The following is a 56,612-nucleotide window of genomic DNA, read 5'->3' as shown; positions in this document are numbered from 1 at the left end:
GAAACTGGTGATATTGCTCCTGAAACGGTTGCTTTGATGGAATGGCATATCTGTAACGATTATTCAGACAAGAGGGGACTGGCACGCTGTGGGACTGATTTTGAACCTTATCGCAAACGCGCCGAACTTAAATTTCCGAAAGTACGCCGAAGCTTTTTTAAAGGCGGCATCACGCATATTATCGGTGAGCCGGACCAGCCGGGGCCTCCAATCCCTTAACCCGAATTTACCACGCTTCTTCGTCAAACCTTAGGCCGCTTCCGCTATGTCTTTGTCAAACGGGCAAAGACCCGATTGGTATTTGGTGAAACGGAAATGGCAACATGGCCCAATTCAATACAAAAGCGTCTTACGCCCACGGCGATAGCTATGAGCCAGCGTGCCGACTGGTCAGCCTGTTCACAGCAAGCGGCGAGTCCGAGTCAACTTTTGATATGGCCATTAAATTAGGTCGCAAAGCGGCAAGCTATGGCGAAACAGTTCTAATCTTAGACGCCGTCGGTGGAGCGCTTCTTACGCGGGCTGGCATTGTTCATGCCCGAACTTTAGATGATGTCGCCCGCGGCACAGCCGAAACCCGTGACGCCCTTTATGTCACGTCAAATGAGCACTTTACCGCTGGTGCCGTTGGACCGCAAAGCTTGGAAGATGCGCTAGGGTTACTTGCGGCTTTGTCCCTATCGTATGATTGGGTCTTTGTTGTTCCAGAAGCGGGATGCACCCCAGCGCATGTGCGCTTAGGTGCGGCCTCCGATGTCTCACTTATGTCCTACAGTACACAAGGAGATGACTTCATGCGCGCCTATTGGATGGTTGATGCTGTCCGTCGTCGCGCCGTCGATTTCGACCCGATCATTTTATCGACCGGTGAAAAATGTGACGCCGTCGAAACAGCTTTGATGTTATCTGACACGGTGCGCGAACATCTCGGCGCGCCTATGCCGTATGGCGGTCACGTTGAGGATTTGCATGTGGAAACTCGACTTCTGTCGCAAATGAAAGCCCAAGCCGCACGGCGCGCGGTCGCTTAAATTCTCCACCGCAGCTTCTCAAAATGTAAAAATAAAATTTTCTGCGAAGGATTTGTCGCTGTCATCCGTGTGTAGTGTGTAAGCCACTCTCATTGGAGATTAAAATGACACGGAAATTACTCACGACTGCTTTGCTCGCATCAGGTGCAGCGCTCCTTATCGCTGCTGGTCCGAAAGCAGATTTGAACCAAGACGGCCAAGTCACAAAAGCCGAATTCATGCAAACCGCCACGGATCGCTTTGCAGCTGTTGACACAGATGGTGACCTCTTCCTGAGCAAGGACGAGCAAAAAGCGATGCATGAAGGCCGCCATGAAAAGCGCGCTGATCGTCAATTTGATCGCCTTGATGCCAATAAAGATGGCAATATTTCCCGCGCGGAAATGGACGCCATGCAAGATCAACGCAAAGCGCGTAAAGACGCCCGCAAATCCAAAGTTCTCGAAAAATTCGATACGAATTTGGATGGCGAATTGAGCGATGCCGAACGCACAGCCATGCGGGCCGAACGCAACGAGATGCGTGAAGACCGCAAAGCCAAACGCGGCGACAGAAAAGCACGCCGTGCAGAACGTCCGAAACCAGATGCAAATGGCGACGGACTGGTTTCTTTAGACGAGCATTTAGCCGTCTCTGAACAGCTTTTCATGCGCATGGATACCAATGGCGACGGCGTCTTGGTCAAGGGCGAAGGCCGAATGCGCAAAGGTCGCAAAGGCGACCATAAAAAGCGCGGTGGACAGTAAGCTGTCACGAACTGACCCTGATAACGACCTCCTGCCCGGTTTGCGGGCTGGAGACCCGGTAGCGCTCTCAGCACTGATGGATCGGCATTTGACGCGCGTGCATAGGCTGGCGTGGCACATGACAGGTGATCGCGCGCAAGCTGAGGATATTTCGCAAGAAACCTTCCTGCGGTTCTGGCAAGCAGCGCCTCGGTGGCAAAGCGACGGACAAGCCAATGTCCTGACCTGGCTACGGCGGGTAGCGACTAGATTGTGTATTGATGATCGTCGACGGAGCCGACCGATTTATTCGGATGTTATTCCAGATCAGCAAGACCCTACACCGCAGGCAGATCTCGAAATCGTCAGATCAGAGACAGCACAGCAGGTTCAGGCAGCTATCTTGACTTTACCAGAGCGACAACGCGCGGCCTTGGTGCTGTCATATTACCAGCAAGCCAGCCAAAGCGAAGGTGCGGCAGCTTTGGGCGTGAGTGAAAAGGCTTACGAAAGTCTTTTGTCTCGAGCCCGAACGAAATTGAAAACTAAGTTGATAGACGAAAAAGTGAGCGCATCCTTATGACCGACCTTGATAAGCTCTTAGCTGAAAACCAAGCGCCTTCGCCACGTGGTCATTTGTCAGACCGCATATTAGCGGCGGCGGAAACTGCCGTACCCGCAAATGATGATATTTCCCGTCGTCCGTGGTGGGCTATGGGCGGCATCGCGGCCATGGCCGTTATGGCAGCACTATTCTGGGCCCAACCAGATGCCGCAATTGATACAGACTGGAACCAAATCGCGGATGCTTCAGGCTTTAGTGAGCTTTACGATTGGGTCGAGGGCACAGACAGCTAGGGCTCCCTGCCTTAGGTCAGCAATACCAACGCTGCAACAACACCGACGAATACGATAAGGATCGCAAGTTTACTGACCCAACTCCGCTTCTTAGCGTCCGCGGGGGATTGCTCGGCGGTCCGAGCGGCGTGATTATCGACCATTAAAATCTCCTATCTGACTAGTGTCTTATTCCAACAACGCATAAGACCCGCTTATGGATGCATTAATTCTCGAAAACAAAACGGCGTTCTATTATTCGCTTATCGGCGTGGCACTGCTGATAATGTCCATTCGTCCGGCATTACGTCACCGACGCCTTATCAATATTCCAATCTTATATATCGTGGTCGGCGCAGTCATGACCACAATCGGATTGCCAATCATCACGCCCTCCAGCGGAGATTTAGCGATTTCGATCATCGAACGCGTCTCTGAAATCATAGTGATTATCAGCTTGGCTGGAGCAGGTCTGGCCATTGACGTCGGCACGAATTGGAGGCGGTGGATTCCAAGCTGGTGCTTGATTGGCATCGCAATGCCGCTCACCATTGCCGCAATTTTCCTATTGGGGTGGCAAGTTGCGGGCTTAGGACTAGCCTCTTCCGTCCTGCTAGGGGCTGCGCTCGCACCGACAGATCCTGTTTTAGCGCGGGCCGTACAAGTCGGCGGGCCAGGAAAAAAGCAAGATGGCGCGCGCGTCGCCTTAACATCGGAAGCAGGTCTAAATGATGGCCTAGCCTTTCCATTTGTCTGGTTGGCGATTGGACTAGCGGGAGCAGTTAGCCTTTCAGAATTCGATTGGGCCCAGTGGTTTCTCTATGATGCGGTCTATCGCACAGTCATTGGTATAGCTGTGGGCGTTGGGTGCGGCTGGCTTATCACGAAAGTCTTATTTGGCCCGCTAGGCGACGCCACAAATGAACGCGGTAATCCCGTCATTGTTCTCCTCTCCTCGACATTCATCGCCTACGGATTCGCCGAAGCCCTACATGGTTATGGTTTTCTATCTGTCTTCGTTTCCGCACGGGCCAGCTTAGTTTTCGCGCAGAACACCACCGCGGAACCTTATGAGAAAATGGCGCATAACTCGGCCGATCAAATTGAAGCCGTCCTGATGGCCATCTTACTCTTGTGGTTTGGAGCTTATATCGGGGCCGAACTTTGGCACCAATGGACCTGGACGGATTTGGCGATCGCCATCGCAATCTTGCTGATCGTTCGTCCCGTTATTGCTTATCTGGCAATGATCAGAACCTGTGGGAATTGGCGCGATAGATTGAAAGTCTCTTTCTTCGGCATTCGCGGCATGGGGTCGATCTTTTACATTGCTTATGCGCAAACCCACGCAGATTTTGACGGTATAAACGACGTCTGGCGGATCGCCGGATTGACGATACTGCTTTCCATCATCATCCATGGGCTTTTGGCGGAACACCTGATGGAGATGGGTGAAGGCGCTGAAAGCTCATAAAAAAACAGACCTATAAAAAAGAGCCGTTTTTCATTCAAATCGGGTGAAGGCGTTTAAGCAGATTTGCGTGCCATTGCGCGTTCTGCTTTGGCCGCGAGACGGCGGGCTTTGATCCGTTCGAAACTATCCAAAGCATCCAAAGCGACCTTCAGCTCATCCGCTAATTGTCCGCTTTGCGCGCCGATATCACCCAGCGTACGGCGGAGGTTTTCTTTGCGCGCAATCACAGATTTGGCGTAGCTGCCATAGGCGACATAGCCTTCTTTCTGCGCATTCGCATCGACTTCATCTTCAGGCACGCTGTCATTCAATTTGCGGATCTGACGCTCTAGATCTTCGCGCGTTGCGACGAGGACCGAGATACGTTTTTGCAAATCTTCGATCTGAAACCGCGTCTTTGCAAGATTACGTTCGCTTGAATGCGCCATGTGTCTCTCCACCATTTGGTATCACCCAATACCGTTATGTTAATCGTAGAAGGCCCGCCCGAGAGTTGTCCTCGTGTCCGGCCCTTCGCCATTCTTGAAACCTTCATACCCAATTAAGTTTACGGTCTGGTGAAAGAGCGTGGTTAAGCGATGATGAAAGGCAGCCAGAGGCGTAAACCATATCGTTACGGACCCGAATCTGAAATCGGCCCCTGCCGAAAGCTAACAGACTCGTTAACGTCGTTAACACTTGATTTACGGTATGCGCCTACGTCAGAGGTTCTATTAACTATATCTCGGCGTTCGACGGGATCTCGATTCGCCTGGGAGGGGACAAAAATGCGGGTTCTTCTAATTGAAGACGACATGGCCACAGCACAGGGCATTGAACTGATGCTCAAATCTGAAGGCTTTAATGTCTATACAACAGATCTTGGCGAAGAAGGTGTCGATCTCGGCAAACTCTATGACTACGATATCATTCTGCTAGACCTTAACTTGCCAGATATGCCGGGCTTTGACGTGTTGAAAACGTTGCGCATGGCTAAGGTGAACACACCGATCTTTATCCTGTCGGGTACAAATGACATCGACAGCAAAGTCCGCGGCCTCGGCACTGGTGCTGATGATTTCATGACCAAGCCTTTCCACAAAGACGAACTTGTTGCGCGTATTCACGCCGTTGTTCGTCGCTCCAAAGGTCACAGCCAGTCCATCATCACGACAGGCGACATCAAAGTGAACCTTGATGCCAAAACAGTCGAAGTTGGCGATCACCGCGTCCACCTGACTGGCAAAGAATACCAAATGCTAGAGCTTCTCTCGCTCCGTAAGGGCACGACCCTCACCAAAGAGATGTTCCTCAACCACCTTTACGGCGGCATGGACGAACCCGAACTCAAAATCATCGATGTCTTTATCTGTAAGCTTCGCAAGAAACTCGCAGCCGCCACAATGGGCGAACATTACATCGAAACTGTCTGGGGCCGAGGCTATGTCCTTCGCGATCCCGCCAAGGACAAGATGTCAGCCTAAGCGCTTTCAAAATATCGGGACCCCCTCCACTCTGTCCCAAAAATAACCCTGCCCTTGTGCCTTTCGCAAAAAGCGAAATTCACGCGGCGGGGTTTTTTATTGCCCTAAAATAATCTGAACCGTCGCAGGTCCTTTAAGGGTTTAGCTGTGGCTCTGAGCAGCGGTATAGCTGTCCTGAATGAGATCGCGCACCCATTGGGTCGGCTTCATATCAATCGTAAGATTTACCCGCTCTTCCAGGCCGCCATGCGTAATCCGGTGTTGGTCTGAAAGTTTTAAATACCAACATTCCCCCGCTTGCATCGGCACGGGCGTATCATTCAGGTAAAATGTCACATTCTCGCCGCCAAAAATCGGAATAGTCAATCGCACAACGGAATCTGGAACTTCGAGACCTAACATGGGGTCGCAATGTTGGCGCACTTCGGACCCAGGTTCCAGCCGAAGCAGGCGCGCCAATGTCACCTGAGTATGTTGGTTAAACGCTTCAATGAGGCTCATGATATAGGGCGAGCGTGTCGGCGGGTCCTCGGGCTTACGTTCATGCGGAAGTTTCAGCATGACCGTGGAATAGAACATATAGGGATGTAACCCCATCGCGTCATATTCAGCACGCAATCGCGCGGCATCATAAGACAAAGGTAACTTCACTCGATCCACCACATGGGGATCCATCTGTTTAGGTTGCGCCATATAAACAAAGTAATCGAAAAAGCCGATAAGGTACAGAGCGGCAGGAAATTTTATCGCCATCCGCGCGGGCTTCGCCAGCGGAAGAGACTGTTCCGAACTCTGTATTGCCTCAGAACCGTTTGGGTTCTTGTATCTCTTATCTGGAAAAATGCCCCGAAGGTCGGGATGTTCGCGAGTGTATTCTAGGGTCCAGCGGAACTGGAAAAGCTTGGTTTTGGTTTTCGACCCCGAAGGGACACTCGCGACAACGCCTTTTTCCACTGCCGGCCGAACACAGAAGTCTCGTCTGAATCAGCTCGCGGCAGGCCACCCAGATTGACCGACATTACCCGATCTTTCCCAATGACAAGCGCCGCTTCTTTCCGACCAAGCCAATGTGCACATGACCGCCCGTTGAAAGAAGACCATCTTAAAATGACACGAAAATCATAATCGGGGATGCATCTCTCGTATTAATTGATAAGGCATTGAAAACGAACGGAATGTCTAACCTTGCAGGTGAGTTTAAGCGAGGATTGATTGCGCAACACATGACGATTGGTTGTTGTAGCAGAGACCCCGCTCAGTTTTGATGAAGTGTTCGGGTTCAAAGTGAGCGTCTTAAATCGCCTAAAGAAGGACACTCAACTAAGTTCAGAAACGGAAGGCTCGAAAGCTCTATACCGTAGCAGTTCGGTCATTTGGTTACTCGAAGACTGATTGAAGGGTTTTTTGCTTATACTTGAGAACACGGGCTGCCACGAGGCATAGACAAGCTATCGTCAAAATTATGGGTAATTCGATGCCAAAATCTATGGAATGGATAGCGTAGGTTTGAGTGCGAAGTTCACCATCCACTCCTAGTTCAGACATTCTCTGGGTTCGATGAATTGTATTTAGAACGAATTGCACAATCGTTGCAATAATTGCAGCCCAGCCGCAGATGATTAAATAATATTTCAAAGAAGTTTCAGTCATTCCGAAAGCTTTCCCTGTTTCTCTAACATATGAGCCCCAAAGAAACAGAGTGGCGAGAGAGCCAAGTTTTGAATACCGTAAGCGATACTGCGAACAACCGTGATCCAAAGCTCGGGCTGTCTTGCGTCTCCAATGGATTGCAATTGAATCCCTGCATAAATTTGAGTCAGCGCCAACAAGACGCTGACAAAGGGAATCATCCAGCCAAATACGATAAGAACAGTGCGTAACACCCTACCGCTCCATTACGTCGGCATTGCTCTGTCCCTGAGGAACGAGCGACCAGATATTTTCATTGCGAATGACGTTTAGCTACCATAATTATTGTTATCATGGCGAGCAATACGGGACAAGATTAATCCAGCCCCCATAAAACGTCTAAATTTTTAATTTATGCTTTGGGGCAAAAACCGACATATTGTGAGCAGCTTAAAATCGCCCAAAGTAGGACGCTGGGTCGTCGTCCACTTTTTAAGTTGGGGCGAAACACAATCCGCTTTTTGCAAGACGCTTAGTTCTCCGCTACACTTGTCGCGCATAAAACGAAAAGGCGCGTTCAACATGGTCAAAGTTCTTGGAATTGGGGGTTTGTTCTTTCGCTCGAAAGATCCTGCGGCGCTGGCGGCGTGGTATCAGACCCATTTGGAAATCGCGCCTGCCCCAAAAGATATGACGATGCAGCCTTGGGTGAGTGAGACAGGCGTGACTGTTTTCTCACCCTTTGACGAAGCCACGGACTATTTCGCAAAGGACCGCACCTTCATGTTAAACTTTCGCGTGGCAAACTTGGAGGCGGCCCTGACCGAACTCAACGCTGCCGGCATCGAAAGCGGCGAGGTGTCGAGTATGGAGGGCGTCGGGCACTTTGCGCGCATCCATGACCCAGAGGGCAATCCCATTGAATTGTGGGAACCGTCACAGCCTGCCGAAGACTAGCTATCTCTAGCTATGAAATTATCGCGCCATGACATTATTTCGCGATGGATGACTGGTAAATGGAAGACCGCGAAGTTGCCGATTTGGCCACGGAGGCAGCTCAGACGCCGCCAGAGACGAAAACACTTTAACACCTTTTGATCCGCATATGGGTTGGAGGAGCGCCGACAGCTTGCCCCGTCAGTCTGCCCTTCTGCATGACCACAATTCATCGCGAAGCTTTGGACAAATATTTTTCCCTATGACAGAGTGCGCTTTCAAAACAAAACCCAAGGAACGACTATGAAGAACCTATTTGATGTATCAGGAAAAGTTGCCGTGGTCAGCGGCGGGTCCAGCGGTATCGGGTTCATGATGGCGCAAGGCCTGCTCGAAAATGGCGCAAAAGTTTACATCACGGCGCGCAAAGTCGGCCAATTGGAAGAGGCGCAAAAGGCTCTATCCGAATTTGGCGAGTGTGTCGCTATTCCATCTGACCTGTCCTCGCTCAGCGGTATCGAAGGATTTGTGGCTGAGCTCAGCAAACACGAAAGCAAGCTAGACATTTTGATCAATAATGCGGGCGCCGTTTGGGCAGCTCCGATTGCCGATTTTCCAGAAGAAGGCTGGGACAAGGTCATGGACATCAATGTCAAATCCTTGTTCTTCATGACGCAGAAATGCCTGCCTTTGCTAAAAGCCGCTGGCACATCCGAAGACCCTGCGCGCATTGTCAATATTGCTTCTATCAACGGCATCCGGAACTCGGGCATGGCGACCTATTCCTACACGGCCAGTAAATCTGCCGTCGTCCATCTGACGACCCATATGGGAACAGATCTCGTGAACGATAATATCCTCGTGAACGCTATTGCGCCGGGATATTTCCCAAGCAAGATGACAAAGTCGATTGTCGAGAATGAAGCCATGACCAAATATGCGCTGACTAAAATTCCACGCGGTCGCATGGGTACGCCCGAAGATATTGCAGGCACAGCCCTGTATCTTTCCTCACGTGCATCCGCCTTCGTCTGCGGTCAAACCATCGTCGTCGATGGCGGTCAGATTTCCACAGCGTAGAAACGTACCTTCGCGTAAATCCCCAGTGTAAAGCTGGGGAAACGGACGCAGACTTGGCCTTGTCTCGCAGGGCGAAGTCCCTATCTTAAACACATGTCCAATTCCCCCGCCTCTTCAACAGTTACGGCAGTCTCCGATACGAATATGTCAATGTGGCAGCCGCATCGTCCTGAACGGCCAACAAAAATTGAGGGCGGGAAAACATTCCGCCTCGTCAGTGAATTTGAACCCAAGGGCGATCAGGTCACTGCGATCCCAGAACTTGTTGCGGGCGTAAACTCAATTGAGCGCGATCAAGTGCTGCTGGGCGTCACGGGGTCGGGCAAAACCTTTACGATGGCCAAGATCATCGAACAGACACAGCGCCCTGCCCTGATTATGGCGCCAAACAAAACTTTGGCCGCGCAACTCTATTCCGAGTTTAAGAGCTTCTTCCCCGATAATGCTGTCGAATATTTCGTCAGCTATTATGATTACTATCAGCCAGAAGCCTATGTCGCGCGCACAGACACCTTCATCGAGAAGGACAGTAGCGTCAACGAACAGATCGACCGTATGCGTCACGCGGCAACACGCGCGATCCTAGAGCGCGATGATTGTATTATTGTCGCCTCTGTCTCCTGTATTTACGGCATTGGTTCGGTTGAGACCTATGCGGCCATGACAATTGATTTGTCGCAAGGTCAGCAGATCGAAACGCGTACGCTCATGCAGCAACTCGTCGAGCTCCAATATACCCGCAATGACCTCGCCTTTCAGCGCGGCAGCTTTCGTGTCCGTGGGGATACGATCGAGCTCTTCCCGGCCCATTATGACGATACGGCTTGGCGCTTTGAATTCTTCGGAGATGAAATCGAAAGCATTACAGAATTTGATCCGCTGACGGGACGGTCCACGGCTGAAAAATCCAGCGTACGGGTCTATGCCAACTCCCATCACGTCACGCCGCGCCCAACCGTTCAGTCCGCCATGAAGGGTATCAAACAAGAACTAAACGAGACGCTGAAACTCTTCGAGAGCGAAGGCAAATTGGTTGAAGCCCAACGTCTGGCGCAACGGACAGAATTTGATCTGGAAATGATGGCGGCGTCAGGATTCTGTAACGGCATCGAAAACTACTCGCGCTATCTGACAGGACGTGCGCCGGGGGAACCGCCGCCAACTTTGTTTGAATATCTACCCGAAAATGCGCTGCTGTTCATGGATGAGAGCCATGTGTCCGTGCCGCAAATTCGCGGCATGTCGCGTGGCGATATGAACCGCAAAATGACGCTGGCCGAGCATGGCTTCCGCTTGCCGTCATGCATCGATAACCGCCCGCTAAAATTTGAAGAATGGGACGCAATGCGCCCCCAGACGGTGCATGTGTCTGCCACCCCCGCTGATTGGGAGTTGGAACGCACAGGCGGCGTATTCACGGAACAAGTCATCCGGCCCACGGGCCTATTGGACCCGCCCGTCGAAGTGCGGCCTGTGTCGGGTAAAACGCATAACCAAGTCGACGATGTCATTGACGAAGTTAAGAAGGTCGCCGCAAAAGGCTTCCGTTCACTGGTCACAACGCTCACGAAAAAGATGGCTGAAGACCTGACCGAATATATGAATGATCAAGGCATTCGCGTGCGCTATATGCACAGCGATGTCGATACGCTGGAACGGATCGATATCATTCGCGATCTGCGATTGGGCGTATTTGATGTTCTGATCGGGATTAACTTGCTGCGCGAGGGTTTGGACATTCCCGAATGTGCCTTCGTCGGAATTTTGGACGCGGATAAAGAAGGCTTCTTACGTTCGGAAACCGCATTGGTTCAAACCATCGGTCGGGCCGCGCGGAACAGCGAAGCGCGCGTTGTTCTCTATGGCGATAAGATCACAAAATCGATGAAATATGCGATGGACGAAACCAAACGTCGTCGCGCTCGCCAAGAAGCCCATAACCTCGAACATGGTATCACGCCGACAACCGTCTTGCGCGGTGTCGCAGATATTGTCGGCGACAGCGCCGCCAGCCAAAAGATCAAGGACGAAGCCAATAGCTACACCCCGACGGGTCGCAAGAAAGGCGCGAAAAACCAAAAACGCGCGCTCGAAATGGCCGAAGGGCAAGAGCCTTATATGGGCGGCAATATGCAAGCCGCGATGGCGAACCTAGAAATGCGAATGTTCCAGGCGGCCGAAAACCTTGAATTTGAAGAGGCGGCCCGTCTGCGCGATGAGATGAATACGCTCAAAGCAACGGCGGCTGAAGCAGAAGGGTAATACGTCTGCCCCTAATCACGGCACGTGTACTCGTGGCCTGCGGATCAAGTAGAGGTTCAGGGCAAATCGATATGGGGCGAAGCGCCGTTCACGCAGGCATCATATCTGACTTGCCAGCTTCATCTACGTCAGCCGAAACTTTCTATCTCAACAGCTTCATTGAGGTGCCTTTGCATAGCCTCACAGAAACTCGCAGGCCAAAAACGCGCGGGGAGCACCATGATTCCCTGCTCCCAAGGACTGGCGAGCACGGGTAGGACCTGAGGATGCAAAACGCCATTTACTAGGTGACGGCGTTCAAACAAGACGCTGGAGAGGGCAACGGTGGCCCCGTCACAATATAATTTCGGCAATGGCGCGTGCAGGGTTCGACCATAATCATCCGCGAGAAGGTCCGCTAAAGCTTGTAGCGTAACTTCATTTAGGTCTTTGCGGCCTCGATATTCAAAAAGTCCCGACGCAAAATCGCCCAATAAACGCGGGCTATCTATAAATCTTTTATCGAAGCTGTAGATCATCTTGCCTGGGCAATTATCCCGACCTGGCTCAAAAAGAAGCGTGTTCGCAATCGTCAGGCCCGCGTAGATAATCTTACCTGTTTGCAGTAAGTTTCGCTGACGATTTAGAAGGTCTGACAACGGGTCATCCTTATCCAACCAAATTGGGCGTCGAATAAGGTCATGTTTTTTGGGACTATCTCGGAATGGCGCAAACGCCGCTTCAGCATCTTCTAGAGCCATCCCGAAATCATAACCTTGGTTCGGGTCAGTCAGATCAATATGAGATTGCCTGTCTGTCGCGATACTGTTTGGGGCCACCAAATTTTTGAAAAACATTGTAAAAACCCAAAATGCAGGAACTCAGATATTACACTTTAAAAGAAGGGGAAGAAAATAAGAACCCTCCACTCGGAATACGAGTGGAGGGCTAAAGCCTCAAAACCTAAATGGGGTAGGTTTTAAGGGGAGAGACTTATGAATGGCCGTCAGATTTTGGTAGCAAGACGCCGCTGATCACGTGAACTGTTCCGTTGGACTTTGTGATGTCGGCGATTTCGACCTTCGACTTGCCGCCGTTTTCGTCTTTGATCTTTAACGTGTCGCCATATTTCATAACTTTCAACTTTGCACCTGAAATGGTCGTCACCGTCAGCTTGCCGCCATTGGCGTCTACGGCAGCCACAATGTCAGCGGCGGAGAGATTACCCGCCACAACGTGCGAAGTGAGAATGCTGGTCAACATCGCTTTATTTTCTGGCTTTAACAATGTCGCGACCGTGCCGTCTGGCAGAGCGTCAAATGCAGCATTTGTCGGCGCGAACACCGTAAAAGGTCCGGGCCCCTGCAAGGTTTCAACTAAGCCTGCGGCTTTTACTGCGGCTGTCAATGTGGACAGGTCTGGCGTGCCAACAGCGGCATCAATAATTGTACCAGAGGCATAAGTTGAGGCCGATGCGTGTTTGGCCGTTGCACCCATGACGGCCGTGATCGGGGCCGCCGCTGTTTGATGGGTCGCGGAGGCTTCCTGATTTTTCTTCCAATTACAATCATCGGCAAAGCTAGCGGTTGCAGATGTGAGGGCCAAAGCGAGCGCTGCCGTTGCGACAGTGACTTTACGGGTAAATGTTCTTTCCATGAGGGGTCTCCAGTTGAGCGTGCCAGCCGGATATGCGGCGGGAACATAGACCCTACGCATAGACCCGTGGAAAAAGATGGGATCATCACGCGCCCGTGATTAACTCTTACACGCCTTTAATCTGCCAGTTAGGTCGCCGTAAGAAATCCGCGTCAGGCCGTCGCAATTTGAACACAATTAAATCCAATCGCGAGAGATAGGGCCCATAAAGATCAAACGCATCGAAACGATCTAAACAGCTGAATATATAAGCCTTGATGGACGGATTAAGTTTCAGGCTTGTAGGTCACGGTCGATGTTGGCTTTACCTCGGTCGAGGGCTTAGGTTTTGCCTTGGGCCTAACTTTTGCTTTGGACGCGGCCTTTGACGTCGTCGGTTTTGATTTGGCCGTTTTGGACATAATGTTTGCACCAAACTCTGATTGCGCGAAGGCCTCAACAGCAGCAGCGATTTGCGTACCACCATTAGACGAAAACAAATCCATAACTTGCGTCATACCGTTGGTAGATGATCCAGAATTCGCAATGACCTTAACATCAGCATTGGTGAGAGCCTCAGCCTGTTTACTTCCAACAACCTCGTAAGCATCAATTGCTTCGATGTTAGGCGTGTTCCACCCACGCAATGCCGCGGGTGATAATGTACGACGTTGATACTTTGGAGCGCAACCCCAAGCCCTGCCAATCAGCGAACTAAGCCCGATCCGCCTGCATCACGAGTTTTTTATAGTCGCGGAGATCACCGTCATACCGTTTCGCTTTGCCATTATTGACCAACCAAAGTTGGTCGGCTGTGGCTTCGGCAAGGTACACATCATGGGTGATGAGGAGGACGGCGCCTGGGAAATCGTTGAGCGCATAGATCAGGGCTTCGCGGCTATCGATATCCAAATGAGACGTCGGCTCATCGAGGATCAAGACATGCGGCTTTTCAATCGACATGAGGCCGAGCAGCAATCGCACTTTTTCGCCGCCCGATAATTTCTCAACATTGGTTTCGACTTTCTCGTGAGAGAAACCCATTTGCGCCGCCTTGCTGCGGGCTTGGCTTGAGGCCGTGCCTTTGGGCAGAGCCTGGGTCACGTGATCGAGAACGGTTTCCCCCTCGGTCAATTCGTCGAGCTGATCTTGCGAGAAATAGCCAATTTTCAAACTGGACGAGGCTTTGCGGTTACCCGTCATCAGCGGCAGACGTTGCGCGATGGATTTCACGAGCGTTGTTTTGCCCTGCCCGTTCGCACCGACAATCGCCACGCGGTCGTCCGGATCAAGCCGTAGTGAAACATTGCTGAGAATTTTAGCATCGTCGCCATATCCCAAATCGGCATTTTCTAGCTCAAGCATTGGCGGGGCGAGTTTGCCTTTGGGAGCGGGGAAATTAAAGGGCGTCGTACGTTCCGCAATCGGGATCGCAATGTCTTGCATTTTCTCGAGCATCTTTACGCGCGATTGGGCTTGGCGCGCTTTGGAAGCTTTCGCTTTGAAACGATCGACGAAGGCCTGAAGATGTTCGCGGTCTTTATCCTGCTTTTCTTTTTGCGACGTCAATTGCGCAACTTTAGCCGCGCGAAGTTTCATCCAGTCGTCATAACCGCCTGGCGTGACGGAAAGCTCTTGATGTTCCAGAGCCAAAGTATGGGTTACGGACCGGTTGAGCATTTCACGATCATGGCTCACCATAATTACAGTGTAGGGATAACGCTGGATGTAACCTTCCAGCCAAGCCGCGCCTTCCAAGTCGAGATAGTTTGTCGGCTCGTCTAGCAATAGCACATCAGGTTCACTCACCAGAACACCTGCAATCGCGGCGCGCATCCGCCAACCGCCCGAAAACTCTTTCGTCGCGCGATGGAAGTCATCAGGCTTAAATCCAAGACCGGACAAAACAATGGCGGCGCGCGTATCCGCGTTCCACGCGTCCATATCTGTCAGGCGCTCATAAATTTCGCCGAGGAGGTCAGGATCGGTTTCCGTTTCCGAAGCTTTCATCAATCGACTGCGTTCAATATCCGCGGCTAGGACCACATCCATGATCGTGTCGTCATTGGCTTCGACCTCTTGCGCAACCCAGCCCAGACGTGCGCCTTTGTTCAAACGAATGGAGGCGTCATTTGCGGCCTCTTCCACCTCTTCGCGAATGAGGCGCAGCAAAGTTGATTTACCTGTACCATTTCGCCCGATTAGCCCGACTTTCCATCCTGCGGCAATATGCGCGGAGGCCTTGCGAAACAGAGGTCGACCCTGAACGGCGTAATCGAGATCAGTAATAGCTAACATGCGCGACCCGATAGCCATAGCGACGCGAAAGGCAAGGTATAAGGGCTGTTGAGACTGCGTCCTGAAAGTAAGGTCTTTCGGTTTCGGCTGGCGCCAGACCCAGCGTACAACCTTTAAAACCGAAGACGCGCGGTCAGAATAAAGGACTTATTCCCCAAACGTCCCGAGCGCTGAGTCGCTTCTTGTGCCACCTAAGCCCCTAAATCTTTTATAGTTTTTAATACTCATTCTCGTTCTCACAAAATTTCAGGGAATTACCCCGACAAATTCTGCGGCGTGTTGTCGCAATGGCAATCCAAAACCTCGGATGCGGGGGAGTTATGCAAAAAACGCCGTACGGACATCGTTGTTATTCGGATTGCAAAATGTATAAATTGTCACACCTGCCAGGACCGTTATCCTGGATAACGACTGTTGAAAGCGCGTTATGACTTCGAACATCCGGAAAACTTACTTCAAAGAAGATGATTCCCTCATCGTGATTGGTTTAATCCTAGTCCTAGGATTTATCTGGTCTCTATTTGCTGCGCATCCTACGGATGCCCCCGGCATGATCTACCCAACGTTAGAGATGCATGGCTTCATGATGATGGGCGCCTTTTTGATTGGCATCATCGCCATTGTTTTCAAACTGAGCGACGGTTTGCCGAAGTTTGACCAGGGCGAATATCAGGATGACGTCATAAAAGCGGGCGTTATTGCCACCACATTCTGGGGCATCGCAGGAATGCTTGTCGGGTTGATCATCGCCTGCCAGCTCACTTGGCCTAACATTTTCTATTTCGAGAGCCTCCCTTGGACAAACTTTGGACGTCTGCGTCCACTCCATACCTCGGCTGTTATCTTCGCCTTTGGCGGTAACGCCCTCATCGCGACGTCTTTTTATGTCGTCCAGCGGACGTGTCGAACTCGCCTGGCAGGCGGCATGTGGCCGTGGTTTGTCTTCTGGGGGTATCAACTCTTCATCGTCTTGGCCGCGACAGGCTACCTCACAGGTGTCACCCAATCGCGCGAATATGCCGAGCCAGAATGGTATGTGGATATTTGGCTAACAATTGTTTGGGTGGCGTATCTTCTGGTTTTCCTCTGCACTTTGGCAAAGCGTAAAGAGCCGCATATTTATGTCGCGAACTGGTTCTATCTCGCCTTTATCATTACCGTCGCAATTCTACATCTCGTCAATAATATGGCTCTACCAACAGGCCCTTTTGACGCGAAAAGCTATTCGCTGTTCTCGGGCGTTCAAGATGCGATGACCCAATGGTGGTATGGTCATAACGCGGTTGGTTTCTTCCTCACCGCGGGCTTCTTGGCCATCATGTATTACTTCATTCCAAAGCGGGCCAATCGTCCCATTTGGTCTTATAAATTATCTATCGTCCATTTCTGGGCTGTTATCTTCATCTACATCTGGGCTGGACCGCATCACTTGCATTTCACCGCCTTGCCGCAATGGACGCAAACGCTTGGTATGGCCTTTTCCATCATGCTTTGGATGCCTAGCTGGGGCGGAATGATAAACGGCCTGATGACGCTCCAAGGCGCATGGGACAAGTTACGGACAGACCCTGTCTTACGTATGCTCGTTGTCTCCGTTGCCTTTTATGGCATGGCGACCTTTGAGGGACCGCTGATGTCCATCCGTTATGTAAACGCGCTTTCGCATTATACTGAATGGACCATCGGACACGTTCACTCTGGTGCGTTGGGCTGGAACGGCTTTGTGACCTTTGGTGCACTCTATTGCATGGTGCCATGGCTCTGGAAAAAGAAGGAAGTCTATTCCCTCCGTCTCGTTGAATGGCATTTCTGGTTGGCGACCATCGGCATCCTTTTCTACATCACATCCATGTGGGTAGCAGGGATTATGGAAGGCCTCATGTGGCGCGCCTATAACGATCTCGGCTTCCTCGAATATGCCTTTATCGAAACTGTGTCCGCGAAACATATTTCTTATGTTGTTCGCGCTCTGGGCGGCGGTCTGTTCTTGGCCGGCACTTTGATCATGGCGTTTAACCTTCGCATGACAGTCAAAGGCAAAGGCGGTGCCGAGTCGCTTGAGGGCGATGTGCCGTTGGCGAAGAAGCCCGTTATCCCAACCGCACAGCCTATCTTGGTTGGAGAGTAATCATGTTTTTAAAGCTCCATCAAAAACTCGAAAAGAAATCTTTCGGCCTTCTTCTGGGCATCATCGGGGTCGTCTCCGTTGGCGGCTTGGTTGAAATCGCGCCTCTGTTTTATATCGATAGTACAATTGAGCAGGTTGAGGGTATGCGCCCATACACACCTCTCGAACTAGCTGGCCGAAATATCTATGTGCGCGAAGGCTGTTATACCTGTCACTCGCAAATGATCCGTCCTTTGCGGGATGAAGTTGAACGGTATGGTCATTACTCGCTGGCTGCGGAATCCATGTATGACAAACCGTTTCAATGGGGATCCAAACGAACCGGACCAGACTTGGCTCGCGTTGGCGGAAAATATTCGGATGAATGGCACAAGTTACATCTGGAAGATCCGCGCGCCGTGGTGCCGGAGTCCATTATGCCTCCGTATAAGTTCTTAAGCGAACGCAAGCTCGACTACAAATCCATGTCTGCACATTTGAACGCTAACCGGAAATTAGGCGTCCCCTATACCGAGGAAATGGTCGAACTCGCAGTCTCTGATCTGAAAACTCAGCTTGATGAATATGCTGACGATTATGATGGCTTCCTGGCGCGCTACCCCAAGGCAGTTGTGCGTGAATTTGACGGCAATTCCAACAAAATCAGCGAGATGGACGCTCTGATTGCCTATCTGCAAATCCTCGGAACGCTTGTCGACTTCGATACTTACGAAGCTCAAAAAGACGAGAACCTACGATGAGCTACGATGTCTTTGCGCATTTCGTCAAAATGGGTGGTACCGTTTTTTTTACCGGGTTTTTCGTGCTCACAATTATCTATGCGCTTTGGCCAAAGAACAAAGCGCGTTTCGAACGCGCCGCACAACTACCTTTACTAGACGACGACCATCCAGAAGTTTGAGATAGATCATGTCAGATAAAAACCCATACATTGATGAGCTCTCGGGTACCGAAACCACCGGTCACGAATGGGACGGCATTGAAGAATTGAACACGCCTATGCCGCGTTGGTGGCTTTGGGTCTTTTACACTTCGATTGTTGTGGCGCTCCTCTATGCGATCGCAATGCCATCCATACCTTTGCTAAACTCGCACTTTAAAGGGGTCTTAGGGCATTCAGACCGCGCCGCAGTTAATCAGGAAATGGAAGAGATGCAGGCGCGACGCGCGGTTTTTGCAACAAAGCTCTTGGATACGGATCTTGAGACTATTCAGGCTGACCCAGAGCTCTTCCGCTTTGCGATGGCCGCTGGGAAATCGGCCTTTGGGGACAATTGCGCCACGTGCCATGGGTCGGGTGCCCAAGGCTTTAAGGGTTATCCGAACCTGAACGATGACATCTGGCTTTGGGGCGGCTCATTCGAAGATATTTTGCACACGTTGAAGGTCGGTATTCGCGCCACACATGAAGATACGCGTATCGGTCTGATGCAAGCTTATGGTCGGGACGGATTGCTGACTGCGGATCAAATCTCTGACTTGGCGCATTATGTCCAAAACCTGTCTGGTAACGGAATAGACGCAGAAGCCGCATTGCGTGCCGCACCGCTCTTTCAAGAAACGTGCTCCACATGTCATGGCACAACAGGCATGGGCGACCGCGCACAAGGTGCGCCAAACCTCACCGATGCGGAATGGCTGTATGGGGGGTCTTATGCAGACATCACCCAGACGCTCTATGGTGGCCGTCAAGGCGTTATGCCCAATTGGAATGAACGCCTGCCCTCAGAAACGATTTCAGCCCTCGCTGTGTATGTTCACAGTCTCGGTGGTGGCGAGGATACCCCCCCGATCAACACAGAAAATCTGCCCTAGAAACCTGTTATGACAACATTGATAGACAATACGCCGAAGCGCAAAAAAGTAGCTGACGGTGTAGAGCAATCGCTTGCGGTGGCGACATCCCCGTCTACACCGCAAAGTCTCTATGCCAAACGCGTAAAACTCTATCCAAAATTGGCCCATGGTTTTTTTCGAAACATTAAATGGGTCGCGCTTTTCGTCTTACTGGGTATCTATTACATCACGCCTTGGATTCGTTGGGACCGAGGACTCGATCAACCGAACCAAGCGGTTCTCGTTGATTTTGAAAATGCACGTTTCTACTTCTTCTTCATCGAAATTTGGCCGCAAGAAGTTTACTACATTACAGGCTTGCTGATCCTGGCCGCGCTCGGCCTATTCCTCGCGACCTCTCTATTCGGTCGGGTTTGGTGTGGCTACGCCTGTCCGCAAACGATCTGGACGGATCTTTTCATACAGGTTGAAAAGTTCTTTGAAGGCGACCGCAATGCTCGGATGAAATTGGACAAAGCGCCATGGACCGCCAAGAAGATATATAAGAAATCAGCCAAGCATATTGTTTGGGTGATCATAGCCGCGATGACGGGTGGTGCGTGGATATTGTACTTCCATGATGCGCCGACGATTGCGCGAGATTTTTTCACCGGTCACGCGCCAACCACATCCTATGTTTTCATCGCTTTAATGACCTTTACAACCTACTGGCTGGCGGGTCACATGCGTGAACAAGTTTGCACCTATATGTGTCCTTGGCCCCGTATTCAGGCGGCCATGATTGACGAAGAAGCGTTGAACGTCACCTATCGTTATGATCGCGGCGAACCACGCGGCCCACACAAAAAAGGGGCAACATGGGAGGGACGCGGTGATTGTATCGATTGCCGTCAATGCGTCGCGGTCTGTCCTGTCGGGATTGATATTCGCGATGGCTTGCAGCTGGAATGTATCGGCTGTTCATTATGTATCGATGCCTGCGACGAGATCATGGTCAAGATTGATCGTCCGAAAGGCCTGATCGCATTTGACACAGACAAAAACGTGCAGCGTCGTATTGATGGCGAAAAACCCCGCATCAATCTTATTCGCCCCCGAACCGTTATCTATGCCGTTCTTTTCGCGGCGGTCGGCTCTCTGATGCTTTATTCTCTGCTCAACCGCTCGACCTTAGACATGAATGTTTTACGCGATCGTCAACCGAACTACGTGACGCTTTCCGATGGAAGCATTCGTAATGGCTACACAATTAAAGTCCTAAATAAAGCGACAGAACCCAGACAACTCGCCCTAAGCGCGGAAGACTTACCATCGCCCTTAATTGAGGTCGCAGGACAACGCCGCGGTGCCGATGTCATTTTGGATGTACCTGCCGATAACACGTTGGACTTTCGTATCTTCGTAACAGAAGACGATCTCGCTGGCCTCGCGCAAAAAACTGACTTCACGTTCACGATGACAGACATGAAGACAGGCGATGAAACCACAGAACGAGCCATCTTTATCAGCGGCGGACCGAAGTAGTGGCCAAGCAAGAGAAAAAACAAAAAGAGCTCACAGGACGGCATGTCTTGTTGATGGTTGTTGCGTTTTTCGGCGTTATCTTCGCGATCAATGCTTACTTCATAACCGCAGCGGTTACGTCCTTCCGTGGCGAAGATGTTAAAGGCTCTTATCGACAAGGTTTGGAATATAACCAACAGCTAGAAACGCGCCGCGCCGAAGGTCAACTGGGTTGGAGTGCGAGCTACAACGTTATTAATACAGAAACGGATTCGCCTCGTGTCATCGTTGCTTTGAAGAAAAAATCCTCGCCCCTCGCAAACCTCGACATTTCGGGCACACTCCGCCATCCGACAGACACGAAAATGGATAAGACCGTCAGCTTTGTCGAAACAAAGTCAGGTCAATATGAGATGGTTGAACCTCTGCCTTCGGGCCAATGGCAATTACGCGCCACGGCTACAGACGGGGCAGACACATTTAACTTCCAGCATGACCTATGGACAAAGTAACGCCCGACCGCGCGGCAGACGTCGAAGGCTGTCCGTCTGGTCTTCAAGACACGCCCATTCGAGAAACCGACCCGTTTGGCGCTGATCTGGCGCTCGACGACTTCGTTACGGTGAAGAATGATTTGGCTTCAATCGACCTGATTGTTCAAGGTGCACATTGCGGCGGATGCCTCGCAAAAATTGAACGTGGTATAGGCGAGTTAAATGGCGTACGAACGGTCCGTATGAACTTATCAACGATGCGCCTGCACGTAGAGTGGACGCAGAGCGCTCTCTCTGTTCAGGCGATAGTTCAATGCCTCAGCGATCTGGGATATGGCGCCGCCCCCTATGAAATTAATGTCGCGCAGTCCCAATCGGAAACAGATTTGAGACGTCTCCTAAAGGCGGTGGCCGTAGCTGGGTTCGCGGCCACCAATGTTATGCTGCTGTCAATCGCCGTCTGGAGCGGCGGCGGCGAGATGACAGAATCAACGCGCACTGCCTTCCATTGGATATCCGCACTGATTGCCCTTCCCGCCGTGACCTATGCGGGACAGCCGTTCTTTCGATCGGCTTGGGGCGCTCTTAAAAACCGTCAAACCAATATGGACGTGCCAATATCTTTGGCAGTTCTGCTCGCCTGCGGCTTGAGCCTCTATGAAACAGTAAATGGCAACCCCGACACCTATTTCGACGCGGCCGTTATGTTGCTATTCCTTTTGCTTATCGGGCGATATTTAGACGCAAAACTACGTCATAAAACCGGTGAAGCGGCCCAGCGCCTAGCGGCGATGCAAAGCACCTCGGCGACGCGGATTTTGCCCGACGGCAGGTTAGAAACGATCCCGACCCGCCGTGTCTCTCCCGGCGACACATTATTGATCCCCGCGGGTCAACGTATTCCCGTAGACGCAGAAATCATATCCGGGTCGTCAGAAATCGACACCCAACTCGCAACAGGCGAAACGCTTCCAGTCCTCAAAAATCCGTCTGACATCATTTACTCTGGCATGGTGAACCTCACCAACCCCCTCACGGTCACGGCCATTTCCGCGGAAACGGACTCCTTTCTCGCTGAAATTTCGAACTTGGTGCAAGCCGGAGAGCAAAGTAAAAGCCGCTTTGTCAAAATCGCGGATAAGGCCGCGCAAGCCTATGTCCCCATTGTCCATACCCTAGCTATCGCCACATTTATTGGGTGGCTGCTCTTTGGTGCGCCCCTCCGACAAGCGTCATTAAACGCAATTGCCGTTCTAATAATCACCTGTCCTTGCGCTTTGGGACTAGCCGTACCAGCGGTTCAGATCGTAGCCAGTGGGCGTCTTTTTGCGAAAGGCGTTTTACTGAAATCTGGGGACGCACTTGAACGTCTAGCCGAAATCAAGTCGGTTATCTTTGACAAGACGGGCACGCTGACGCAGGGAAAATTCCAATTGGACAATAAGGCTGATATCTCGGCGGCTGATCTACAATTTGCTGGAGCCTTGAGCGCGCAATCTCGTCATCCCATCGCTAAATCCCTACATATCTATGCTGGCCCACTTACAGCCATCGATGTCACGGAAACGCCCGGCGTTGGCCTGACCGGGTTGATTGACGGACAGACCGTGAAATTCGGTGCGCGAGAGTCGATCGCAGACAATGGCCTGTCCACGCAAAGTTGGTTACAGCGCGAGGGGAAAAAACCCGTTATGTTCGCTTTTTCAGACGCCCTACGCCCGGAAGCTAAATCCACAATCGACAGAATCTCCGCGTTAGGCCTGTCCTCACAAATTCTATCGGGCGACACTCAAGCCAGCGTCGAAGCGGTTGCCTCAATATTGGGGCTTGATCACGCACAAGGCGGCGTTTCCCCCAAGGGAAAACTCGAAATTCTCACGGCATTAAATGCAGATGGAAAATTGCCGTTGATGGTCGGTGATGGATTGAACGATGCGCCAGCGCTCGCCAATGCCCATGCCTCCGCCTCTCTTGCAACTGCCTCTGACATCAGCAGGTCAGCTGCCGACATTATTCTGGCGGATGACTCATTAAGCGGTCTTCCAGATGCCATCATGATTGCGCGACATGCGAAACGTCGTGTTATCCAAAACCTTGGCGCGGCTATTCTCTATAATTTTATTGCGGTGCCGCTCGCCGTCTTTGGGTTCGTGAACCCATTGGTCGCCGCCCTCGCCATGTCTGGCTCGTCGATGATTGTTACACTGAACGCATTACGTCCGATGAAAACATGACTGCGCTATTCTGGCTCATTCCGCTCGCCCTTCTATTGGGACTAACTGGACTCATTGCATTTTTCTGGTCTGTTCGAGATGGTCAGTTTGATGACCCAAAAGGTGACTCAAGCCGTATTTTAACCGACGACGATCATCCGATTGTGGACGACTAAGACGTTTCGCCATCATCCAAATCTTTGCGTGCATCGCAAATTGCATGACACGCGGAGTTCTGGTGTTTTGGCATATCCGCAGGATCGCTGGATCCCCCGAGATTCAATAAAATAATTTGGCCGCCACACATCGAGATTTCAACCCAGCCGTCTTCAGACGCTTGAGCTGGCGATGACGTGATAGCAGAAAAAAGCAGAACAGCCGCAAGCAGTTTGGCAATATATGTCATGCTTGCTCCCGCGTCTAAAATTGCGATAATTCCTGTTAGCGTTCTACGCCTGATGGGACAACAGCGAAAACAGATACCCTGTCATTTATTCCGGAAAACCATAGCCCAAGAAAAACGCCGATTCGGCCTTCTTGAAATGCGCTAGATCCCATCAAAACCCGCAAGTGGAACCCGATTTTTTGATATAAAATCTCACGGGAGTAGCTAGAGTGGTCGCATGATGGGCCCTGATCAAGACGTATGGTATAGTTCGATCTCCGACCGAACATCGCAAAAGCACTATGCCGCCGAAGAGATTATTGCGTTGCAGGGGGAACCCATTGATTTCGTCGGGTATGTTTTGTCAGGGAAAGCCAAAGCGGTCGCCTATTCCGAAAATGGCGATGCGACATGGGTGGGGCACTTTCAAGCGGGCGAGTTTCTGGGTCACACCTCATTGCTTACAAACTCGCCGGTCCGTTTCGAAATCAGTGCTGAGACAGACGTCAACATCATCCGCGTCAGCGTCCCCGTCATGCAGGACTTACTGTCGACAGAGCACGGGCTAAACGCGACCTTAGCAAAAGACCTTGCAGCGCGGCTGGATGGGATGACCTCTCGATTGATAGAGGCGTTTACACTGTCGACAAAAGGCAGAATTTGTGCCGAACTCTCTCGTTTGTCACGTATCATCGGGATCATGCCGGGAAATTTGATCATTCGCCCCAGCCCCGTTTTTGTTGAGCTGGCCCAAAGGGTTAATTCAACCCGCGAAACAGTTTCGCGGACTGTCAGCGAACTTCAGAAAAAGAATATTGTCACCCGCGAGCCCGGGGCCCTCGTCATATTGGACCCCGACGCCCTACGGCGTGCGATCGTCTGAGGTTGACGTTGTGTCGATAGCATAACATCGAAACGACCCACCCGCATCATCCTCGACAAGACCTGCGAAAGTGATTTTAAATCGGTCGCCTTGCGAATAGGCTAAAAGACTCGCAAAATTCTCTGACGCTAATAGGCTTTGCGGCGATCCTCGCTCCACCATGCTCTGCAATAGGTGGGAATGATGATTGGCGGATAGGTGCACATCCAGCGCCACTTGCGCGTCAGGATCTTCTGCCCGCAAGTTCAATGCCGTTCGGACGGCCTCTACAACGGTTTTAAATTTATGCGTTGAACCATCACCAGATCGTTGAAGCGCGAAGATTGTGGACGAAGCCAGAGATTGTTGAGGCGGCGTTTCATTTTCCGCTTTTTCGGCGGACGGCGTCCCAGCCTGAGGGAACTTTAGGGTGATTTGCGTGTGTCCAGCTTTAGCCCAATCCGCCGCATGCATTGCCGTATAGGACGTCGTTTCGTTTGCATTCCAAATCAAAATTTGGGCTGGCTGGACCCGCATGGACTGCCCCCAAAGGATCGTCTGCCCCATGGCGACTAACCCGGACAGACGATTAATTTCTTCGTCCGGCCATGGCCCGTCGACTGCTAAAATCTTTAATGATGAAGCCCGGTCAAGACAGGTTTCAAATCTCTCAAGCCATGACACACCAAATGGACGCACAGAGTGCTCGATAAAACGGTCTTTGGGACAAGGTAGAACGACATGCAGCGCAGCGCCCTCTGACAATAGCGCTTCGGCCAGTATGATGTCCGACCCTGCCGCAAGAGCACCATAACCCGCCCCCACATCACAGCGTTGGATTGAATCAATAGCCTGGGTTCTCAGGTCATCTTCTTGAGTGTCCGTTAAATGAAGGCGCATTCGTCCCCCAAAATGAACCGGACGTGGCGGTCTGAAAGGCGTCAACCAATCTTTTGACGTCCCTCGCTTTTCCAAGATCATTTCAAATTGTTTGAGGGTCGTGGCGTGTGCAGCATAATTAAGCGGATCAAATGCAATTGCCGCCTGTAAATACAGACTGGTCGAAGTGAAGTCCTTTTTGAGCAGCGCACATTCGGCGCGCGTGGCCTGAATGAAATAATGGTCCGTTGGTGTTAAACTGTCAGGTTCAGGTAATATTTCTTCGACCGCAGCGACACGGGCCAAGACAGTCGCTTCGGGCACGTCCGCCATAAGGGCCATGGTCGCGCTATTGATACCGGAATAATATCCCTGCGTTTGTCGAAACGCGGTCTCATATTTTTCCATTGCCTCGCGCGCGAAAGCCTGCCGTTCCGGCAGAGGTGCCCGCAAATACTGATCTTTTGACAGACGCCCGTTCAGAGACATAATGTCTTCGTTGCCTTCGACCTTCAACAGGCCAAAGCGCTCATATTCTGCGATGGCGAGATCCAACGCACCGGCGCGGGCAAGCGATAGAACTACTTGGTGTTGGAGCGACCTATTATGAGGCTCAGCTTTAAGCCCCTCCATTCCAGCTTCGTAGTTCTGGATATAATTATGCTCGCGTAGAAGAGTCATGGTGAATGGCTTAACGTCTTTTCGGGTGAATTAAAGCGTATATGCGTCTTTGTAACGCCCATCTGTTTTCACTGCCGTGACGACGGTCATGGTCATCCATGGTTTTTGCTGGAATTACAGTCCTTTCAAACCTAGGCAAGAGTGATGGGGAAGTCATGTTAAGGGAAATTGGTCTGGTAAGAGCCTTGATGATCGCTTGGGGCGGCGCTCTTCTGCTATTGACAAGCGCTCCAATGTCTTGGGCCCAAACGTCGATCAAAGACGTTCCAGTGACCTATAATAAACTCTACCAATTGGAAGATGCCTATACGATTATCTATGATAATCTAACCGAGACCGCCAAACTCCACGCGTTTCAAATCGAATTTTTTGGCCCTGATGGCGAAATTTTGGCCACCACCGATATTGAACGCTTTCCTTTAGGGGCTCGAATACAAGGGTTTTCCCTGCGAGACCCCATTGTCGGATTTCAAAAAGTCCAGCTCTCGGTTATCAGCTTGCACGCGGGGGACATTGGCGACATGCCGTCCTCCATAAGTTCTGCGTTGGCCTTAAACGAGCAGAATGAAGTCGTTGTGCCAGTTATAGAAAACAGAGCCCCCCTTGCACGTGATGGTAGCTTCGAATTTGAAGCTTCGACGATGCCAATTCGAGGCCAAATTTCCGGCCTTTATTCCGACCCAGATGGAGACGCATTAAGAGCAACTCAAAGCGCAACGGTTACGCCCGATCTAGCCGCAACATTGGATGCGGATGGAGGCTTCACATTAAACCGACCTTCCGTCACGGGAAGTTTTGATCTGCCCTATGTCGTGACGGACCCGCAGAATGCGACCGCAGAGGCCACCGTGACGATTAATCTCACGCTTCCTGACGCAATTAAATTTGCTTTAGAGGACGCCTCTTTTGCGGCGGATAAAACGCGACTGAATATCCAAGATAAAATGGATTTCCATATCGCGAACACGTCGACAGAGGATGCTATCCTGTCGCGCCTGAATATTCTAATCAGTGAGACCCAAGTTTTATCTCGGGCTTCCGAGGTGTCGAAAATCCCAGAATTAAAAGCCGAGATTGATCGTCTTTCTAGCGCGATGGCGACTGCAAAAACCCAGGCCGCCGCGCTGACGTTCACCCAAAATCTCACCGCAGCCGAAAATGAAGTAACCACCCTCAAAACGCAAATCACGGAGCTTCAGAGAGAAAGCGAAGCCAGCGGCGTCAACATCACTGTGATGGCCGACGCTATTTCTCAGACGCGGCAAGCCCTGGAGAATATCGAACAAACGACACAAACCCTTTCCCCGCCGGAGCCGATAACCCTGTCACAGATTGAAGCTTGGGAGGCGGAACACGCGACCCTGAGAAGCCAACTCCCTTCGACATTTGGCACTCGCTTTTGGATCGCCATAGCAGGCTTGCTCATCTTCGCGGCGGTGGTCTTGAAATTTGTAATGTCGTCCAAGGCCAAAAAAATCGCCATCCAAACGACAGAACAGCTAACCCGCACCCGCTTGGGATTAAAGCGGGTTGCGCCGGCAGGGGTTGTCTTCCCTGCCAGCCCCTTGCTGGCCACCCATGTGTCGGCCCCCCTGACGGCCTCTGCGAAGCTAACGGCGTCACAATTGCAAAGCCTGACGGGTCCTTATTCTGTTCTGCGGGAGGGATATCTCGCGACGGGGCGGATTGGGTTTGCACAAGTCGGCGTGCCCAGTGCGGAAGACTATTCTTTCGGAACGGGCTTCCTGATTTCCGACAGGCACGTGTTGACCAATCGTCACGTCTTCGGCCTCTACGGGCATTACCTCATGTCAGAGAACGATCCTGGCGGGATAGAATTCATTGCGGAGAAAGGGTCGAACCATTCGGATTTCGTACCTTTTGACGGAACACCGCCACGCCTCATCCCCAGCCTAGATATCGCAATTTTCACGCTGGCGCGGCCCGTCACAAACCGCAAACCCATCGCGTTCAAGCCGATAGAGGCGGATGATCTCGACACGCGAGAGATCATTGTTATCGGCTATCCCGACACACATACGCCGAATGATCCCGAGATTTTATCCGTGGTTGAGGATGATCCCGTCTTTGCCGTGAAACGCATCAGTCAAGGTCAGATTTTCAGGCACAGCACAGACACGGACACACCCTTTGGGGTTCGGGCTTCTGTCAGTATCGATGATGACACGAGTTTCACCATGCCCGCCATTTGCCACAATGCCTCGACATTGGGCGGCAATTCAGGCTCGCCCTTGCTGGATATCCGCACGGGGGACTTGCTGGGCGTTCACTTTGCGGGATTCAAAGTCTTCAACCAAAAAGAGGCTGCAAATCTGGCCATGGCCGTGCAGCAACTCACAGAACATCAAGACATTTTATCTCTGAACGCGTGACCGCGATCACAGAAACAACAAGAACACGGGGCTAAATAAGATGACATTAAATAGGGAGAAAATTATGGCACGTCCAACCAAAGGCGATATCAAACCGAATGCGGAATATTTAAAAGAATGGGATGATTACCAACGCACCAACGACAGCAAAAAACCGATCTTGCTGCCGATCAGGGTCAGTATAGAAGACGGCATCATCGACCGAGATCGGATCAAACAAGAGGTTATTGCGGGATGGCGCGATGAGCTACTTGTGGAATTCCACGATCATTGCTGCAATCCAAAGGGCTATCTGGAAGATCGCTATGATGTAGATGATTTCCAGATCATGTTGGATGACTATATAGAGTATTTCGAAAGTGATAATAAAGACGGACCACGTCCGCCAAGTCCACTCGATTTCAAAATCAATCGGCCCGTCTGGTTCTTGTTTTACCTGCCACGCCCCAATTGGCGTTTCACGGACACCATTCAATTTAGCACAGAAAATGATCGGGACGATTTTGGACGGAATTTCGAGAAAATCACGACCCTACAGAACGGCAATATACTGGTCCTCGCCAATCACTGCCGCTCAACTCCCGTCGGGTTGAAATATAATCTGCACGTGACCATCGCACAGAATCAAGACGGACGAGAGGTTTACACGGATATTATTATTGATCCGGGAACAGATAATGGGACTCGTGGAGGCAATAACGGGCAGAGCATTCCATAACTCAAACGTTGAACTAGACTTGTCAGACTAATTCACTGCCGTTCAAGGGCCGCAATTTCGATGCGGTCCGAAATTTTTTTTCTGTCGACAAAAGTCAAATTATTCATTTCAACACGTTCTAAAAACGCTTGCAGGTAACGAATATAGTCATTCCTCCACGTCGCGTTTTTGGGGTCTTGAAGCAATAATAAGTCATATTGTTGGTAAGATTGATCAATTGTCTCAATTAATAGTTCGGGCGATTCCTCTATCAATCCATCTGTCACAAGGCGAGATAACGTCTGCGCATATCGAAATCGAACAGTAAAATCGTTTGGGTGAACATCTAGTAGTCCCGTATAAATATCTAGCCGTTTCTGCCTGTAGATTTTTGATTTTTCGGGCTTGTCCGAATTCAGAGAAATCTGGGCTAACCCTTCAAAGACATTCGCTATTTCCATTTGAGTGGACATGGAATTTGGAGAAATTCTAAGGGCGGCTTCAAAATATTTTTTTGCCTCATTATAGTTTTCTTGCGCGGCTTGAACATTTCCAAGTTTATCTTGAGCTTGCGCCACATTATTTAGGCCCCACCCCTTCTCCATTACCCAGTCATAGTCGGTCGGGTCTTTCTGATAGAGCATATCCGCATATTCGGCATAAGCCTCGAAATATGGCAGAGCAGATTCATGATCATTCACATCTAGATATGTCTCACCAACCCAATACTCGCTTTGTGAATGCGCAAAAATCGCATCTGTATCATCTGGATTTCGATAAAAAACTTCTTTTGTGACACGTGCGGCGGCCTCGATTTGAGTACGCGCTTTTTCCAAATCCCCCGCATCCAAAGCCACCTGCCCCAATATATGGCGTGCACTAGCCTGCCTCGTAAGACTGTCATCGGGCAGCGAGTCTATGTCTTGCGCGTCGTAATATTGCACGGCGCGGTCCCCGACGCTGTCGAGGATGTCCAACCGCCCGACAGGTTCTAGTTTCTCCTTTAAGTCCGTAATCATATATTCGACCAAACCTTCGGCCTGCATACGGTTGGTTTCGGCCGCTTTGCGGGCGTTCACGGCCGTAAAAGTCGTCGTCGCCATGAACGCGGAAAAGGCCACAGCCGCGGCCGTCACGCCCTGCAATCGGCGGCGGCGGCGGCGCGTGTCACGTTGGATCAATGTGTCCAGCCCCACACCCAGCATAGAGGCCGCGAGTTGCGTGACGCCCAAACGAAAGCTGTCGCGGGATTGCCCCAAATTGGCCGCGAGAGGTTCTCGTCCGCCGTCTAACAATGCGGGTGGGAATGACGTTTTAGGCGTGCCTTCGACCAAAACGCAGAGGATGGCGGCCTCTCCATGGACCGTGCGGAACAAGCGTATTTCTTCATTCACCCAATGCGAGAGTTTCGCGGCGGGTGAACACAGAACGATCAAAACGCGCGATCCCATAACGGCGTCATGGATTTTTTCCGATAAACTATGGTGGGCGGTTAACTCTGTTGTATCGCGGAATAAGGGCGACAGGCGATTGGAGGACGAGCCCGCTAGGTCTTTGGGGGTTTTGAAAGTTTCCAATGCACGTTGCAGCCGCGCGGCCACCGCTTCATCCGCATGCGCATAGGATATAAATCCCGCATATTTATACGCAGACGCCACACCAACCCTCCCTAGCTCAGTCGACCTCTCCATCTATGGCGTCATTTATTCACATAACGCAATGATCAAAGCCGATTTAGAGAATTGAGGAGAACGGAGGGCTAGGCAAGGCTTAGGGTTAATTCGAACCAAAATTACGCTCGTGCCTTACGTCCCCACTAATTTAGCCAATGTTTCGATCCGGTCGGCTTCATCAGCAGGCTTATCCCAACGGATTCTATGGATGCGAGGAAACCTGAGCGCATAACCAGACTTGTGGCGGGTGCTGACTTGGGCAGCATCAAATGCGACCTCAAAGACAAGTGCTTTTTCGACCTCTTGGACTGGCCCGAACCTTTGCAGTTTGTTTGCCCGGACCCAATTGTCGATCTTTTTCAGCTCCTCATCTGTGAAGCCGAAATAAGCTTTTCCAATGGGTAAAAGCGTGTCGTCGTCCGACCACAGACCAAATGTATAATCAGAATAAAAAGAAGAGCGTTTTCCCGTTCCACGCCGCGCATACATCAAAACCGCATCCAGAAGGAACGGGTCACGTTTCCATTTATACCAAGCATGTTTGGGGCGGCCAGAAGCATAGACGCTGCTGACGTCTTTGATCATCAGGCCCTCAATTAAGCCGCCCGTATTGGCCGCCTGCTCACGGAGGGCGAGAAGATCATCCGTCGTTTGATAAGGCAGGGTTTCGGATATGGAAAAGCGCTGGCCATCGCGCTCGTTTAGGGCCTCTTCGAGCTTTTCTCTCCGTTCGCGTAACGGCAGTTGACGCAATGAGTCTGGGCCCCACTCCAATACATCATAAGCGATGACATGGGCTGGTAGTTTCGACAGCAGCGCCTTCGAAGGTTTCTTTTTGTTGAGCCGTTGCTGTAGATCATTGAAAGACCCCAATTCGCCATCAGGTCTGACAAGGAGTTCGCCGTCAATCACGCCATTGAAATCAATGGCTGCGATCAAGTCAGGGAAACTCCCAGAAATATCTTCGCCTTTGCGTGAAAATATTTTGACGTCTCGCGCCTCGCCGGCTTTTCCATTCGCGGCAATTTGCACGCGAATACCGTCCCATTTCCATTCGACTTGGTGTGTATCTGCTGAAATGCGAGTGAGGTCTTTTTCAACATCGATGGGATGGGCCAGCATAACAGGTGAAAAGGTCACAACGTCGCTCATGTCTGGCAAGTCCGCGGTGCCATCAACCCAAGCGAATAAATCTAAATAGGGCGGCGCAAGTCCATGCCAGGCCGCCTCAACAACGTCTACATCCACCTCCCTCATCTTTGCGAGCGTTTGTTTGACGGACCTTGCGGACATGCCGATACGGAGGCCCCGCGTCCCGAGCTTTAACAACGCCCAGCGTTGGGACGGGCTCATATTATCAAGAAGCGTGATTAAATAGGCTTGGATGCCGGCTTTATCCCGGGATTGAAACTCCTCAATAACTTCGTGCAATTGTGGAAGCCGGTTAAGCCTGACGGGGTCTTCAGATTTGGGCCAAGCCAAGGCGACGGTCTCGCTCATCTCGCCGACATAATGACGCGACATATCAAATAAGAACGGGTCCATGCGCGCCATCATCAAAGATTTAATGACGTTGCGTTTGAACAGATCAAAGGTGAGCGTGCCCGCAATCGCCGCCAGGGCCCAGCCTCTGTCGGGATCGGGCGTAGAGCGTAGGTAGTTCGATAAGATCGTTTCCTTCGCCAAGTTGGAATTGGTGAAATAGAGGTCATCTAAGAGTTCAGCGAAACGTTCCATTATTCGACACTCTCATCGCGCCCAATGAGGTTCAGCGCTTTGGCGTTCATACCCCGCGCCTTTAAGGCGTATTCCAAAGCTTCCACACGCCCATGTGTAATCCAGATGTTAGGGGCCTGTGTCTCTTCACAGGTTCGGATTAGGTCGCCCCAATCTGCGTGGTCAGACACAACGAGAGCCATTTCAGCTCGTTTTTGTCGGGCGCGCGCTCGGATTTGCATCCATCCACTCGCGACCGTGGGTAAAGGGTCAGCAAATCTACGGGACCAACGATCATTAATTTGGGCGGGCGGACACAAAACGATTTTGCCTTGGAAGACATGTTTGTCCGCGCGTGGAATATCACTCACCATCTCCCAAGCCCCAAAATCTTGCCCATAGGACTCGTAAAGCTCCGTCAGTTTTTTGAGTGCCCCGTGCATGTAAAACGGATCTTCATATCCCGCGAGACGCAGCGTCTTCATAACGCGTTGGCATTTGCCCAATGCATAGACCCCGACGATATGTGTGCGGTTCGGAAGCGCGCGAAGCGAACGCAAAAGCTTTTCGACTTCTGCCTCCAACGGCGGGTGTTGGAAGACAGGAAGAGCGAATGTCGCCTCCGTAATAAATACATCGCAAGGAACAACTTCAAATGGGGCGCAGGTCGGGTCGGGGTGGCGCTTATAATCGCCTGCGGCGACAACCCGTGTGCCTTCATATTCCAGCACAGCTTGAGCGGAGCCGAGTATGTGCCCCGCACTGGCGAACCAGAGGGTAACGCCGCCGCCGAGGTCAAATCTCTGTCCATATTTCAGGCCAGTCTCTTGCGTTTCCTCGCCCAGATAATATCGCGTTCGCATGATGTCGATGGTTTCGGGGGTCGCAAAAACTTCGCCATGCCCTGACCGAGCGTGGTCGGCGTGCCCATGCGTGATAATGGCACGTTTCACCGCCTCAGTCGGATCAATATAGATATCCGCGGGCACGCAGTACAACCCTTCAGGGCGAGTTTGCATCCATTGTTCGGCTGAGGCGTTAGTCATAAGAATTCCATACCTGCAAATACTGAGGCAATGACATAGCGAATGACAATGGCAGAAGTTCCCGCGAATATCGAAAAATGGTTTACCGATCAGAATTGGGAAATCCGCGACTATCAGCGGTCCATGATCGATGCCTTTGCTCGAAAGCAAGATACGCTGCTTATCGCGCCAACGGGCGGTGGGAAGACTTTAGCTGGGTTTTTACCAAGCCTCATTGATCTATCAGAAAAAACGGACGGCACGCCACCTCGACTCCACACGCTCTATATTTCCCCTCTGCGGGCGTTGACGAATGATATTGAGCGTAATCTTAATACCCCCGTGAGCGACCTCAACTTGCCGATTACAATTGGGGTGCGAACCGGCGACACCAAATCCTACCAACGGACAAAACAGCGTAAGACGCCCCCAGATATTTTACTGACAACGCCAGAGAGCCTCATGTTGCTCTTATCCTACCCCGATGCGGACACTTACTTTTCCGAACTCAAAACAGTCATAATTGACGAGCTACACAGCTTTGCCACAAATAAGCGGGGCGATTTTACCTCTTTGGCTTTGGCACGTCTGAAAACACTGGCTCCGGACCATATTCGCTTTGGCTTATCAGCCACAATTGCAGACCCCAAATCTGCTGCGAATTGGCTAGGGCCCACGGGCGAACCCGCTGAAGTTTTAGAGGTCAAAGGCGATACGCCGCCACACGTTGCGATTATGGAACCGGACAACCGCTATCCATTGGGCGGTCATAATTCACGCTTCGCCGTTAAAGATATTTACGACGCTATAAAGAGCGCCAAGAGCGCGATTGTCTTCGTCAATACACGTGCGCAAACGGAACTCTTGTTCCAGCAACTTTGGAAAATTAACGACGAGGGATTGCCGATTGGGCTTTATCACGGCTCGCTGTCTCGGGAGCGGCGTCAACGCACCGAAGGTATGATCGCTTCTGGCAAAATTCGCGCGGTCGTCTCCACATCAGCGCTGGAAATGGGGATCGACTGGGGTGATATTGATCTCATCTTGCAGGTCGGCGCACCAAAGGGCGTCAGCCGATTGTTGCAGCGCATCGGACGTTCAAACCATAGATTAGACGAGCCTTCCGAGGCTTTAATGGTACCCTGCAATCCTTTAGAGGCCGTAGAATGTGCCGTAGCGATTGAAGCCATTGATGAAGGCCTACGGGATGGCGAAGATTACACCGACGGAGCCATGGACGTCGCCGTCCAATATATCGTCAATCGTGCCTGCGCCGGGAAGTTCAAAAAACGGCAGACGCTGAACGAAATCCGAATGGCGTGGCCCTATCGAAATTTGAAGAAATCCGACTTCGATCTCCTCGTCAATTTTGCGCAAGATGGTGGCTATGCGCTTAAGGCGTATGATCGATTTTCACGGCTGAACGAAACCTCACGCGGTTATGAAATCTCAACGCCGCAGCAAGCCCGCCGCCACCGCATGAACATCGGGACAATTGTCGAATATGCGAAATTAAAAGTTCGGCGTTTCCCCAACATGGCCTCCAAGCGCGGCAGGAATATCGGGGAAATCGAAGAACGCTTCGTCATGGGTCTGGCACCCGGCGACACGTTTTTATTTGGAGGAGAGGTTCTGCGCTATCACGGGGTGCGCGACATGGCACTCGAGGCTAGCCCTGCCCGTAAACTGACGCCGCCTCGCGTTCCCGCCTATGCGGGTGGAATGATGCCGCTTTCAACCTTTCTTGCCGACGGGGTACGGCGCGTTGTGTCGGATGAAAGTCAGTGGAGTCGCTTGCCACAACAAGTGCAATCTTGGCTAACCCTGCAATCACAATTCTCCGAACTCCCAAAAAAGGACGGCGTCTTAGTCGAGAGCTTTTTTGATCGCGGGGTTTACGTGATTGTGGTTCATAGTTTCGAAGGCCGCAAAGTGAATATGGCTTTAGGTTTATTAATGACACGACGAATGGAACGGCGTCGGCTTAAACCTCTGACATATTCCATCACAGACTATGCTTTGACCATCACATCTATCGATCGGGTAGATGACGTCGAAAGTTTGATGCGCGAAGATGTACTCACCGAAGAATATGAGAGATGGGTTGTGGAAGCCCCCATGGTCAAACGCAGCTTTCGAAAAATTGCGACAATCGCAGGTTTGACGGAGCAGCGGCTACCTGGCGCAAAACGGACGATGAAACAGGTCTCCTTCAGTACAGACATCATTTATGACGTCCTCCTCAAATACGACCCTGATCATATACTTCTACGTATCGCCCGAGAGGAAGCCGAGCGTGACCTTCTGGATATTCCGCGGCTGCGAAACTGGCTTGCAGACACGCAAGGGAAAGTTACTTTCATAGCTCTGCCGCACGCCTCCCCTCTGTCGATCCCGGCGATGATGCAACTCGGAAAAGAAACTGTAATTGGTGACGCGAAGATCGCTATCTTGGAGCAGGCCAGCCATGAAGACACGGCAATTCTGCGGCTACAAAAAGTTGAAGATTATTTAGATGAGCGAGATACAGACCCTTAAAACCCGCGTCGGTGATATCATCTTAGACGCCCGAAAAGCGGCCTATTTGCCATTGAGCGAAACGCTCCTTGTTGCCGATATGCATTTCGAAAAAGGGAGCTACTTGCGAGAAGTGGGCCGATCTGTTTTGCCCGCGTTTGATACGCAGGATACCATCCAGCGGTTAAAGGACCTAGCAAAAGACTTTAAACCAAAACGCATCATTGCATTAGGTGACAGCTTTCATGATATTCATGCCGATGAACGTTTGGCACCTGAGTCAGCCACTCAGCTAAATGCGCTAAGTTCCGCAGAGTGCGAATTTATCTGGATACTTGGCAATCATGACCCTGACATTCCAATGGCCGTGGAAGGCAGAAGAGAGGACCATGTGGAGATTGATGGCTTTCTTCTAACCCATCACCCGCATGATCCGCAATCTGGTGTCAATATTTGCGGGCACTACCACCCGAAGGCCAAAATATCTTCACGGGCAGGTTCAGTTACGGCCCCCTGTTTCGCAATCAGCGATGACCGTATCATCTTGCCGTCATTTGGTACCTTTACTGGCGGATTATTCGTGACGGACCCCGACTTTGTGCAGATAATGCCGCAGCTAAGATCAGTCTCCCTCACCTATGAAGAGCGCCTATTCGCGATTTCGACGAGATAAGATTGAAACAAAATGCGTGGTAGGGGGTGAGGGACTCGAACCCCCAACCAATCCGTTATGAGCGGACGGCTCTAACCAATTGAGCTAACCCCCCAAAGCCGCGCTAGCGGTAATTCAGGTCACCCGCATTCCGCAGGTTTTAAGAAAGCAGCTTCTGCACATATTTTGCCCAATCTGCAAGACGGGTTTCACGTGTCTTTGCATCTAAGCTTGGGGTAAATGTGCGCTCTGCACTCCATTGGCCCGCGACCTCTTGCATGCTTGAATATATGCCTGCACCGAGTCCCGCGAGGTAGGCCGCGCCGAGGGCGGTCGTTTCCAACACTTTGGGACGCAAAACAGGCATATCCAATATATCGGCGAGGTAACCACACATCCAACTATTGGCCGTCATCCCGCCATCCACACGCAAAGCCGTCGGCGCCACGCCGTCCTTACTCATGGCATCAAACAAGTCATAGGTTTGGTAAACCACCGATTCCACGGTTGCGCGGATCACCTGATCTCGGCCTGTGTTGCGTGTCATGCCAAAGACCGCGCCGCGCGCATCAGGTGCCCAATAGGGCGCGCCCAGACCAGTGAAAGCAGGCACGAGATACACGCCCTCTGTGCTGTCGAGGCGTTCGCAGACGGCTTCTGTCTCGCGGGCGTCGTCAACAAGTTTCATTTTATCGCGCAACCATTGAACAGATGCGCCAGCCATGAAGATCGAGCCTTCAAGGGCATATGTCGTCTCGCCTTTGATACGATAACCGACCGTTGTCAGAAGACGGTTCTTGGACGTAATCGCTTCGCTGCCCGTGTTGAGTAGGACGAAGCATCCCGTCCCATATGTGGATTTGATATCTCCCACTTCAAAACACGCTTGTCCAATTGCGGCGGCTTGCTGGTCACCCGCCACGCCGGTGATGGGAATGTCCATCCCTAACACCGTACAAATGCCAAAATCAGCGGCGCAGTCCAGCACCTCTGGCAACCCAGCTTTCGGAACATTGAATAAATTCAAGAGGCCCTCGTCCCATCGCTGCGCGTGAATATCGAAGAGGTTTGTACGGCTCGCATTCGTCGCGTCGGTGACATGACGCTTGCCCTCGGTTAGGCGCCAAATCAGAAAACTATCAATGGTCCCAAAACAAAGTTCGCCATGTTCGGCTTTCTCCCGCGCCCCGTCGACATTATCTAATATCCACGCCATTTTAGAGCCAGAAAAATAGGGGTCATGCAGCAAACCAGTCTTTGCCTGTAAATCCTCGGCTGGTAATTTCTTAGCTAGCCCACGACAAATTTCAGCGGTGCGGCGGTCCTGCCAGACAATCGCATTATAAAGCGGTTTGCCCGTCTCCCGATCCCAAACGAGTGTTGTTTCCCGTTGGTTCGTGATCCCAATGGCGGCAACGCTCAAATCCCTCTCAGCGGCATAGGCTTGGGCTTGTTTCAACGTCGATAGGACCGTCGACCAGATCGCTTCTGGGTCATGTTCAACCCATCCGTCTTGCGGATAAAGCTGCGGGAATTCTTCCTGCGCTGTGAATAAGATTTCGCCTTTAGGTGAGAAAACGAGCGTCCGAGAGGAAGTCGTGCCTTGGTCGATAGAAAAAATAACAGTGGTCATTTCGCATAGATGCCTTGAAATCCCCAAGGCTGCAATGTGTTGGACGCGATATTCATAGCGATGACATCATTTAGGCGTTAAAGGGAAGCCATGAATTATGACCTATTGATTATTGGCGGTGGCATTAACGGGACCGCCATCGCGCGCGACGCGGCTGGGCGTGGTCTTTCCGTGCTTTTATGCGAGCGCGATGACCTGGCCAGCCATACCAGCTCTGCGTCGACAAAGCTCATCCATGGTGGTTTGCGTTATTTGGAATATTACGAATTTAACCTTGTGCGCCACGCGTTAAAGGAACGCGAAGTCATGCTGCGGGCCGCCCCGCATATCATTTGGCCGATGCGTTTCGTGCTGCCTTATGACAAAGGTCTTCGCCCTGCGTGGATGCTGCGCACGGGCTTGTTTCTCTATGATCACATTGGCGGGCGCGAAACGCTTCCTGGGTCTAAATCTTTAAAACTGGACAAAGCTCCGCATAAGGGTGTTTTGGAATCAAGGTTCAAGACTGGATTTGAATATTCGGATTGTTGGGTCGAAGATGCCCGACTTGTCGTTCTCTATGCTCTCGACGCCGCCAATCGCGGCGCAGATATTCGCACGCGCACCGAAGTTCTTAGCGTCAAGCCAACGGATGAAGGCTACCGTGCTGAAATCCGCCATCAGGGCGAAACCCAAACAGTCTCTGCAAAGGGCGTTGTCAACGCAGCCGGGCCTTGGGTCGACGAAGTTCTGGGAGGCATTAAAACAACACAGGCCGAGCAATCCCTGCGACTTGTGACGGGCAGCCATATCGTCACCAAAAAACTCTTTGAGGGTGACCACGCTTATCTGTTTCAAAATGCTGATAATCGCGTAATTTTCGCGATCCCATATGAACGAGATTTCACCCTAATCGGAACGACCGATAAACCTTATGATTTTGCGGATGGCCCCGTCAAAATCAGTCCTGAGGAGATCACCTATCTTTGCGACGCTGCGAGTGAGTATTTCGAAAACGACATCTCACCCGAAGACGTGGTGTGGGATTATGCAGGGGTTCGCCCCCTCTTTGACAATAAAGCGGAAGACGCCTCGGCGGTGACGCGTGACTATGTCTTAAACGTTGAAGAAATTTCAGACGGCGCTCCATTCCTGTCCATATATGGCGGGAAAATCACGACGTCACGGAAGCTTGGCGAACACGCCATGGACAAGCTCAAAGACTATTACGAGTATAAAACAGGGGACTGGACAGAGAGCGCCTTGCTTCCGGGCGGCGATTTAATCGACGCTGACTTTGAACGTTTTTACAGCGATATGCGCAAGCGCTACCGCGCGATGAATGAAGACCTCTTGCGACGTCTGTGTCACGCTTATGGCACGCGCATTACACTCCTTCTCGGCGACGGCAGCAGTAGGCCAGAGTTGGGACAGCATTTCGGCGCAGGACTTTATGAGCTGGAAGCAAAGTTTCTCATCAATCACGAATGGGCGACCTCGGCCGATGATATCTTATGGCGTCGTAGCAAATTAGGCCTGCACATGAGCGAAGGTGAACGCGCCGCATTTACGGAATGGTTTGACGCGAATAAGTCCTAATCCATGACATTTGGGGACTTTTTCAATCTTGCGTCTATACCGCTGTGGCCGTCAGTGGCGACCTATCTGGGGTTCACCGCCATCATCATTGCGCGATATTTCGCCATCGTCTGGCCCATCCATTGGGCGTTGTGGAAACGCGAACCTAAGAAAGCGCGGCGATTGTCTCGCCGTGACCCAACCCCCGAGACCATCCGAAATGAGATCAAGCTCTCAACGATCAGTGCCTTCATCTACGCCCTGCCTGCGGCGCTTGTCATCGAGGTTTGGAAAGCAGGCGGATCTGCGCTTTATATTGCCATGCCAACCGATATTGGTGGCTGGCTCTATCTTCCGCTCTCCGCGCTGATCTATCTTTTCGTGCAGGACACGTGGTTCTATTTCACGCACCGCCTGATGCATCACCGAAAATTATTTAAATGGACGCATGAAGGTCATCACCGCAGTGTTCAGCCGACGCCGTGGGCTAGTTTCTCATTTGATCCGATTGAAGCCGTGAGCTCGGCTTGGCTTCTACCTGTTCTTGCGCTCGTCTTGCCGCTCCATGTTGGCGTGGCATTATTTGTACTGATGTTGATGACTGTAAATGCGGTGTTCAACCACGCAGGGTGGGAAGTCTATCCCGACAGTTGGGTCAAAGGCTGGTGGGGAAAACACATCATCACAGCCAGCCACCACAACCTCCATCATACGAAATTTAGGGGGAATTATGGGCTATATTTCCGGTTCTGGGATAAGGTGTGCGGGACTGATAAGGGGTTGGTTTAGATGTCTGACTATAAGATCAGCTTCGGAGACGATGAAGAGTATACCCGTGCTTATATGGAGTCGAAAGGATGGCTCTCTGTCCTTCAGCTAACCTTTGAAGGTAAAGTCTACCATCTGAATTTTTATGACCCCGTTCGGCTGGCTCAGTGCATAGAGACAGAAATGAAAGACCATAACCCCTGTTTTTTTGAAAAAAACCTAATAGTAATCAAATGTATAACCGAGAAAAACATACGTGGAGCAATTGAGGCTATCATTGCTAATGGACAAGTATCGAACTTGATTTCCCAAGAAACTTGAAGGATGTTTTTCCTAGTTTCTCCGCCCCTGCCTAACGCATCACCAAATTGGCAAAGTCACACAGCCATTTTCGCGTCTCTCTTGGATCAATTATATCCTCTACCCAGAACGCCTCGGCTGTTCGAAAAGGTGAGCTTACATTGGCGAGGCGGGCTTTTATTTTTGCGAGTTCTGCTTTTGGATCATCTGCGGCTTCGAGTTCCGAGCGATAGGCAACTTCGACGCCTCCATCGATCGGCAAGCTGCCCCAATCCCCACTTGGCCACGCGACGCGGTAAGGGAAACGTTCGGCGTTGGACATGGCCGCGCCCGCCACGCCGTAAGCTTTGCGAATGATGACAGAGGCCCAAGGTACATTCGTGCGGTAGACTGCATTCATGGCTTCCACACCGCGCCGTATCGTTGCTGTTTTTTCGGCCTCAAGCCCGATCATAAATCCTGGATTATCGACCATATTGATCACGGGCAGTCCGAATAATTCTGCCGACTCAACAAAGCGTTTCGCCTTCTCTGCCGTGTCCGCTGTCCAGCTGCCGCCGAGGAACATGGGATCATTGGCGAGGACCGCGACGGGCCACCCATCCAACCGAGCAAAACCCGTAATCGCGGCGCGGCCCCAATGACGGCCCATCTCAAAAACGCTGCCTTTGTCAAAAACGGCTTCAAGGATTTTGCGCATATTATAGGCTTTGGCTTTATCACGCGGGACAATCGAAAGAAGCTTTTCCTCTTGGCGATTTGGCGAGTCTTTGGACTTCACTCTGACCAATGGCGCGCCAGCATAATCGGGCAGATAGGACAGAAACGCCCGCGCACGTGCGAAGGCGTCGGCTTCATCAACCGCCTCATCATCAATGACGCCATTGCGTGTGTGGATCGCCGATCCGCCAAGGCTTTCTTTGTCTTGGCTTTCACCCAAGGCCGCAACAACCGCAGGGCCTGCCGTGAATATTTGGGAGAGGCCTTTGACCATGACGGAATAATGTGACGCCACGGCGCGCGCAGCACCAAGACCTGCCGTTGGGCCCAGCGCTAGAGAAACGACTGGCACGGTCTCCAAATTTTTGGTGATATGATCCCAACCCGGCACCATGGGCACATAAGTATGGCCCATCGATTCCAGAGATTTAACCGAGCCACCACCGCCTGTGCCATCAATCATGCGGATAATCGGCAAGCGTAATTCATGCGCCATTTGTTCGGCGACAATAAATTTCCGATGGATCGCAGCATCAGATGCGCCGCCGCGGACCGTGAAATCGTCAACAGTTGCCACAACGGTTCGGCCATTGATCCGCCCGCGTCCAAAGATAAAATTAGACGCCGCCGAGTCTATAAATTCGCCGTCTTCGGTATAGCGCCCTTTGCCTGCTAATCCGCCGATTTCTTCAAATCCGTCAAAATCGAGTAAGGCTTCCAGACGCTCGCGCGCATTTAATTTACCACGCGCCTTCTGACGCGCGAGTTTGTCAGCCCCGCCCATTTGCGCGGCCATTTCACGACGTTGCGCGAGTTCATCGAGTTCTTTTTGCCAGCTCATATTTCAGGCACATCCTTATTCGCATTTGTCCAGCCTTGCGCGTTTTTATCGCTCAGCAGCAGGCGTTTTGTAAGGCTCGGGAAAAGTCGCGGAATGATGTTGATCATCCATCGCATCCGCCCAGGCACAAAAATTTGGGGTGTATTAAATTCAACCGCGCGCATCACGGCTTTGACCACATCGTCAGGCTCAATTACGGGCGTCAACTTTGTATTGGGCACATCATCAATCATGCGCGTTCGCGCCATGGATGGGTGAATACAACTGACGCCGATCTTCGTATCTGCCAGCTCATATTCGAGACTGCGCGTAAATCCGGTGACCCCATGTTTCGATGCGCAATAGGCGGCCATTCCGGGCGAACCCCACGCGCCCGCAATAGACGAGAGATTGACAATATGGGCTTCGGGCCGCGACCTAAGATGGGGCAGCGCCGCATGCGTAACGGCCATCAAACCGATAAGATTGACATCAATGGTCCGTTTCCACCGCGCGAAATCGGCGTCTGCAAATGTGCCAGATGTTGCAATTCCTGCATTATTGATGAGCACATCAAATCCAATATCTATGGCTTGATCGACCAGCGCTTTCGCGCCCTCTGGCGTCGCAATGTCACCGATCAGCTGGGTGTAGGCCTCACCAACCATCGCGGCGGTTTCGTTCTGCTGTCCAAGGTCACATCCGATCACGCGGCAACCCGCTTTGGCATACGCGACCGCCAAGGCTTGGCCAATGCCGCGCGCCGTGCCTGTGATGAAAATCGTCTTGCCCTGAGCCTTCATTAGATGACTGTTACCTGTACCGCCTTGCCACGCAAGGTTCATCCGAATAGCGTTAGTGTTCAATTTTGTAAGTCTCCGCTGATTTGGAAGGACCTGTCATGATCCGAACTGTTTTTATCGCTCCACTCCTCGCGACGGGGTTATTGCTGACCGCGTGCAATTCTGGCGCACCGACTTATATTTCGACGAGTTCTGCATCGCAGCCGACCTTGGACGTATCTGCCACGGGTTACGCCAATGTTGCCCCTGATCGGGCCATCGTCAGCGCGGGCGTTGTTCAGCAAGGCAAGACCGCAGGCGAAGCGATGGAAGCAAATGCCAAGTTGATGACTGCCGTTTTTGCCGAATTGAAATCCGTAAAAATTCCGAAATCCGACATCACAACCAGCCAGCTGTCTTTGCAGCCGCAATATGATTATCGCGACAACAAAACGCCCGTTATTTCAGGCTATGAGGCGCGGAACACTGTCACGGTGAAATCTGACGATATTGAAAAAATCGGTCCTATGTTAGACGCCCTCGTTCGTGCTGGCGTCAATAATATCAACCAAGTCAATTTTACCGTTAAAGACCCGAAAAGCGCCTTAGACACAGCGCGTCAGGAGGCCATTACCGAAGCACGAGAAAAGGCGCAGAACATGGCCACCGCCGCAGGTGTGAAACTCGGCCCACTGATGTCGCTCAATGAAAGCAGCGGTGGACAAATGCCACAACCGATTATGATGCGCGCGGCGGCCATGGAAAGCTCAGGCTTCTCAACCCCCATCAGCGCGGGCGACCAAACGCTGAGTGTTCGGGTGAATATGAGTTATGGGATTGCCCAATAGGGTCACCTCACTGGCCAATTGATTTGTGAGGCGTTTCGGCCTCGGACCGCTTCACAATCTAAATCTACAATAATCTCTGACAAGAATTTACCCCTCCTAAGGAAAGTCTCCGATGCGTAATTTTGCTCTTGAGACATATTTCTCCAAATGGGAGTTTCGCGCCACCCATCATATGACCGCGTCAGATGCGCAAAGCTTGTCTATCGGTGAGCTCTTGGATTTGGCCGACCTTCCCCAAGATCACCTCGCCTCACTACATCTTGGATATACCGAAACCTGGGGCGCGTCTGACCTGCGGCAGGCCATTTCGGCAACCTATGAGACATTGTCGCCTGAAAACATCCTTTGTTTCGCGGGAGCAGAAGAGGGCGTTTATACGGCAATGCGCGTTCTGCTGAGTGCAGAAGATCACGCCATTGTGGTTGTTCCAAATTATCAGGCCGCGGAAACCGTACCCTTAGATATTTGCGACGTCACCGGTGTAGCGCTTGATCCCGATAATCATTGGCATTTGGATTTAGACGATATCCACCAAGCCATTCGCCCCAACACCAAACTCATTTCCGTCTGTTTTCCGAATAATCCCACGGGACATATTATCCCGCATGATGACTATGAAACACTGATCAACATTTGCCGCGAACATGGGCTTTATCTCTTCAGCGATGAAGTTTATCGCGGCGTTGAACTCGACCCCTCCAAACGCATTATGCAAGCTGCCGATGCTTATGAAAAAGGCCTGTCCTTAAATGTCATGTCAAAAGCTTATGGACTGCCAGGCCTGCGCATTGGATGGATTGCAACGCAGGATAAGGAGGTTTTGCAGCAGCTGGAACGCTACAAACATTACCTCTCAATTTGCAATTCTGCCCCCAGCGAACGACTTGCCGTAATCGCCCTAAGTGTACGCGAAAAATTGCTCGACCGCACGCGCGCGCTCACCCGCAGCAATGTAAGAAAACTAGATGCATTTTTTGCCGAATATCCCGACATATTTGACTGGCAACATCCCGACGGCAGTTGCATCGGATATCCGCGATTTCTGGGCCGAGGCGGCGTCGAACTCTTTTGTGAGCGTTTGGTCGAAGAAGAAGGCCTGCTGCTTTTACCCGCCTCGATTTATCGTTCCGAATTAATGGCCGCCCCCACAAATCGTTTCCGTATCGGCTTCGGCCGCGATAATATGGACGCGGGACTAAGCGCCTTTCGCGCCTTTATGGACCGCAATCACAACGCTCTGCGCCCCTAATCAGCCCACCGCAGATAACTGCGACTTAATATGCGAAATCGCCGCTATACCCGCGCGGCGTGCCTATCTATAAGCCGCACATGTTTACACGTTTCGCGACATTTTTACGGCTGCTCCGCACGGCTTGGGTAATGATCCGCCATGACGCGCTGGTGCCAGCTGAATATGCGAACCTTGTGCCGTGGCCTGTGCGTTTTGTTGGCGCGATCAGCCGTGTTTTCTCTATCGGGAACCGCAAAGGCAATGCGGGCGAACGCTTTGCTCACGCCCTGCAAGACCTCGGTCCTGCTTACATCAAATTCGGCCAAGTCCTCGCGACACGTGGCGATATGTTTGACGCTGAATTTGCACGCGGGTTGTCGGTATTAAAAGATAAAGTCCCCCCGTTCCCGATGGAGACCGCCGAAAAGATGATGGCCGCCGAATGGGGCGCGCCGTGGTCCAAGCATTTAGCGTCGCTCTCCGAGCCGGTCGCGGCTGCCTCTGTCGCGCAGGTTCATAAAGGTGTGTTGCACACGGGCGAAATCGTAGCTGTCAAAGTGCTGCGTCCGAACATCCTGCGGCGCATGACGAATGACATGAACACCATCGCACTTGTCGCGAATTTGGCACATGGGGCTGTCCCGAATTTGCGGCGTTTGCGGCCAAAAGATTTTGTTGCCGAAGCGCGCCGTGCGGTGATGCTGGAACTCGACCTGCGCTTAGAAGCGGCCGCGCAAAGCGAGATGGCCGAGATCGCCGAAGACACAGGCTTGTTCCGTGTGCCGGGTCTGCATTGGGACCTTGTCGGCAAAGATATTTTGGTCACCGAATGGATCGACGGCACAGCCCTGTCTTCGGACGCCATTTTGGAACTTCCATTGGTGCAGCGTCAGGCGCTGGCGACGAAAGTCATCCAATCTTTTCTCGCCTCCACGTTCGAATATGGCGTCTTTCACGCAGACATGCATGAAGGCAATTTGATCCTTGATGAGAACGGGCAACTTGTCCTGATCGACTTTGGGATTTTAGGACGATTGGGCGAAGAAGAAATTCGCTTTGAAATCGATACCCTTTACGGGTTTCTGCAACGCGATTATTATAAAATCGCGCAAGTGCATTTCGATATTGGCTATGTCCCGCCAAACCACAGCGTCGAAGAATTTGCCAGCGCCCTGCGCGCTGTGGGTGAGCCGATATTTGGCAAACGCGCCGAAGAGGTCTCGATGGCGAAAGTGCTGATGCAGTTATTAGAAATCACCGAAATTTTTGACATGGAGCTACAGCCGCAACTCATCCTCTTGCAGAAAACTATGATGCAAGCCGAAGGCGTGGCGCGCCGTTTGGATAGTGAGTTTGATATGTGGGAAGCGTCTCGACCCATCGTTGAAAAAGCCGTTCGCCGCGAAGTTGGCCCTGAACGCTACCTCAATGATTTCCTCGATGGATTGGGTAAGACCCGCCGCACGCTCAGCATCCTTCCCGAAGCGACAGATAATATCGCCAAGCTTGCAAAAGCGTGGGCCGATGGGGATGTCGATTTATCACCAGACCGCTTCGTGCAGCCTAAGCCGAGAAAACGGGATGCTCTGCGGCCAATGGCTTATGCGAGTGTCGGCGCGGCAATTGCGCTGGGTGCGAGTTGGGCGATGGCGCAGTTGTGAGCATCCGCACGTTGATATTCAGCGCGACTGTGGGGGCTTTGCTAGGTTGCTCTAACCAAGTGACTGAACCCGAACTTGATGCCTTGAAATCCATGTCTCCAACGATTTCAAGAGGGTGCAGTTGGAAGACCAAAGAAGTAAATGTCTTCAATGACCCGAACGCCTTCGTAAATTTTAGATATGCATCATGTGTGACCGGAGACGGCCAGAACTTTCACACACACAATGAAGGCACAACAATCGCCCATGCATATTGGGACGTGGTATTTGAGAGCGTTCACATCTTCAAAAAACCTGACGGCTCAATGGATGAGTTTCTGCGCACACTGCCAGTAAGGATTTTCACGCCTTCCGAAAATTGCGCGCCCAAGCAGATTTCGACGTCCTATTGGGTCTTGGATGATGGTCTTGAGTTGGACGCCAAAATAAACGAGCTGCCTTGTGGCATTTATGGGCGGAATTTTGCGGGCCAAACGGTTTTTGAAGTTAGAGACAACATCGTTCTGAACTATAATATATCAGGTATTCGTGATGGTATCGATATGTCATCGATCACTTACGAGTATCGCGCAAACCTACCCTAAAAATCACCGACATCACATTGCAAGCACGTCACACCATTGGCCCGCCACATATCGACGACTTGCTGGCGGTCATCTACGGCGAAGGCGATGTCGCGACCTTCGCTTAGCAATTTCTGCAGAATCTCGCCCTTGATGATATCGTCGGAACGGTTGTCTTTATCGGCGCGCATCAAGACGCGATTGAAGGGAATATCATTCCACGTCAGCCATGTCTCTGTGATCCCACGAAACGCCTCATTCCGCCCCGTGACAATCTGCAGGTCATAGACACCACTACTCCATAGCGTGCGGTAGAGGTCGACCACAGGCGCATTGGGTGTATCGTCGCCCATGCTGGCATTGAACTTCGCCCAATGCGGACGATCGCCTTCGAGGTAGACACGGCGATGTTCTATATCCGCCAGCGTCCCATCAATATCGAAAATAACTGTTTTCATGCGGCGTCTTTAAGGCCCTTGGTCGGGCAGTCAAATGACTCTCATTAGGCTTTGCTATGGACGGGCTTCGCCCATAAAAGTCACCCATGACACATAAGGTCCTACTCATTATTGGCGGCGGAATTGCGGCTTATAAATCGCTGCTCCTCATCCGAGAATTAGCGCGGCGAGATATTGAGACGCAGGTTATCCTCACCAAAGGCGGATCCGAATTTGTGACGCCGCTCTCTGCGGGCGCGCTATCGGGCAAAACGGTTTTTACGGACCTATGGGATATGACCCCCACGGTGGCGGGCGAAGCCGAGATGGGTCACATCGAGCTGTCACGCTCTGCCGATATGATCATCGTCGCACCCGCCACCGCAAACTTGATGAGCCGCGCCGTACATGGCGTTGCCGATGACTTGGCCACAACCACGCTGGTCGCGACGGATAAGCGCGTGCTTTATGCGCCTGCCATGAATGTGCGCATGTGGGAGGCCGCCGCGACGCAACGCAACGTGGAGACCCTCCGCAAAGACGGCGCATTATTTATTGGTCCAGATGTGGGTGACATGGCCTGCGGCGAATATGGACCGGGCCGGATGGCCGAACCCGACGCCATTGCCGATGCTGTCCAAGGCGCATTGATGGGCGATATGACACTGGACGGATTGCGCGGCAACAAGCCCTTGGCGGGCCGGAAAGCCGTTGTAACCGCAGGTCCTACGCGAGAGGCGATTGATCCAGTTCGCTATATCTCCAACCATTCCTCGGGTCGTCAGGGCTATGCCATTGCGCAAGCCTTGGCCGATCAAGGCGCAGACGTGACATTGGTTACAGGCCCGACAACATTGCCCATGCCGCACGGCGTTCATGCCGTTCAAATTGAAAGCGCCCGCGAAATGCTCGCGGCTGTCGAAACGTCCCTGCCCTGCGATATATTTGTCTCCGTCGCGGCCGTTGCCGATTGGCGTCCCGCGCAGGCCTATGACAAGAAAGCGCCCAAACCAATAGGCGCCGTACCGCCGCTGGAAATGGTTGAAAATCCAGACATCCTCGCCACCGTTTGCGCCTCAGAAGATCGACCTACGCTCTGCGTTGGCTTTGCGGCGCAAACCCATGACGTGATAGAACTTGCGAAGTCCAAGCGCCTCCGCAAGGGGTGTGATTGGATCGTGGCCAATGATGTGTCTGGCGACGTTATGGGTGGCGCAGAAAATGCCGTCACGCTCGTAACAGATACGACAGAAGAACATTGGAAACGCGCCGATAAACGCGCCATCGCTCGTAAGTTGGCGGTGCGAATTGGAAAGGCTTTCAACAATGCGTAGATTTTTAGCACTCCTTCTCGCCGCTGGCTTATCGACCACAGCCGCTGCCGAAAACGTCGCCTTTTGCGAAGTTTTGATCATCCAAGTTTTAGAAGACGAGGCCTTGGACGGGAACGCCCAAGTCGTCACCTATGGCCCAGCGACCAGCTTCATCGAATCTGTTTATGACAAGAAAGACGGTCACCTTACACATATCGCTGGCCAACCTATTCGCGCCCTGATGTGCAGTCGAAATGATGTCATTCCGACGGAGACGGATTATGCCCTCATCGCAACAGGTATTCCCTTTATTCTGTCTCAGGACTTTGACAGCACGGATACAGATAGTTTGACGCTGTTCTGGAAAGATGAAGAACTTCGGCACGTCTATAAGGGTTACCCGCTGTCTGACGAAGCGCAATCCAGTCTCGACAAGCGGCTCGCCAATTTCACCAAACGTGGCTTAAATACCGCCGCGCTGGAAGCAAAAGCAAAAGCCAAAGCTAAACTGTTAGCCGAAGAGACCGCCGAAGCGGCTGCAGCTATAGGTTCAGACGCGCCGAAAACCGCCGACGATGAGGCTGCGATCATAGAACCCGACGCGCCGACAACCGCTGACGAGGAAAGCGACGACGAGGTTGAAAATATTGTGGTTATTAACTCTGAATCTGACGACATAATGCTCTCTGATGACAAGACTGAAAATGAGATTGAAGAATGACACTCACTGTTCAAATTAAGCCGCTTGATCATTTTGGCGATCTCCCATTACCGCGTTTTGAAACCGCACTCGCCGCTGGCGCAGACCTCCGCGCCGCTGTGCCAGAAACGGAGCCAATGATCCTCGCATCTGGTAAGTGGGCTCTGGTCCCAACCGGGTTCGCTATGGCACTGCCCGCTGGCTATGAAGCCCAAATTCGTCCGCGCTCCGGCTTGGCCTATAAATATGGGATTACCTGTTTGAACACGCCGGGTACGATTGACGCGGATTATCGCGGCGAAGTTAAAGTCCTCCTGATCAATCACGGTAGTGAACCCTTCACCATCAATCGCGGCGAGCGTATTGCCCAAATGGTGATTGCCCCGATCACCCAACCTGACTTTGTGCAGGTCGACACGCTGGACGACACAGCGCGCGGCGCGGGCGGGTTTGGGTCAACGGGAACAACTTAAACGCTTCTTTCTCACCCTTGACCTCTACCTCTTTCTCTCTTGCCGCTTTCACGCTATGACAGCGCAGGACAACATCGAGGAGTGACGAGCATGAGACTGTGGCTAAAGTGCATTGTAATACTCGCCGTCTTCTTGTCGGCCCTCTCGCAGACCGCTGATGCCCAAGACCTGCGCGCGCAATCATCGCTCACCCCTGTTTCGCAACATGGCAAACTCTCTGTCGTCGGGCCGCATATCCGCGATCAAAATGGACAAGTCGCCTCCCTCGCAGGACCTAGTTTTTTCTGGTCCAATACGGGTTGGGGACAAGACCGTTTCTATACAGCAGGCGCGGTCGCAACTTTTGCCAAAGATTGGAACGCCAGTATTGTGCGCGCCGCGATGGGCGCTGAGAACAGCGGTAGCTACCTCTATGACGAAGACGCAAATATCGCGCGGGTGCAAACCCTCATCGATGCAGCTATTGCGAATGGGCTTTATGTCATTGTTGACTGGCATTCTCATCGCGCTGAAAAAGACACGGCTAAAGCCGTTGAATTTTTCACAGCCGTCGCCAACGCCTATGGGCACACACCAAATTTAATTTATGAAATTTACAATGAGCCATTGGATACGACGGATTGGGCAACCGATGTCAAACCCTATGCGGAAACGGTCATTGACGCGATTCGCAAAGTTGATCCTGATAATCTAATCATTATTGGCACAACAAGTTGGGCACAAGACGTCGATGTCGCTGCTGACGACCCCATCACAGGATATTCTAATATCCTCTACTCGCTGCATTTCTATGCAGCGTCCCATAAGAAAGACCTCCGCAAGCGCGCCGAATATGCCATTGGCAAAGGCTTGCCCCTTATCATCTCGGAATGGGGAACTGTCACCTATAATGGCGATGGATTTATGGACAAGAAATCCACGCGCGAATGGATGAAATTCGCCCGAAAGCATGGCCTGTCACATCTAAATTGGTCGGTCAGCGATAAAGACGAATCAGCCTCCATGTTCAAATCTGGCGCAGATTCCCATGGTGGATGGACAGCGCAAGATCTGACGCCATCGGGGCTTTTGGTGCGCGACATTATGCGAGAGTGGTGAGAATTACATCTGCGTGATGTTTGCTCTGCCCACTGTTCCTAAGGACAGCCTTCGCGTAAGCTAGCGTAAATCCCTTTCAAGGAGAGCTTTATGCCCGCCCAACCCCGTGGTCTAATTTATGACAACATCCTACAAACGATGGGCGGAACGCCAATGGTGCGCTTTCCCCGTATAACCGAAGGCTTGCCTGCGGACCTTTGTTTCAAGCTCGAATTCTTCAATCCCATTGCGTCCGTCAAAGACCGTATCGGCATTGCCATGTTAGAAGCCATGGAACGTGACGGCACATTGAAACCGGGTGGAACCATTGTCGAACCGACGTCTGGAAATACGGGCATTGGTCTGGCTTTCGCAGCCGCGGCAAAAGGCTATAAAGCCATCCTCGTCATGCCAGAGCAAATGAGCATTGAGCGACGTAAAATGATGCGGCAATTGGGGGCAGAGCTTATCCTAACGGAAGCTTCAGGCGGCATCCCACTCGCCATGCAAGTGGCCGCAGAAATTGTTGCGGAAACACCGGGCGCCGTCATGCCCGGGCAATTTGATAATCCAGCCAATCCACAAATCCATTACGACACAACCGGCCCTGAAATCTGGGCGGATTGCGATGGACAGGTCGACGCATTTATCGCGGGCGTCGGTACAGGTGGTACGCTGTCTGGGACTGGAAAGTTTCTGAAAGAGAAAAATCCAAATTGCCAAATCATTGCCGTCGAACCCGTGGGTAGCCCCATGATCTCGAAAGGCGAGAAGGGCCCGCATAAAATCCAAGGCATCGGCGCAGGCTTCATTCCCGGCAATCTGGACACAGATATGATCGACGACGTCATTACGATTGAAAATGACGTGGCCTTTGGCACTGCCAAACATGTCGCAGCCGAAGATGGCGTACCCGTTGGGATTTCATCGGGTGCGGCAATTGCAGCCGCACTGCTTGTTGGCGCGCGACCCAATATGCGCGGCAAGCGGATCGTGACGATCATCCCAAGCTTCGCTGAACGCTATCTCTCCACGCCACTTTTCGACAATGATTATGTCCCTGAGGTCCGGGGTAAAAAAGACTAATTTATGGCGTTCTCTCCCGATCAAGTGTCCCGCTACGCGCGGCATCTTACGTTGCGCGAAATTGGTGGGCCGGGGCAAAATGCGCTCTTGGCCGCCAAAGTTGCCATCGTCGGCGCCGGCGGCCTAGGCGGTCCCGCTGGGCTCTATCTGGCTGCGGCGGGTGTGGGTCACATCACGCTCATTGATGATGATGATATAGAGGCCTCTAACCTCCAACGCCAAGTTCAGTTCAGTCATGCGGATGTCGGACGAGGCAAAGCCGAAGCCATGGGAGGCAGGCTCGAGAGCTTAAATCCAGACTGTCGGGTCACACGCCAAACCACGCGTCTGACGACGGAGAATTCAATCGACCTTTTGTGCGGTCATGACATGATCTTAGACGGCACAGATAGTTTCAAAGCGCGTTTTGCGATCAATGATGCCTCGCGTGAATTAGGTGTTCCGCTTGTCTCTGGGGCGCTTGGGCGTTTCGATTTACAGCTAGGCGTCTTTAATGTCGGCGAAAACTCGCCTTGCTATCGGTGTTTTGTTCAAGATATCCCAGATATGGAACAGAACTGCGCCACCCATGGGGTTCTAGGCGCGATTGCTGGTATGGGTGGATCGATGATGGCGATGGAAGCGATCAAGCAGATCACGGGTGCAGGTGACGTCTTGGATGGGCGACTTTATATCTATGACGCTCTGCGGAGTGAAGGCCGCACAATTCGCATCGCGCGCGACCCAGACTGCGCAACTTGCAAATAAGTTATGGCGTTTTGCGCACGCGAAGCGGGCGCGCAAATGTTGACCCGACCTGATTATATCCAAAGCCATTTCCATAAACATAGGCGCGGCTACGCAAGTTGCGGGCTTCCACACGCACGCGATAATCTTCAATATCTAATTCGCGTTGACGTAACGCATCTTGGCGCGCCTGATTTCGCTCTTTCGCGGCGATCCGAGCCATTTCTGTTCGCTGACGCATTTTCTCAGCCTTGAGCTGAACCTGTGCCTGAGACAATCCGCGCGGGATGGAAGACAACGCGTTGTGACGATAGACTTGAACACCTTGCTCGCATGTCACAACAAAACTGCCTTGCGTCGTGCCACATTGCGCGGATGCAATGGCTGGAAACGCTAATGTCGCAGCCAGACTAGCAATGAACAAAGATGTGCGGGTCGATTTAAGACGGATCATAGAGGTCGCTCCTGTTTGGATTAACCTTTTATTAACTCTACCGGTCTCGCAATAGTTTGCCCCTTGCGCGCGAATTTTATTTGCTCGCTACACCTTTATGCTTTGATCGGCCAAGGCTTGGTAGTCAGGCAGGCAAGCTGAAAGCATATCGCTATGCTCTGGCGCAAGCGGCGGCATATCTTTGGGCGCGTCGCCAAAACCTGTGGAACGCTGTACATTTGTGTACCAATAGGGTGCCCAGGCACCATCTTCTTCTCGTGGTCCTGCCGCCCAAGACAGCATATTCGGATCAAAAGGAATTTCGATCGCAGCGCAAAGGGCCGCCAAAGCCTTTGTTGGGTCTGTCAATATAGTTTCACTATGGATGACGGGAGGCCGACCTAACTCATCCCACAAGCGGCGTTGCGGCGCGAAGCCGAGATCATCAAGGTCAAACGCGGCGCGGCCTTTGACGTAACTCGCAATCACCCGTTGCGGATGCCGAATAAGGAAAAATGATTTTGCCTTCGCCGCCCACCCCATCGGAAAGCCCGGCAACATATGGTGCGGCATATGTTTCTGGAAAGAGTAAGTTTGACCTGTGGGCGCTGCGCAAATGGCTGCCACTTTATCTGGATCGGTTTCATGCGCCGCAAGCGTTTCATCGCGCCCCGGATGGTCCTTACCGCTTTCTTCGAGAAACGGTGCGAAAAATGGCTCGTCCATTACGGCACAATCTGCCCGCGCGCCGAAACTGCGCATCATCGCCGTGGAGAGGTTCCGAGGCCCCGACCACATGGCAATAATCATCCAGCTGTGTCCGCGTGGATGAGGTCGAGGTAAAGACCTTGAAGGCGTTTCACCATCGGCCCGCACTCGCCTTTCCCGATCTTGCGTCCGTCAATGTTCCCCACGGGGGCCAAACCCGCAAAGGTGCCCGTGGTGAAGGCTTCATCTGCGGAATAACATTTCGCAAGCGGGAAGTTTTTCTCGAAAACTGGAATGTCATTGGCGCGACACAGATCGATTATCTTGCCCCGCGTGATCCCACCCAAGCAATAATCGCCAGAGGACGTCCAGACTTCGCCTTTTCGTACAATAAAGAAATGCGTCGAATTACAGGTCGCCACAAAGCCTTGCGGGTCAAGCATCAAGCCTTCATCCGCGCCCGCGCGAATGGCTTGGATACAGGCCGTGACACAGTTGATTTTAGAATGACTGTTCAGACCAGGGTCTTGAACGTCAGGACGCCCCCGACGCACCGAAACAGTATATAAATTCTGCGCACGGCTCGCCGTCGCGGGATCTGGATTCTTAAATTCTGGCGCAATGACGATCGTCGCGTCGGAGATGACGACGCGTGGATCTTGATAGGGAGTGGACCGCAACCCTCGCGTCAGCATGAGGCGAATATGCACGCCCTCATCCATATTATTAGCCGCGAGCGTTTCATAAATACGGTCGGTCAACGCCTCGCGGGTCAAACCAATATCAATATCGAGCGCGGCCGCGCCCTCCCAGAGACGGTCCAAGTGATCCGCCAAAAACGCGACTTTGCCTTGGTGAACACGCAGTCCCTCCCAAACGCCATCCCCCAGCATAAAACCGGAGTCGAAGACATTCACGACCGCTTTGTCGCGCGGGACGAGTTTTCCGTTTAGATTGAAAATCGCCGTCGCGTTCCGATCATCTGGAACATAAGCATGTGTGCCAAAGCTCATATATAGACTCTAAATTGCGCCGCCGAGCGAACGCCATGTGGCTTTGATCACGTCGGGTTTTTTCATAAAGCCTTCAAGCTCCGTCATATCCGCCAAAGGATCAGCAGCGACGATGGCCTCCAAACTTTCCCCTGCATCTTTACGCACTTTGACACGATCATGGATCGCCTGCAGGCGTTTGATCGATGCGCCGAGTTCAACCTTGTTCGAAAGCGGACCATGACCCGGGATAACCTTGGTGGTGTCATTTGAAAGATCATATGCAATCTGTTGTGCGTTGATCATACCTTGGATGGTTCCACCACTATCGACGTCAATGAAAGGCAGCATATTGTGGAAAAAATTATCGCCTAAGTGAACGATGTTCGCGCCGACAAAATGTACAATCGTATCGCCATCTGTATGACCCGCGGGCGTATGAATGGCCCGAACCTCATCGCCATTGAACCAGAGCGTAAGCTCTTGCGAAAATGTTAGGGTTGGCCACAGCGCTTCGGCACGGGCGTCTTGCTGACGACCAAAGGCTTCATTCATATAAGATAGGCCCATCCGTGTACGAACATTGTCATGTGCGACCACTGTGGCACCGACGGCTTTCATTTCAACATTCGCGCCCGAATGGTCACCATGGTGATGTGTGTTGAGAACGTAAGTGATCGGCTTGTCCGACAGGGTCGCGACGACGTCGATAATCTCTTGGCCAAAGCGGGCAAATTTATCATCGATCATATAGACGCCATCGTCGCCAGTGCTGACACCGATGTTTCCACCTGGGCCTAAAAGCATATAAAATCCGCCG

At 51.9% G+C, this 56,612-nt stretch carries 57 protein-coding genes and 1 tRNA gene (2 of these 58 only partly in view); 36 read left to right on the top strand and 22 right to left on the bottom strand.

The window, feature by feature from the left end; translation table 11 throughout:
* The 5 genes from IE073_RS11205 to IE073_RS11185 form a co-directional block, all read left to right on the top strand.
* A protein-coding gene (locus IE073_RS11205; RefSeq protein WP_189585766.1) for a hypothetical protein crosses the window boundary here: on the top strand, window positions 1-219 show its end. 408 nt of this gene lie to the left of the window's left edge; only the last 219 of its 627 coding nucleotides appear in the window; its start codon lies off the left edge, out of view; the stop codon is at window positions 217-219.
* Between the two features lie 104 nt (window positions 220-323).
* On the top strand, window positions 324-1,031 hold the full coding sequence (locus IE073_RS11200) for a MinD/ParA family ATP-binding protein (protein ID WP_189585763.1): 708 nt from the start codon (window positions 324-326) through the stop codon (window positions 1,029-1,031).
* A 104-nt stretch (window positions 1,032-1,135) separates the two neighbouring features.
* A complete protein-coding gene (locus IE073_RS11195) occupies window positions 1,136-1,777 on the top strand; it encodes a hypothetical protein (RefSeq protein ID WP_189586321.1) in 642 nt (213 codons plus the stop codon).
* Window positions 1,695-2,339 carry a sigma-70 family RNA polymerase sigma factor gene (locus tag IE073_RS11190; protein WP_189585760.1) on the top strand — a complete coding sequence of 215 codons (645 nt, stop codon included), beginning with the start codon at window positions 1,695-1,697 and terminating at the stop codon, window positions 2,337-2,339. The genes IE073_RS11195 and IE073_RS11190 overlap by 83 nt, the downstream gene beginning before the upstream one ends.
* Complete coding sequence (locus IE073_RS11185) at window positions 2,336-2,614, top strand: hypothetical protein (protein ID WP_189585758.1); 279 nt, start codon at window positions 2,336-2,338, stop codon at window positions 2,612-2,614. The genes IE073_RS11190 and IE073_RS11185 overlap by 4 nt, the downstream gene beginning before the upstream one ends.
* 11 nt (window positions 2,615-2,625) lie before the next feature.
* Here IE073_RS11185 and IE073_RS14225 read toward each other — a convergent pair whose 3' ends face one another.
* On the bottom strand, window positions 2,626-2,757 hold the full coding sequence (locus IE073_RS14225) for a hypothetical protein (protein WP_267905573.1): 132 nt from the start codon (window positions 2,755-2,757) through the stop codon (window positions 2,626-2,628).
* A gap of 53 nt (window positions 2,758-2,810) precedes the next feature.
* Here IE073_RS14225 and IE073_RS11180 point away from each other — a divergent pair, with 53 nt between their 5' ends.
* Window positions 2,811-4,067, top strand: coding sequence for a cation:proton antiporter (locus IE073_RS11180; protein ID WP_189585755.1), 1,257 nt, complete (start codon window positions 2,811-2,813; stop codon window positions 4,065-4,067).
* A gap of 53 nt (window positions 4,068-4,120) precedes the next feature.
* On the opposite strand, the gene IE073_RS11175 is transcribed toward IE073_RS11180, so the two are convergent.
* The gene (locus IE073_RS11175; protein ID WP_189585752.1) at window positions 4,121-4,495 is read right to left on the bottom strand and encodes a flagellar export protein FliJ; all 375 of its coding nucleotides are present in this window, start codon (window positions 4,493-4,495) and stop codon (window positions 4,121-4,123) included.
* 339 nt (window positions 4,496-4,834) lie between these two features.
* On the opposite strand from IE073_RS11175, the gene ctrA reads away from it, so the two are divergent.
* On the top strand, window positions 4,835-5,530 hold the full coding sequence (gene ctrA, locus IE073_RS11170) for a response regulator transcription factor CtrA (RefSeq protein ID WP_189585749.1): 696 nt from the start codon (window positions 4,835-4,837) through the stop codon (window positions 5,528-5,530).
* A gap of 141 nt (window positions 5,531-5,671) precedes the next feature.
* Here the strand turns inward: ctrA and IE073_RS11165 are convergent, their stop codons facing one another.
* Together IE073_RS11165 and IE073_RS11160 are read right to left on the bottom strand one after the other, a co-directional pair.
* Window positions 5,672-6,283, bottom strand: coding sequence for an aspartyl/asparaginyl beta-hydroxylase domain-containing protein (locus tag IE073_RS11165; RefSeq protein ID WP_233350025.1), 612 nt, complete (start codon window positions 6,281-6,283; stop codon window positions 5,672-5,674).
* An 893-nt stretch (window positions 6,284-7,176) separates the two neighbouring features.
* Entirely contained in the window at window positions 7,177-7,413 is a 237-nt protein-coding gene (locus tag IE073_RS11160) for a hypothetical protein (protein WP_189585746.1), read from the bottom strand.
* A 328-nt stretch (window positions 7,414-7,741) separates the two neighbouring features.
* On the opposite strand from IE073_RS11160, the gene IE073_RS11155 reads away from it, so the two are divergent.
* The 3 genes from IE073_RS11155 to uvrB all read left to right on the top strand — a co-directional run bounded on the left by IE073_RS11155 (window position 7,742) and on the right by uvrB (window position 11,437).
* A complete protein-coding gene (locus IE073_RS11155) occupies window positions 7,742-8,116 on the top strand; it encodes a VOC family protein (protein ID WP_189585743.1) in 375 nt (124 codons plus the stop codon).
* Window positions 8,117-8,398: 282 nt separating this feature from the next.
* The gene (locus IE073_RS11150) at window positions 8,399-9,175 is read left to right on the top strand and encodes an SDR family oxidoreductase (protein WP_189585740.1); all 777 of its coding nucleotides are present in this window, start codon (window positions 8,399-8,401) and stop codon (window positions 9,173-9,175) included.
* A gap of 93 nt (window positions 9,176-9,268) precedes the next feature.
* A complete protein-coding gene (gene uvrB, locus IE073_RS11145) occupies window positions 9,269-11,437 on the top strand; it encodes an excinuclease ABC subunit UvrB (protein WP_308428359.1) in 2,169 nt (722 codons plus the stop codon).
* Between the two features lie 128 nt (window positions 11,438-11,565).
* On the opposite strand, the gene IE073_RS11140 is transcribed toward uvrB, so the two are convergent.
* From IE073_RS11140 to IE073_RS11125, 4 genes are all read right to left on the bottom strand, one after another.
* Window positions 11,566-12,273 (bottom strand): hypothetical protein, encoded by a 708-nt coding sequence (locus IE073_RS11140; protein ID WP_189585737.1) that lies wholly within the window; start codon window positions 12,271-12,273, stop codon window positions 11,566-11,568.
* Window positions 12,274-12,409: 136 nt separating this feature from the next.
* On the bottom strand, window positions 12,410-13,072 hold the full coding sequence (locus tag IE073_RS11135; protein WP_189585733.1) for a fasciclin domain-containing protein: 663 nt from the start codon (window positions 13,070-13,072) through the stop codon (window positions 12,410-12,412).
* A gap of 266 nt (window positions 13,073-13,338) precedes the next feature.
* The gene (locus IE073_RS11130) at window positions 13,339-13,698 is read right to left on the bottom strand and encodes a hypothetical protein (RefSeq protein ID WP_189585730.1); all 360 of its coding nucleotides are present in this window, start codon (window positions 13,696-13,698) and stop codon (window positions 13,339-13,341) included.
* A gap of 67 nt (window positions 13,699-13,765) precedes the next feature.
* Window positions 13,766-15,349 (bottom strand): ABC-F family ATP-binding cassette domain-containing protein, encoded by a 1,584-nt coding sequence (locus tag IE073_RS11125; protein ID WP_189585725.1) that lies wholly within the window; start codon window positions 15,347-15,349, stop codon window positions 13,766-13,768.
* Window positions 15,350-15,776: 427 nt separating this feature from the next.
* On the opposite strand from IE073_RS11125, the gene ccoN reads away from it, so the two are divergent.
* Genes ccoN through ccoS form a run of 8 tightly spaced genes read left to right on the top strand, consistent with a single transcriptional unit; the run spans window position 15,777 to window position 23,660 of the window.
* Window positions 15,777-17,477, top strand: coding sequence for a cytochrome-c oxidase, cbb3-type subunit I (gene ccoN / locus IE073_RS11120; protein ID WP_189585722.1), 1,701 nt, complete (start codon window positions 15,777-15,779; stop codon window positions 17,475-17,477).
* 2 nt (window positions 17,478-17,479) lie between these two features.
* Window positions 17,480-18,217, top strand: coding sequence for a cytochrome-c oxidase, cbb3-type subunit II (gene ccoO / locus IE073_RS11115; RefSeq protein ID WP_189585719.1), 738 nt, complete (start codon window positions 17,480-17,482; stop codon window positions 18,215-18,217).
* Complete coding sequence (locus tag IE073_RS11110; RefSeq protein ID WP_189585716.1) at window positions 18,214-18,378, top strand: cbb3-type cytochrome oxidase subunit 3; 165 nt, start codon at window positions 18,214-18,216, stop codon at window positions 18,376-18,378. The genes ccoO and IE073_RS11110 overlap by 4 nt, the downstream gene beginning before the upstream one ends.
* Before the next feature lie 8 nt (window positions 18,379-18,386).
* Window positions 18,387-19,292 (top strand): cytochrome-c oxidase, cbb3-type subunit III, encoded by a 906-nt coding sequence (ccoP, locus tag IE073_RS11105; protein ID WP_189585713.1) that lies wholly within the window; start codon window positions 18,387-18,389, stop codon window positions 19,290-19,292.
* A gap of 9 nt (window positions 19,293-19,301) precedes the next feature.
* Window positions 19,302-20,798, top strand: coding sequence for a cytochrome c oxidase accessory protein CcoG (ccoG, locus tag IE073_RS11100; protein ID WP_189585710.1), 1,497 nt, complete (start codon window positions 19,302-19,304; stop codon window positions 20,796-20,798).
* Window positions 20,798-21,289: a FixH family protein gene (locus IE073_RS11095; RefSeq protein WP_189585707.1), complete on the top strand. Its 492-nt coding sequence runs from the start codon at window positions 20,798-20,800 to the stop codon at window positions 21,287-21,289. Before ccoG ends, IE073_RS11095 begins: the two co-directional genes overlap by 1 nt.
* Window positions 21,277-23,505: a heavy metal translocating P-type ATPase gene (locus IE073_RS11090; protein ID WP_189585704.1), complete on the top strand. Its 2,229-nt coding sequence runs from the start codon at window positions 21,277-21,279 to the stop codon at window positions 23,503-23,505. Before IE073_RS11095 ends, IE073_RS11090 begins: the two co-directional genes overlap by 13 nt.
* A complete protein-coding gene (gene ccoS, locus IE073_RS11085) occupies window positions 23,502-23,660 on the top strand; it encodes a cbb3-type cytochrome oxidase assembly protein CcoS (RefSeq protein ID WP_189585701.1) in 159 nt (52 codons plus the stop codon). The genes IE073_RS11090 and ccoS overlap by 4 nt, the downstream gene beginning before the upstream one ends.
* Here ccoS and IE073_RS11080 read toward each other — a convergent pair.
* On the bottom strand, window positions 23,657-23,890 hold the full coding sequence (locus tag IE073_RS11080) for a hypothetical protein (RefSeq protein ID WP_189585698.1): 234 nt from the start codon (window positions 23,888-23,890) through the stop codon (window positions 23,657-23,659). The two genes, ccoS and IE073_RS11080, sit on opposite strands and share 4 nt — an antisense overlap.
* A gap of 217 nt (window positions 23,891-24,107) precedes the next feature.
* Here IE073_RS11080 and IE073_RS11075 point away from each other — a divergent pair, with 217 nt between their 5' ends.
* Window positions 24,108-24,752, top strand: coding sequence for a Crp/Fnr family transcriptional regulator (locus IE073_RS11075; protein ID WP_189585695.1), 645 nt, complete (start codon window positions 24,108-24,110; stop codon window positions 24,750-24,752).
* On the opposite strand, the gene IE073_RS11070 is transcribed toward IE073_RS11075, so the two are convergent.
* Window positions 24,732-26,291: a TRAFs-binding domain-containing protein gene (locus IE073_RS11070; protein WP_189585692.1), complete on the bottom strand. Its 1,560-nt coding sequence runs from the start codon at window positions 26,289-26,291 to the stop codon at window positions 24,732-24,734. The two genes, IE073_RS11075 and IE073_RS11070, sit on opposite strands and share 21 nt — an antisense overlap.
* 233 nt (window positions 26,292-26,524) lie before the next feature.
* Here IE073_RS11070 and IE073_RS11065 point away from each other — a divergent pair, with 233 nt between their 5' ends.
* Window positions 26,525-28,684 (top strand): trypsin-like peptidase domain-containing protein, encoded by a 2,160-nt coding sequence (locus IE073_RS11065; RefSeq protein ID WP_233350024.1) that lies wholly within the window; start codon window positions 26,525-26,527, stop codon window positions 28,682-28,684.
* Window positions 28,685-28,748: 64 nt separating this feature from the next.
* Window positions 28,749-29,402, top strand: a complete 654-nt coding sequence (locus IE073_RS11060) for a hypothetical protein (protein WP_189585686.1) — start codon at window positions 28,749-28,751, stop codon at window positions 29,400-29,402.
* Window positions 29,403-29,434: 32 nt separating this feature from the next.
* Here the strand turns inward: IE073_RS11060 and IE073_RS11055 are convergent, their stop codons facing one another.
* From IE073_RS11055 to IE073_RS11045, 3 genes are all read right to left on the bottom strand, one after another.
* Window positions 29,435-31,039: a toll/interleukin-1 receptor domain-containing protein gene (locus tag IE073_RS11055; protein WP_189585682.1), complete on the bottom strand. Its 1,605-nt coding sequence runs from the start codon at window positions 31,037-31,039 to the stop codon at window positions 29,435-29,437.
* Between the two features lie 147 nt (window positions 31,040-31,186).
* Window positions 31,187-32,791 (bottom strand): cisplatin damage response ATP-dependent DNA ligase, encoded by a 1,605-nt coding sequence (locus tag IE073_RS11050; protein ID WP_189585679.1) that lies wholly within the window; start codon window positions 32,789-32,791, stop codon window positions 31,187-31,189.
* Window positions 32,791-33,816, bottom strand: coding sequence for a ligase-associated DNA damage response exonuclease (locus IE073_RS11045; RefSeq protein ID WP_189585675.1), 1,026 nt, complete (start codon window positions 33,814-33,816; stop codon window positions 32,791-32,793). Before IE073_RS11045 ends, IE073_RS11050 begins: the two co-directional genes overlap by 1 nt.
* A gap of 48 nt (window positions 33,817-33,864) precedes the next feature.
* On the opposite strand from IE073_RS11045, the gene IE073_RS11040 reads away from it, so the two are divergent.
* Together IE073_RS11040 and pdeM are read left to right on the top strand one after the other, a co-directional pair.
* A complete protein-coding gene (locus IE073_RS11040) occupies window positions 33,865-36,333 on the top strand; it encodes a ligase-associated DNA damage response DEXH box helicase (RefSeq protein WP_189585672.1) in 2,469 nt (822 codons plus the stop codon).
* Window positions 36,311-36,985: a ligase-associated DNA damage response endonuclease PdeM gene (pdeM, locus tag IE073_RS11035; RefSeq protein ID WP_189585670.1), complete on the top strand. Its 675-nt coding sequence runs from the start codon at window positions 36,311-36,313 to the stop codon at window positions 36,983-36,985. The genes IE073_RS11040 and pdeM overlap by 23 nt, the downstream gene beginning before the upstream one ends.
* A gap of 17 nt (window positions 36,986-37,002) precedes the next feature.
* Here the strand turns inward: pdeM and IE073_RS11030 are convergent.
* Window positions 37,003-37,079, bottom strand: a tRNA-Ile gene (locus IE073_RS11030).
* 45 nt (window positions 37,080-37,124) lie between these two features.
* Window positions 37,125-38,597: a glycerol kinase GlpK gene (gene glpK, locus IE073_RS11025; protein WP_189585667.1), complete on the bottom strand. Its 1,473-nt coding sequence runs from the start codon at window positions 38,595-38,597 to the stop codon at window positions 37,125-37,127.
* 90 nt (window positions 38,598-38,687) lie between these two features.
* Here glpK and glpD point away from each other — a divergent pair, with 90 nt between their 5' ends.
* From glpD to IE073_RS14170, 3 genes are read left to right on the top strand one after another with little or no spacing between them, the layout of a single operon-like run.
* A complete protein-coding gene (gene glpD, locus IE073_RS11020) occupies window positions 38,688-40,175 on the top strand; it encodes a glycerol-3-phosphate dehydrogenase (protein WP_189585663.1) in 1,488 nt (495 codons plus the stop codon).
* 3 nt (window positions 40,176-40,178) lie between these two features.
* Window positions 40,179-40,943, top strand: coding sequence for a sterol desaturase family protein (locus IE073_RS11015; protein ID WP_189585660.1), 765 nt, complete (start codon window positions 40,179-40,181; stop codon window positions 40,941-40,943).
* Window positions 40,944-41,243 carry a hypothetical protein gene (locus tag IE073_RS14170; RefSeq protein ID WP_233350023.1) on the top strand — a complete coding sequence of 100 codons (300 nt, stop codon included), beginning with the start codon at window positions 40,944-40,946 and terminating at the stop codon, window positions 41,241-41,243.
* A 31-nt stretch (window positions 41,244-41,274) separates the two neighbouring features.
* Here the strand turns inward: IE073_RS14170 and IE073_RS11010 are convergent, their stop codons facing one another.
* Window positions 41,275-42,783, bottom strand: a complete 1,509-nt coding sequence (locus IE073_RS11010; RefSeq protein ID WP_189585657.1) for an acyl-CoA carboxylase subunit beta — start codon at window positions 42,781-42,783, stop codon at window positions 41,275-41,277.
* On the bottom strand, window positions 42,780-43,607 hold the full coding sequence (locus IE073_RS11005) for an SDR family NAD(P)-dependent oxidoreductase (protein ID WP_233350022.1): 828 nt from the start codon (window positions 43,605-43,607) through the stop codon (window positions 42,780-42,782). Before IE073_RS11005 ends, IE073_RS11010 begins: the two co-directional genes overlap by 4 nt.
* 56 nt (window positions 43,608-43,663) lie before the next feature.
* Between IE073_RS11005 and IE073_RS11000 the strand changes: the two genes are divergently transcribed.
* From IE073_RS11000 to IE073_RS10985, 4 genes are all read left to right on the top strand, one after another.
* Window positions 43,664-44,392 (top strand): SIMPL domain-containing protein, encoded by a 729-nt coding sequence (locus IE073_RS11000; protein ID WP_189585654.1) that lies wholly within the window; start codon window positions 43,664-43,666, stop codon window positions 44,390-44,392.
* Between the two features lie 112 nt (window positions 44,393-44,504).
* Entirely contained in the window at window positions 44,505-45,641 is a 1,137-nt protein-coding gene (locus IE073_RS10995; protein ID WP_189585650.1) for an aminotransferase class I/II-fold pyridoxal phosphate-dependent enzyme, read from the top strand.
* An 80-nt stretch (window positions 45,642-45,721) separates the two neighbouring features.
* A complete protein-coding gene (locus tag IE073_RS10990) occupies window positions 45,722-47,284 on the top strand; it encodes an ABC1 kinase family protein (protein ID WP_189585647.1) in 1,563 nt (520 codons plus the stop codon).
* Complete coding sequence (locus tag IE073_RS10985) at window positions 47,281-47,868, top strand: hypothetical protein (RefSeq protein ID WP_189585645.1); 588 nt, start codon at window positions 47,281-47,283, stop codon at window positions 47,866-47,868. Before IE073_RS10990 ends, IE073_RS10985 begins: the two co-directional genes overlap by 4 nt.
* On the opposite strand, the gene IE073_RS10980 is transcribed toward IE073_RS10985, so the two are convergent.
* Complete coding sequence (locus IE073_RS10980; protein ID WP_189585642.1) at window positions 47,865-48,305, bottom strand: phosphatase domain-containing protein; 441 nt, start codon at window positions 48,303-48,305, stop codon at window positions 47,865-47,867. The two genes, IE073_RS10985 and IE073_RS10980, sit on opposite strands and share 4 nt — an antisense overlap.
* A gap of 86 nt (window positions 48,306-48,391) precedes the next feature.
* Here IE073_RS10980 and coaBC point away from each other — a divergent pair, with 86 nt between their 5' ends.
* From coaBC to IE073_RS10950, 6 genes are all read left to right on the top strand, one after another.
* On the top strand, window positions 48,392-49,618 hold the full coding sequence (coaBC, locus tag IE073_RS10975) for a bifunctional phosphopantothenoylcysteine decarboxylase/phosphopantothenate--cysteine ligase CoaBC (protein WP_189585639.1): 1,227 nt from the start codon (window positions 48,392-48,394) through the stop codon (window positions 49,616-49,618).
* Window positions 49,611-50,318, top strand: a complete 708-nt coding sequence (locus IE073_RS10970) for a hypothetical protein (RefSeq protein ID WP_189585636.1) — start codon at window positions 49,611-49,613, stop codon at window positions 50,316-50,318. Before coaBC ends, IE073_RS10970 begins: the two co-directional genes overlap by 8 nt.
* Window positions 50,315-50,770 (top strand): dUTP diphosphatase, encoded by a 456-nt coding sequence (dut, locus tag IE073_RS10965; RefSeq protein WP_189585633.1) that lies wholly within the window; start codon window positions 50,315-50,317, stop codon window positions 50,768-50,770. The genes IE073_RS10970 and dut overlap by 4 nt, the downstream gene beginning before the upstream one ends.
* A gap of 90 nt (window positions 50,771-50,860) precedes the next feature.
* A complete protein-coding gene (locus tag IE073_RS10960) occupies window positions 50,861-51,868 on the top strand; it encodes a glycoside hydrolase family 5 protein (RefSeq protein WP_189585630.1) in 1,008 nt (335 codons plus the stop codon).
* A gap of 90 nt (window positions 51,869-51,958) precedes the next feature.
* Complete coding sequence (cysK, locus tag IE073_RS10955) at window positions 51,959-52,933, top strand: cysteine synthase A (RefSeq protein WP_189585627.1); 975 nt, start codon at window positions 51,959-51,961, stop codon at window positions 52,931-52,933.
* A gap of 3 nt (window positions 52,934-52,936) precedes the next feature.
* Window positions 52,937-53,680, top strand: coding sequence for a HesA/MoeB/ThiF family protein (locus IE073_RS10950; protein WP_189585624.1), 744 nt, complete (start codon window positions 52,937-52,939; stop codon window positions 53,678-53,680).
* 1 nt (window position 53,681) lies between these two features.
* Here IE073_RS10950 and IE073_RS10945 read toward each other — a convergent pair whose 3' ends face one another.
* The 4 genes from IE073_RS10945 to IE073_RS10930 form a co-directional block, all read right to left on the bottom strand.
* On the bottom strand, window positions 53,682-54,113 hold the full coding sequence (locus tag IE073_RS10945) for a hypothetical protein (RefSeq protein WP_189585621.1): 432 nt from the start codon (window positions 54,111-54,113) through the stop codon (window positions 53,682-53,684).
* Window positions 54,114-54,200: 87 nt separating this feature from the next.
* On the bottom strand, window positions 54,201-54,902 hold the full coding sequence (locus tag IE073_RS10940) for a sulfotransferase-like domain-containing protein (RefSeq protein ID WP_189585618.1): 702 nt from the start codon (window positions 54,900-54,902) through the stop codon (window positions 54,201-54,203).
* On the bottom strand, window positions 54,899-55,813 hold the full coding sequence (locus tag IE073_RS10935) for an aminotransferase class IV (RefSeq protein ID WP_189585615.1): 915 nt from the start codon (window positions 55,811-55,813) through the stop codon (window positions 54,899-54,901). The genes IE073_RS10940 and IE073_RS10935 overlap by 4 nt, the downstream gene beginning before the upstream one ends.
* Window positions 55,814-55,822: 9 nt before the next feature.
* Window positions 55,823-56,612: the 3' portion of an MBL fold metallo-hydrolase gene (locus IE073_RS10930; protein WP_189585612.1), read on the bottom strand. 152 nt of this gene lie beyond the right edge of the window; only the last 790 of its 942 coding nucleotides appear in the window; its start codon lies beyond the right edge, outside the window — the gene reads right to left on this strand; its stop codon occupies window positions 55,823-55,825.

The organism is Litorimonas cladophorae, from assembly GCF_014652455.1.
Lineage (GTDB): Bacteria > Pseudomonadota > Alphaproteobacteria > Caulobacterales > Maricaulaceae > Litorimonas > Litorimonas cladophorae.
The sequence above is the reverse complement of the archived record's forward strand: the minus strand, read 5'-3'. Positions and strand labels throughout refer to the sequence as shown.

What these genes read in the sequence shown, in the direction of transcription:
- IE073_RS11190 (WP_189585760.1), top strand. Translation starts at nt 1,695, where the DNA reads ATGGCGACGGCGTCTTGGTCAAGGGCGAAGGCCGAATGCGCAAAGGTC.
- IE073_RS10935 (WP_189585615.1), bottom strand. Translation starts at nt 55,813, where the DNA reads ATGAGCTTTGGCACACATGCTTATGTTCCAGATGATCGGAACGCGACG.
- IE073_RS11015 (WP_189585660.1), top strand. Translation starts at nt 40,179, where the DNA reads ATGACATTTGGGGACTTTTTCAATCTTGCGTCTATACCGCTGTGGCCG.
- IE073_RS11165 (WP_233350025.1), bottom strand. Translation starts at nt 6,283, where the DNA reads ATGGCGATAAAATTTCCTGCCGCTCTGTACCTTATCGGCTTTTTCGAT.
- IE073_RS11150 (WP_189585740.1), top strand. Translation starts at nt 8,399, where the DNA reads ATGAAGAACCTATTTGATGTATCAGGAAAAGTTGCCGTGGTCAGCGGC.
- uvrB (WP_308428359.1), top strand. Translation starts at nt 9,269, where the DNA reads ATGTCCAATTCCCCCGCCTCTTCAACAGTTACGGCAGTCTCCGATACG.
- IE073_RS10980 (WP_189585642.1), bottom strand. Translation starts at nt 48,305, where the DNA reads ATGAAAACAGTTATTTTCGATATTGATGGGACGCTGGCGGATATAGAA.
- ccoN (WP_189585722.1), top strand. Translation starts at nt 15,777, where the DNA reads ATGACTTCGAACATCCGGAAAACTTACTTCAAAGAAGATGATTCCCTC.
- IE073_RS11010 (WP_189585657.1), bottom strand. Translation starts at nt 42,783, where the DNA reads ATGAGCTGGCAAAAAGAACTCGATGAACTCGCGCAACGTCGTGAAATG.
- IE073_RS10945 (WP_189585621.1), bottom strand. Translation starts at nt 54,113, where the DNA reads ATGATCCGTCTTAAATCGACCCGCACATCTTTGTTCATTGCTAGTCTG.
- IE073_RS14225 (WP_267905573.1), bottom strand. Translation starts at nt 2,757, where the DNA reads ATGGTCGATAATCACGCCGCTCGGACCGCCGAGCAATCCCCCGCGGAC.
- IE073_RS11070 (WP_189585692.1), bottom strand. Translation starts at nt 26,291, where the DNA reads ATGACTCTTCTACGCGAGCATAATTATATCCAGAACTACGAAGCTGGA.
- glpD (WP_189585663.1), top strand. Translation starts at nt 38,688, where the DNA reads ATGAATTATGACCTATTGATTATTGGCGGTGGCATTAACGGGACCGCC.
- IE073_RS10990 (WP_189585647.1), top strand. Translation starts at nt 45,722, where the DNA reads ATGTTTACACGTTTCGCGACATTTTTACGGCTGCTCCGCACGGCTTGG.
- IE073_RS11140 (WP_189585737.1), bottom strand. Translation starts at nt 12,273, where the DNA reads ATGTTTTTCAAAAATTTGGTGGCCCCAAACAGTATCGCGACAGACAGG.
- IE073_RS11175 (WP_189585752.1), bottom strand. Translation starts at nt 4,495, where the DNA reads ATGGCGCATTCAAGCGAACGTAATCTTGCAAAGACGCGGTTTCAGATC.
- ccoG (WP_189585710.1), top strand. Translation starts at nt 19,302, where the DNA reads ATGACAACATTGATAGACAATACGCCGAAGCGCAAAAAAGTAGCTGAC.
- IE073_RS11065 (WP_233350024.1), top strand. Translation starts at nt 26,525, where the DNA reads ATGTCTTGGGCCCAAACGTCGATCAAAGACGTTCCAGTGACCTATAAT.
- IE073_RS11080 (WP_189585698.1), bottom strand. Translation starts at nt 23,890, where the DNA reads ATGACATATATTGCCAAACTGCTTGCGGCTGTTCTGCTTTTTTCTGCT.
- IE073_RS11060 (WP_189585686.1), top strand. Translation starts at nt 28,749, where the DNA reads ATGGCACGTCCAACCAAAGGCGATATCAAACCGAATGCGGAATATTTA.
- coaBC (WP_189585639.1), top strand. Translation starts at nt 48,392, where the DNA reads ATGACACATAAGGTCCTACTCATTATTGGCGGCGGAATTGCGGCTTAT.
- IE073_RS11180 (WP_189585755.1), top strand. Translation starts at nt 2,811, where the DNA reads ATGGATGCATTAATTCTCGAAAACAAAACGGCGTTCTATTATTCGCTT.
- glpK (WP_189585667.1), bottom strand. Translation starts at nt 38,597, where the DNA reads ATGACCACTGTTATTTTTTCTATCGACCAAGGCACGACTTCCTCTCGG.
- IE073_RS11005 (WP_233350022.1), bottom strand. Translation starts at nt 43,607, where the DNA reads ATGAACCTTGCGTGGCAAGGCGGTACAGGTAACAGTCATCTAATGAAG.
- IE073_RS10940 (WP_189585618.1), bottom strand. Translation starts at nt 54,902, where the DNA reads ATGATTATTGCCATGTGGTCGGGGCCTCGGAACCTCTCCACGGCGATG.
- pdeM (WP_189585670.1), top strand. Translation starts at nt 36,311, where the DNA reads ATGAGCGAGATACAGACCCTTAAAACCCGCGTCGGTGATATCATCTTA.
- IE073_RS11135 (WP_189585733.1), bottom strand. Translation starts at nt 13,072, where the DNA reads ATGGAAAGAACATTTACCCGTAAAGTCACTGTCGCAACGGCAGCGCTC.
- ctrA (WP_189585749.1), top strand. Translation starts at nt 4,835, where the DNA reads ATGCGGGTTCTTCTAATTGAAGACGACATGGCCACAGCACAGGGCATT.
- IE073_RS11090 (WP_189585704.1), top strand. Translation starts at nt 21,277, where the DNA reads ATGGACAAAGTAACGCCCGACCGCGCGGCAGACGTCGAAGGCTGTCCG.
- ccoO (WP_189585719.1), top strand. Translation starts at nt 17,480, where the DNA reads ATGTTTTTAAAGCTCCATCAAAAACTCGAAAAGAAATCTTTCGGCCTT.
- ccoP (WP_189585713.1), top strand. Translation starts at nt 18,387, where the DNA reads ATGTCAGATAAAAACCCATACATTGATGAGCTCTCGGGTACCGAAACC.
- IE073_RS11195 (WP_189586321.1), top strand. Translation starts at nt 1,136, where the DNA reads ATGACACGGAAATTACTCACGACTGCTTTGCTCGCATCAGGTGCAGCG.
- cysK (WP_189585627.1), top strand. Translation starts at nt 51,959, where the DNA reads ATGCCCGCCCAACCCCGTGGTCTAATTTATGACAACATCCTACAAACG.
- IE073_RS11110 (WP_189585716.1), top strand. Translation starts at nt 18,214, where the DNA reads ATGAGCTACGATGTCTTTGCGCATTTCGTCAAAATGGGTGGTACCGTT.
- IE073_RS11155 (WP_189585743.1), top strand. Translation starts at nt 7,742, where the DNA reads ATGGTCAAAGTTCTTGGAATTGGGGGTTTGTTCTTTCGCTCGAAAGAT.
- IE073_RS11040 (WP_189585672.1), top strand. Translation starts at nt 33,865, where the DNA reads ATGGCAGAAGTTCCCGCGAATATCGAAAAATGGTTTACCGATCAGAAT.
- IE073_RS11045 (WP_189585675.1), bottom strand. Translation starts at nt 33,816, where the DNA reads ATGACTAACGCCTCAGCCGAACAATGGATGCAAACTCGCCCTGAAGGG.
- IE073_RS10950 (WP_189585624.1), top strand. Translation starts at nt 52,937, where the DNA reads ATGGCGTTCTCTCCCGATCAAGTGTCCCGCTACGCGCGGCATCTTACG.
- ccoS (WP_189585701.1), top strand. Translation starts at nt 23,502, where the DNA reads ATGACTGCGCTATTCTGGCTCATTCCGCTCGCCCTTCTATTGGGACTA.
- IE073_RS11125 (WP_189585725.1), bottom strand. Translation starts at nt 15,349, where the DNA reads ATGTTAGCTATTACTGATCTCGATTACGCCGTTCAGGGTCGACCTCTG.
- IE073_RS10995 (WP_189585650.1), top strand. Translation starts at nt 44,505, where the DNA reads ATGCGTAATTTTGCTCTTGAGACATATTTCTCCAAATGGGAGTTTCGC.
- IE073_RS11075 (WP_189585695.1), top strand. Translation starts at nt 24,108, where the DNA reads ATGATGGGCCCTGATCAAGACGTATGGTATAGTTCGATCTCCGACCGA.
- IE073_RS11200 (WP_189585763.1), top strand. Translation starts at nt 324, where the DNA reads ATGGCCCAATTCAATACAAAAGCGTCTTACGCCCACGGCGATAGCTAT.
- dut (WP_189585633.1), top strand. Translation starts at nt 50,315, where the DNA reads ATGACACTCACTGTTCAAATTAAGCCGCTTGATCATTTTGGCGATCTC.
- IE073_RS10960 (WP_189585630.1), top strand. Translation starts at nt 50,861, where the DNA reads ATGAGACTGTGGCTAAAGTGCATTGTAATACTCGCCGTCTTCTTGTCG.
- IE073_RS14170 (WP_233350023.1), top strand. Translation starts at nt 40,944, where the DNA reads ATGTCTGACTATAAGATCAGCTTCGGAGACGATGAAGAGTATACCCGT.
- IE073_RS10970 (WP_189585636.1), top strand. Translation starts at nt 49,611, where the DNA reads ATGCGTAGATTTTTAGCACTCCTTCTCGCCGCTGGCTTATCGACCACA.
- IE073_RS11000 (WP_189585654.1), top strand. Translation starts at nt 43,664, where the DNA reads ATGATCCGAACTGTTTTTATCGCTCCACTCCTCGCGACGGGGTTATTG.
- IE073_RS11050 (WP_189585679.1), bottom strand. Translation starts at nt 32,791, where the DNA reads ATGGAACGTTTCGCTGAACTCTTAGATGACCTCTATTTCACCAATTCC.
- IE073_RS11185 (WP_189585758.1), top strand. Translation starts at nt 2,336, where the DNA reads ATGACCGACCTTGATAAGCTCTTAGCTGAAAACCAAGCGCCTTCGCCA.